Genomic DNA, 52,970 nt, shown 5'->3' on the forward strand with positions numbered 1-52,970 from the left:
TTACGGATTGAAGGGATGAAGTGCTGCGAGCAGCGAGTCCATCGTCCTGCAAAAGGAGATTGCTGAAAAGTCCGAGGTAGCCTGCTGGACTGGCGAACCAGTTCGCGCGTCAGCGGGTTAGTCCAATTTCATTTATTACTGAAGCCATACGGCACAAAACGGAGGCCGTACAGTCTAGCCAAGCGGCATTTGACAAGGGAATGGAAACTGTTGATGTTCACCCTAAAGTGATTCAGTCGACTGAGTCAGAAGAAATAGCTAGCGTCAAAAATGCATCTACCAAGAAACGTGCAGATGCAAAGTCGTCGGATATGGTCGGCAGTACGACAGTTGCTAAAAAATTAACTCGACGGAAAGCTTGAGCTGTTGATTCAAAACCAGTAAATCATTCCGGTGAACGTGGGCGACCGTGACGCGGTTCACTGATTTTCTAATGCGACGGGTCGCCAGTCGCTCCTTGATTAATAGCTTGTCATGCAGGTAATACCGGGGGCTAGAGTCTGATTTCACTCGCAAAGTCAACTAGCGAGACCATGGATGCGCGCAGGTCTTTTTCGCCATTGTCCTAGTGCGGCGAGAGTCTGGCTCCGGACTCAGTTGCACCTCACGGAGCAGTGAATTGAAGCGACTAAGCTCGAATAATTGCTGCAATATGCGAGAACCCCATGAGCATTGACGACCGAGACTACATGCGTGATCGACATGGCGCTTCCGACATGGAGGCTCGGCGCTTCCGCACTTCTGAGCAGCAGAAGGCACGCCAGGCCGAAGAGTTGAAGAATCGTTTTGCCAGGTACAACCGCTCTTCTCGTGGGCTGGCTGTGCCCAAAGCGCGCCGGAGTTGTTTCTTTCTTGTTGCGCTGGTGTTGGTGATCGGGGCCATGTTGTGGATGCGCTGGCCAGACATTCCGGCGCGTTTTCTAACCCGGCATGCCAACACCCCCTTTCCGGCGACTGGCGCGGTTCGCTGGTTTATCCCGGCACCGGCCAATGGCGTGAACGATACGGCACCCCTGACAATTACCGGGTTTGCCGAAACGGGCCGCCATGTCGTGGTCAGGCTCGATACGTGGGAGGCCCATGCCCTCATCGTCATGATCCCGATTCGCAGCGGTGAAACGGCCACGCTCCAGGTCCCGCTCGGGCGCTATCGCATCACTTATGCGCCCAACGCCGCATGGCAGGGTGAATTCAAATTACTGGGCGAGGTGCAGGAAGGCGTTGAGCCGCTGGAGTTTTACCGGACGGGCAGCCAGCGCATGGGGCATCGTATCGACCTAAACGGACGACTCAACGGCAACCTCAAAACTCGCCGTGCCAGTTTCTTCTAAGACATAAGTCCAACTCGACAACCATGGATCAACACCAACTTGATTTGGCAAGCGGGATACAGTTGCTCCTTATTTAATAGCTGCCTACGCAATAGATACGGGTGTTAGGGGCTGATTTCTTATAAATTCCTCCATTGCGAGCCAGCAGGTCATTTGCTCAACAGTGGTATATGTCGTACTATAAATCGCACTATTAACAGCATTCTGGATGCTCCCATGACTCACATCAGCGCCAACGATCTCAAGACCAAAGGTATTGCCGCCATCGAGTTCGCGCTCAGCACGGCGCCCGAGGCCATTGTTTCGGTGCGGGGCAAAGACAGGTTTGTGGTGATGGACATGGCGCATTACCACTACCTGCGCGAATGTGAGCTGGATGCCGCGCTGGCCGAAACCCGTGCCGACCTGGCCGCTGGCCGCGCAGTACAGGAGTCGCCCGAGGCCCACTTGGCGCGGCTGGACGCGCTGTGAGCGCGCCGCCAATGCCGTTTGCCCTGCTTTTTACCGAACAGTACAACCGCCGGGCTGCCAAGTTTTTGAGGCAGCACCCGGAGTTGCGCAGCACCTACCTCAAGACGCTCCAGTTGCTGGAGGCGAACCCCGCGCACCCTTCTCTGCGTTTACATGCCTTGCGTGGCAAGTTTGACGGCCTGCATTCGGTGTCCATCAACTTGTCATACCGCATCACGCTGGAGCTGCTGATTCAAGACCAACAGGTCATCCCGGTGAACGTGGGTGACCATGATGCGGTTTATTGATTTGCTAAACCAGCTGGCCGCCAGTTGCGCCTGATTGGGTAGCTACTAGGAGTCTGGGCGGCAGAAGAAAAGGCACCCAAAAAATGACGTTTTCGGGGGTGCCTGACCCCTTGGCTTCATCGAGATAATGCAGCCAGCGCCGTTCTGAGAGGTCGAAAATTCTCTGGAGATTTTCATTTCCTTCTGCCGCCCGGACTCCTAGTGCAATAGATACGTTGGCTAGAGCCTGATTTAACCAATCAAATTAGCGTGATGGCCTCGCGCAGCAAGTCGGCCGTCATAGGCAAACCTCGCTTCTCAAATGCGGTAATAAGCTCCTGCGCTGGCCGCGCCGGGTTAGTCCAGCGGGCACGCATTTTCTTGATGGCTCTGAGCGCGGGTATTTCCTGCAACTGTAGTTGGTTCATCAAAAACTCGTCGGGGTGCTGTACTTCAATGCCGTAGGGCTGCAGCACGGCCGCCGGAAAGTCTTTGGTGTTGAAGGTGACGATAGCGTCGGCGTGACCAACAATGGCAGCGGCCACGACGTGGCGATCGTCAGGGTCGGGTAATTCGATGTGGTTGGCAAGTTTTTCATAATTTGTCACTAGGCAGTCGGGCACACTGGCATTCATCCGCTCAACAACCAGGGGTAGCTTGGCGGCGAGTTCCGGCCGGTCCTTGGTCAGGTTGCGCGTCCACTCTTCATGAATCGTGGCGCTCCACCGCGCGTGGTAGAGGCGCTCAACGGCCAGACTCAGCAGGGTGTCGCGGATCAATTGCGGATACAGGACATTGGCATCCAAAATTGCCGTGTAACGCGCAGAGCCCGCCACTTAAAACTCCAGCCCCAGTTCTTCAGACAGTTGGGTCAGGTCTTGCAGGGCCTGCTCGGATTGTTGTTGCTGTGCGGCTTGGTAGCGGCGTAGCTCTTCAAATTCGATACGGCGGTGGCGGTTGACCTTGCGGCACTTCAGGCGATTGGCCTCTATTTCCTTGATCACGAAGGGCCGCGACACATTCAGAAAACTAGCCGCTTCCTGCGTCGTGAGTTCATGTTTTTGCGGCACCAGCAGCAAGGGCTCTTGTTTGGCCATTTGCCGCAACACGTCGGCAAAGAAACGCAAGGCACGGGGCGGCAGCTTCAGTACGGGTGTTTCGTGTGTTTGATCGCCGTCCGAGCCCACATTGAGAATGATGTCGATGTGATCCGCATTGGAATGGTCCAGCGCCGTCATCAGGCATTGATGGGCAACCGCAGCCATTTCCGCTTCGGCAGCATTGGCGGGGTCGAGTACTTCTTGGTCTTTCATGGGATTCTCCTTCGCGTAACGGCCCTGAGAAAGGCTGTTCGTAACTGAGTGGATGGTAGCACCAAACGCAATAAACGCAATAAACGCAATATTCGAAGCAAAGTGCGGATGTTGCCAGTGGTCCTGATGTCACGAAGGATTTCTACGACACGCTCTGGGCATAGGCCCGGGCGTGGCCAGCGTGTCCGAGTCCAGTCGCACCCGACTCAAGGCGCCCCGCCCCCGAAGGCGCCCTTGGCGCATGTGGTGTTTTATTCATGACTCAGACGCCCGTTGGGTTCTTGCGTTGAAAATATGTTGTTCCTATTCGCATGCGTTGGACGTCCTCCCAAACAAACTGCCCCGCAGTGCCCGACCCGCGACGACGAAAAAGCGCCATGCGCCAAAACAAGCCACGGTGCGATACTGGCCCCGATGCAGACGGAATTTCTTGTCCATTTGAGAAATACGTATTCTGAATTTTGAAAGGAGCGCTTAATTTTGAAGACGTCTTTGATTTTTCAATCCGCCGCTTGGGGAATTGTCATGGGCGCGCTGGGTCTGTTGTCTGCTTGCACGACGCCGGCCAAACGGTCGTTGCCACAAGAGGAGTTCGGTTCCACGTCAACCTACTCCCGCATGTTCGACGCATCACCGGCCGCGACCTGCGAGGCGGCCCGGCGTGCCTTGCTGAGCCAGGGCTACGTCATCAACATGACCAAGGAAGACTTGGTGCTTGGACAGAAAAGCTTTCAGCCCGACGCCGAGTCCCACCTGCAGATGGAAATCAGAGTGGTTTGTGCGCCCGAGAGCAAGGACGGAAAGATTACCATCGGATTTGTCACCGCGCTACAGGACCGGTACGCCCTGAAGAAAACCAACAACTCGGCCAGTCTGGGTGTTGGCGCATTTGGTTCGGTCTCGCTGCCGTTCAGTTCTGGCGATGATTCTTTGGTCAAGGTGGCCAGCGAAACAATCAATTCAGAACCGTTTTACGACCGTTTTTTTACCTTGGTACACCGCTACCTGATCGTGGACGAGCCCATCGACGAGGAGCAGCCTTGATCTGACCCGTCACGCCAGTGATGCCCGCTACGCACGGGAATGGCAGCACCACCGGGTTTTCGCGCCGGCTCGGTCAGTTTCTGCTGCAGCTCTTCCTTGCTCGGCAAATAGAGTTGGTATTCCCTGACGTGGATGTTCTTTTTTGATGCCCAGCAGGAAAACGCAGTGGGACCAGCTGAGGGAAAACGGGGTTGGCGGCCTTTTTTGGCACTAATCCTGTGCCAACAACGCCGCCAACTCCCGCAAGCCAATCGCCTGCGCCCCATGCCGCAGGGGGATGCGCTCTTGCCCTGGGTACACCACGTAGCGCTGCGCTATCTGCAGGTCGTCGCAGGCAATGGCGAAGCCCTTTTCCGGGCTGGGCGCCATGGAGCGTTTGATCTCGATGGCCATCTCGGGTTTGCCGCCTTTCTCCAGCACCAGGTCAATTTCTGCGCCCACCTGGGTGCGGTAGAAGTAAGGCACGCGGCGGCTGCCGGCGGCTTGGATCAAGTTCTCGATGCAATGACCCTCATAGCTCAGGCCGCACACCGGGTGGCCCAGCAGGTGGTTCAAAGTTTCCAGCTCCAGCAGGCCGTGCAGCAGGCCGCTGTCGCGCACATACACCTTGGGCGACTTGACCAGCCGTTTGCCCAGGTTGCCGCCCCACGGCCGCAGCCGGCGCACCAGTTGCAAGTCCACCAGCAGGTCGATATAGCGGTCTATGGTGGGGTTGGCCACGCCCAGCGCGCTGGCAATGCGCGACTGGTTGAGCACGCTGCCCTGGTTGTGCGCCAGCATGGTCCACAGACGGCCAATGGTTTCGGCCGGCAGGCGAGGCGCAAACATGGGCACGTCGCGCTCCAGGTAACTGCGGATAAAGTCGCGCCGCCAGTCCAGGCTTTGGGTGTCGTCAGCCGCCAGCAGGCTATCGGGAAAGCCGCCACGCAGCCACAGGGTGTTGTCGGCAATGCCAGCCGCAGCGGCTTCACCTGTGTTGAGCGGGGCAATGTCGAGGTAGGCCACGCGCCCGGCGAGGGTTTCGCTGGATTGGCGCATCAGGTCCAGCGCCGCCGAGCCCAGTAGCAAAAACTGACCGCTGCGCAGGCCGGCTTGCCGGTTGTCGTCGATGATGCCGCGCAAGATTTCAAACACGCCGGGCGCGCGGTGGATCTCGTCCAATATGACCAGCTTGCCCTGCTGGGCGCGCAGGTAGGTGTCAGCATCTTCCAGCCGCAGGCGATCAAAGGGGCGCTCCAGGTCAAGGTACACCGCGCCGCCGGGCCAGTCCTTGGCAAGAGTGCGGGCCAGCGTGGTTTTGCCCACTTGGCGCGGCCCCAGCAGCACCACCGCAGGGGTTTGGAGCAGTTTTTGACGGACAGTGGATTCAAATTGGCGACTTATCATTATTGTAATTTTAACTATTCAAGTTAATTTTGCAATGCAAATATGCACCCCGCTGCAATGAAGGGCTGCCATTCGTCATTTGGGCGACCGGCCGCGGGCCAACCAGCAAGTACCATGCTCACAATTCAACAACGCCCGCCAACGGGCCCCAACGGAGAAAGTTATGTTCAGTCATGTGATGTTCGGTGTGAATGACCTTGAGGTCTCGAAGAAGTTTTACGACGCGCTGCTTGGCACGCTGGGCATCGGCCCGGGGGTTGCCAACAAGAGCCGGTATTTCTATCGCAGCCCGGCAGGTATGTTCGGCATTACCACGCCCATCAATGGCCAGCCCGCTACGCACGGCAATGGCAGCACCCTCGGGTTTGCGGCGCAGTCACCGGAACAATGTGACGCATTCCATGCGGCCGGCATCGCCAACGGCGGCACCACCTGCGAAGACCCCCCGGGCTTTCGCGACGGCGTGGTGGGCAAACTTTACCTGGCCTATCTGCGCGATCCCGACGGCAACAAGATCTGCGCACTGCACCGGCCTGCCAAATAGCTGCTACCGCACACACCGAAACGTCAAGTTCAACCTGCGCCGCCCCAGCAGCGCATGCTCACCATCGGCCAGTGCGGCCACGCCGTGGTAGGCCAGCCGCGATGGGCCGCCCCACACCACCACGTCGCCATGCACCAGCCGCCAGCGCTGGGGACGGTCTTTGCGGCTGGGAGTGCCGAACAGAAACACCGCAGGCAAACCCAGGGAGAGCGAGACGATGGGCGCCCGCAGGTCTTTTTCGTCTTTGTCCTGGTGCAGCGAGAGTTTGGCCCCGGGCAGGTATTCGTTGATCAGGCAGGCATCGGGCGTGAAGTTCGCGTAACCGGCCTGCGCAGCGGCGCGCCGGGCCAGGTCCATCAGGCAAGCGGGCATGGCGGGCCAGGGCTGGTTGGATATTGGGTCCAACGCGGCGTAACGGTAGCCGCTGGCGCTGGACACCCAGCCGAGCGGCCCGCAATTGCTCATGGCCACCGACATGGTGTAGCCGCCGGGGGTTTGCCAGTGGCGCAAGGGTGCTTGACTGAGGACGGACTCGATGGCTTGCAGCAGGGCGGCATCGCCGCCCCTGGCAAAGCCGTGCAGCAGCACCGCGCCGGGCGCGATTGGCGTCAGCGCGGCCTCGGGGGGCAGGGGCAGGTCGTCAAACAGGTCCATCGAATTGAGAATAGAACATCGTCTAATTCAAATAGTAAGGTGACATTCTCCGCCCCGCCGCAGCAGACAAATACCTTTCCGGCCAAAATGCGCGACTCAGGGCCATCACCGCCCGCATCCATTCCAAGGAGCCCTCAATGCTTGACCTCTCCACCTTCTTCATCACCCACAAGTGGCCCGCCCGGCATCCCGATCGGCTGCAGCTCTACTCGCTGCCCACGCCCAATGGCGTCAAGGTGTCGATCATGCTGGAAGAAACCGGCCTGCCGTACGAGCCGCATCTGGTCAGCTTCGAGACGCAGGACCAGATGACGCCGGAATTCCTCTCGCTCAACCCCAACAACAAGATTCCGGCCATCCTCGACCCCAATGGTCCGGGCGGCCAGCCGTTGCCGTTGTTCGAGTCCGGCGCGATTCTGCTTTACCTGGCCGAGAAGACGGGGCAGTTCATGCCGCAGGATGCGGCGCAGCGCTACCAGACGATCCAGTGGCTGATGTGGCAGATGGGCGGTGTCGGCCCGATGTTTGGCCAATTGGGTTTCTTCCACAAGTTCGCCGGCAAGGACTATGAAGACAAGCGCCCGCGTGACCGCTACGTGGCGGAGAGCAAACGCCTGCTGGGCGTGCTGGACCAGCGGCTCGCCAACCGCGCCTGGATCATGGGCGACGCCTACACCATCGCCGACATCGCCACCTTCCCCTGGATGCGCAACCTGATCGGCTTTTACGAGGCCGGTGATCTGGTGGGCATGCAGGATTTTCCGAACGTGACGCGCGCACTGGCGGCCTTTGTGGCGCGGCCGGCCGTGGTGCGGGGCTTGGGGATTCCGGATCGGTCCTGATTTGCTATTGATTGAATCGCTGTTTGCGCGCGTTCCAGATGCTGTCCGCGCTGTACAGCACCAAAGCCGCCCAGATCAGATAAAAGCCGATGGCGCGCGCCGGCTCAAACGCTTCACCGTACAGCCACACGCCCAGCAGCATCTGAAGGCTGGGTGAGATGTACTGCAGGATGCCCAAGGTGGCCATGGGTATGCGGCGTGCACCGGCGGCAAACAGCAGCAAGGGGATGGCGGTCAGCGGTCCGGCCAGCAACAGCCAGCCCAAGGTCGCCGGATCGCCTTGCACCAGGGCACCTTGCCCGTGCCATGCCCACCAAGCCAACATTCCCACCGCCAAGGGCGACAGCAGCAGGGTCTCCAGCGTCAGGCCTTCCAGCGCGCCCAGCTTGGCCAGCTTGCGCAGCAAGCCATAGATGCCAAACGTGATCGCCAGCACCAACGCCACCCAGGGCAGCCGCCCCGCCTGCACCGTGAGCCACAGCACGCCGGCTGCGGCCACCGCCACCGCCAGCCACTGCCCAGGACGCGGACGCTCATGCAAAAAGGCAAACCCCATCGCCACATTGACCAAGGGCAAAATGAAGTAACCCAAACTGGCATCGACCATATGGGCGTTTTGCACTGCCCACACGAACACCGACCAATTGACGGACAAAAGCAGGGCGGATACCGCAAACGCCAGCAGAACCCGTGGCTGGCGGGCCACGCCCCGCAGCCAGGCCCAGCGCTTGAGCACGGCCAGCACGCACAGCAAGAAAACAAGCGACAACACCATGCGGTGCATCACGATCTCAAAGGCGTTGACCTGGATAAGCTGTTTGAAAAAAACCGGGAGCAATCCCCAAGCCGTGTAAGCCAGCGCGGCGTAAAACAAACCAGGATTCATAGTTGGCAGGGGGTCATGTGATGGGTCTTGATGGCTTGGGTGCAGTTCAGAGTCTAGTGGCAAGGACATGACAGGTGGAAGACAAGCAGGCGCTTGATTGGCTTGGCGCGCTCGGCTCCGCGCCGCCTGACCGGCTGCCGATTACAGTAGATCCCATCACGCCCCGTCTGTGGGGCCGCAAGGAGACCCTCACCATGAACTTTGGACTTGTCGCCCATCGATTACATCGCCTCGGCCCGGACAGCAGCCTGCTGCGCTGGGCGCGCGCCTGTGAGCCCGGCCTGCAAGCGCTGGGCCTGGCGCTGCACGCCACCGGCGGCGCCTACGACGCGCTGAGCAAATACAAACTGCTGGACGGCCAACTCCACCCCGTGGGCAATGGCCGCGACGGCGGGCTGATGCGCCTGGTGTCGCGCATGGCCGGTGGCCTGGCGCCGCAGGCCGCGCTGGACGGCGTGTTTTTTCTGGTGGACCCGGTTGACCCGACCTCGATCTACCCCGAAGCCCAGGCGCTCAAACGCCAGTGCGTGATTCACGGCAAACCGTTTGTATCCACCCTGGCCGGGGCCCTGGAATGGGTGGCGGTGGAGCTGACCAACGCCGGCCTGCACACGCTGTGCGTGCCCGAGACCGCGCCGCTGTTTGCGCTCGAATCCCAGGTGGCGGCGCTGGTCGCCCACGACGCGCTGAAAGACCAGATGGTGGCCTTTGCCGCCGAGCATTTCGACACCTTGTCGCGCTTTGCCGGGCGCGTGGCCACCGGCACCACCGGCAAGCGCCTGAACGACATGGCCTGGTCGCGCGGCTGGCCGCAAGCGCAGCCCTGGGTCACCTGCTACCAAAGCGGCCCGCTCGGCGGCGACGCGCAGATTGCCGAGCTGGTGCTGGACCAGCGCTGCCAGAAAGTCATCTTTTTCGAAGACCCGCATGTGGCCCGCCAGCACGAGGCCGACATCCAGTTGCTGGAGCGCGCCGTGTGCAGCGCCCAGCACGCCACCACCTGCTTCAACACTCCGGCCATGGCCCGGCGGTGGGCGCAGGCGGTGGAGCGCGGACTGGGGACTCCGGATCGATCCTGATTTGATAGCATATAAGGCAGGTTCTACGGGGGCTTGAGGCTTATTTGGTTTGAATGCTTATGGCTTTGCAGCTGGCGCCGCAGGTGCTTGGGCCGCGGCGACCGAGGGGCGACAATCTAGCCCCGGGAAGCCACCCATCCCCAACATCAGGAGCAGCAACATGACCCAGGACTTGAACCAGCAGAACGAATCGAAAAAGACGGAGCTGTGCGATTCGTGCGCCGGCATCCAGCGCAACTGGCGCCGCGCCCCCGGCCACGCCGAACTGGTGCAAGGCGACAACCGCAAGGAACCGCGCAGCCACGGTCAGGTCACCATCACCAGCTACGTCTGTGCCCGCTGCGGCACGCAGTGGGAATACGAGAACAACAAAGTCAACCTGCACGCGGGCTGGTCGGTGGTAGGCCAATAGGCGGCGCTCGGTGAAATGGCAAGTTGTTTTGCCAGCGCCATGCCCATTACCCTGGACACCCTGCGCCGCTACGCCGTGGCGCGTTCCTTGTTCACGCCCACCACCCTGGCCCGCGCGATCGAGCGTCTGGGCTTTGTGCAGGCCGACCCGATCCGCGCCCCGGCGCGAGCGCAGGACCTGACCTTGCGCCACCGCGTCAAGGGCTATCACGCGGGTGATCTGGAGCGGCGTTACGCCAGGCTCGACATCGAGGAGGACTTCTTCGTCAACTACGGCTTTTTGCCGCGCACCACGCAGGCGCTGATGCACCCGCGCACGCCGACCTTGGCGTGGCCCAAGGCACGCCTGGCGCAGGCCCATGCCGTGTTGGACTTTGTGCGGGCGCACGGGGTGGTGCACCCGCGCGAGGTAGACGCGCATTTTGCCCATGGTGCGGCGCGCAACTGGTTTGGTGGCTCGTCCAATGCCAGCACGCAGTTGCTCGATGACATGCACCACCGCGGCCTGCTGCGCATTGCCGGGCGCATGAGTGGCGTGCGTACCTACGCCGCCTGCGAGCCACGGGAGCCCTTGGGGCCGCTGGCCGATCCGGCCCAGGCCATGGACGCGCTGGTCGATGTCATCGTGGGCAAGTACGCCCCCTTGCCTGAACGCTCGCTCGGCGAGTTGATCAGCCACCTGCGCGGCGGTGCCCCGCAATGGGCCGATCAACGCCAGGCGGCTTTCCAGCGCGCCAAGTTGAGACTGGCCAAAAGCCGGGTGGATGGCGTGACCTGGTATTGGCCTGCGGATGAGTCGCCGACCTCACGCCGGTACGCGCCCGGCGCCGTGGTGCGCTTGCTGGCACCGTTTGACCCGGTGGTCTGGGACCGCCGGCGCTTCGAGCTTTTTTGGGGCTGGGCCTATCGTTTCGAGGCCTACACGCCCGCCGCCAAACGGGTGCGTGGTTATTACGCGCTGCCGCTGTTGTGGCGCGACCAGGTCATTGGTTGGGGCAATGTGACGGTGCGCGGTGAGCGGCTTGAGGTTGATCTGGGCTATGTGGCTGGCACGGCGCCAGGCGAGGCGGCCTTTGGCCAAGCCCTGGCGGATGAATTGGCACGGCTGCACACCTTTCTCGCCTTGCCGGCGATTTGAATGGCTTTGCGTTGCCCTACTGATCAGGCGTTGACGGAACCGAGAAAGGCTTCCGGGTAACGCAGGCCGGCGGCCGCATTGGGCGGGAAGGCACGGTCCAGCTCAGCCAGTTCGGCCGCGCTCAGCACCACGTCAAGCGCCGCGATGTTCTGGTCCAGATAGGTGCGGCGTTTGGTGCCGGGGATGGGGATGATGTCCTCGCCCTGCGCCAGCACCCAGGCCAGCGCGACTTGCGAAGCGGTGACGCCCCTGGCCGCGGCCAGTTGCTTGACCGCATCGACCAAGGCCAGGTTGCGTTTGAAGTTTTCTTCTGCAAAGCGCGGCGAAAACTTGCGGCGGTGATCGTCGGCGGGCAGGTCTTCCGGTTTGGTGAATGCACCGGTCAGGAATCCACGGCCCAGGGGTGAATAGGCCACAAAGCCCACGCCGTGCTTGCGACAGGCCGCCAGTGTGCCGGTGACTTCAGGGTCGCGCGTCCACAATGAATATTCGCTTTGCAGGGCGGCGATGGGGTGCACCTTGCAGGCGCGTTCAATCGTGGCGGCCGATGCTTCGGACAGGCCCAGGTAGCGCACCTTGCCCGTGTGCACCAGCTCGGCCATTGCGCCCACGGTGTCCTCGATCGGCACGGTCTTGTCGACGCGGTGCTGGTAATACAGATCAATCTGTTCAACGCCGAGGCGCTGGAGGCTCGCCTCGCAACTTGCCTTGACGTAGTCGGGACGGCCGTTGACCCCGCGCGCCGCCTCGTTGGCCGGGTCGCGCAAGAGCCCGAATTTGGTGGCCAGGAACACCTCCTTGCGGCGCCCGGCGATGGCCTTGCCAATCAGCAGTTCATTGGTGTGCGGGCCATAGGCGTCAGCGGTATCGAGGAAGTTGAGGCCCTGGTCCAGGGCGTGGTGCAGGGTGGCGATGGACTCGGCGTCGTCGCGGTTGCTGTAGAACTCGCTCATGCCCATGCAGCCCAGGCCGATGGCGGAAATGATGGGGCCGTTGCGGCCGAGAGTACGGGTTTTCATGGTGTCCTTTTTGGGTTAAAAATTCAGGTGCGCTTCTTTTTGCGCCCGCATGGTTTCATAGATGCGAATCTTGTTGCGGATGTAGTCCAGCGTCTCGCCCAGCACGCGCATGTCCGCCTCTACACGCCGGGCATGGTCCTCCATCAGTGTCTGGCGCTCGGCCAGGCTGGCGGGCGTGTTGCCCTGGCGCCGCAGCTGCGCATAGCGCTGCATGTCGCGCATCGACATGCCGGTGGCGCGCAAGCGCACCAGGAACTCAAGCCAGCGCATGTCGGCGTCGCCGTAGCGGCGTGCGCCGCCACGGCGCTCTACCGGCGCGATCAGGCCAATCTGCTCGTAGTAGCGCAGGGTGTAGGGGCTCAAACCAGTGGCCTTGGCCGCCTCGGCAATGCTCAGGGATGTGTTCATGGCGCTAATGTAAAACTTCGAGTGCACTCGAAGTCAAGCGCTTATTTCTTCCCAGGTGCGTCTGCGATCAATCCAGGTCCAGGAGGCCAACGGAGTTGCGGGACGCAGGTGCGAGCGCTTGTGACCATAATGTTGAGTCGCACCCCACACACACCCTATGAAGTCGGAGAACTGCCATGGCTTACACCTTGCTCATCGTCGAAGACCCCCGCCAGCGCAACACCCGCACGCCCGCCGAGGGACAGGCGGCGTATGACAGCATGGTGCAGTTTGCGCAGCAGCTCAAGGCCCGGGGCTTGTTGCTGGCGACCCAATCCATGACCTCACACGCCGCCGCCGCCCGGGTGCAGGTGCGCGACGGCCAATCACAGGTGCTGGACGGTCCGTTTGCCGAGGCCAAGGAAATGGTCGGTGGCTTCTTTTTGCTCGATTGCCAGACCCGGGCGCAGGCCATTGCCATTGCTGCCGAATGTCCTGCGGCGCAGTGGTGCACGGTGGAGGTCAGAGAGGTGGGGCCCTGCTTCACGTGATGCAGCCCCGGACAGGGTGATCAGGGTTTTCACCTAGAAAATAGTTGTCGAAATGGACGGCGCTGGTTCGTCGTGGAACTGAGGAATGCAATGACCGATCAAGACAAGATCGGTCAACGGCGCCTCAATCCGCAACACACAAGGAGAGCCCCATGCGATTCATGATTATTGTCAAAGCCACGCCGGATTCAGAGGCCGGCGTGATGCCACCCGACACGCTGCTGGCCGAGATGGCCGACTACCACGAGCAACTGGCCAAAGCCGGTGTGCTGCTCGATGGCTCGGGCTTGCAGCCCAGCGCCAAAGGGTGGCGCATCCGCTACAACGGCAAGAAGCCGGATGAGCGCACGCTGATCGACGGCCCCTTTGCCGAGTGCAAGGAACTCATCGCCGGCTACACCCTCATTCAGGTGCGCACGCGCGCGGAAGCGCTGGAGTGGACGCGGCGCTTCCCCAACCCCTCGATCGATGGCAAGCAAGCCGAGATTGAAGTGCGCCAATTGTTTGAGCTGGAAGATTTTGGCCCGAGCGAAACCGTGGAGCGCTTTCGCGACATGGGTATGGCTGCATCGGCACAAGTTTCCAGTTCCCTTAAATCTTGAAACAAGGAGCCGTGATCATGTCTAAACAGTCAGTCAAGCCCATTCCCGAGGGCATGCACACCTTGACGCCGCACCTGGTGTGCGCCGGTGCCGCCGATGCCATCGAGTTCTACAAAAAAGCCTTCAATGCGGTTGAGGGCTATCGCCTGCCGGGGCCCGACGGCAAGCTCATGCATGGCAGCGTGATGATTGGCGACTCCATGCTGATGCTGGTGGATGAAAATGCCGCATGGGGCGCGCTCGGACCCAAGAGCTTGAAAGGCTCGCCAGTGACGATTCACCTGTATGTGCAGGACGTCGATGCCGCCGTGGCCCAGGCTGTAGCTGCCGGTGCAACCATCACCATGCCGGTCGCCGATATGTTTTGGGGCGATCGTTATGGCGTGCTGCAAGACCCGTTCGGCCACAACTGGTCGGTGGCGACGCATCAGCGGGATTTGAGCCCGCAAGAGATACAAGAGGCGATGGCCAAGATGGACACGACGAACAAGACGGGCACTTGAGCCGCTGCAGCCGTGGCGGCAAGCGTTACACAACAGTCGCTGGAGGCGATCTGGCGGATTGAGGGGGCCAGCATCATCGCGGCGGTAGCCCGCATGGTGCGCGACATCGGCCTGGCCGAAGAACTGGCGCAGGACGCCCTGGTCGCGGCGCTGGAACACTGGCCCGCTGACGGTGTGCCGCACAATCCGGCCGCCTGGTTGATGACGACCGCCAAGAACCGTGCACTGGACCATTTGCGACGCGCCAGGATGCAGCTTGAGAAGCACGATCAGATCGGCCATGAGCTGGAGGCCCAGGAGGCTTTGATCGTGCCCGATTTTGTGGATGCCCTGGATGCGAGCCGATCGGACCATATCGGCGACGACTTGCTGCGCCTCATTTTCACGGCCTGCCACCCGGTGCTCTCGACCGAGGCGCGAGTTGCCTTGACCCTCAAGCTGCTCGGCGGCCTGAGCAGCGCCGAGATCGCACGGGCCTGCCTGGTGCCGGAGCCCACCGTCGCGCAACGCATCGTGCGCGCCAAACGAACGCTGACCGAGGCGCATGTGCCGTTTGAACTGCCCCGGGGTGACGCCTTGGGACCGCGCCTGGGCTCGGTGCTGGAGGTGATTTACCTGATTTTCAACGAGGGCTACACCGCCACCAGCGGCGGCGAGTGGATGCGCCCGGCCCTTACCGACGAAGCCGTGCGCCTGGGGCGCGTGCTGGCCGCTCTGGCGCCCGGGGAAGCCGAAGTGCATGGACTGGTGGCGCTGATGGAGCTGCAGGCCTCGCGCGCCGGTGCACGTGTTGACGCATCGGGCCGGCCCATACTGCTGCCCGATCAAGACCGCAGCCGCTGGGACCGGCTGCTGATTCGCCGCGGCCTTGCGGCACTGCAACGCGCCGAAGCCTTGGGCGGGACGCTGGGGCCCTATGCCTTGCAGGCGGCCATTGCGGCTTGCCACGCCCGCGCCAACACGCACGCAGAGACCGACTGGCCGCGCATCGTCGCCCTTTACGATGCACTGGCGCAGGTGATGCCCTCACCCATCGTCGAACTCAACCGTGCGGTCGCCGTCGGTATCGCTTTCGGCCCGGCAGCGGGGCTGGAGATCGTGGATTCGCTGCTGCGCCATCCCCAATTGGCACGTTACCACTGGCTCCCCGGTGTAAGGGCCGATCTGCTCGCCCGGCTGGGCCGGCATGAGGAGGCACGGGCAGAGTTTGAACGGGCGGCGGGTCTGGCGCAGAACACCCAGGAACGCCAGCTGCTGCAGGAGCGTGTACTGGCGCAGAGCCGACTTGAAACCCTCAAGCCGCGCGACCCAACGGCCGGCTGATCAGGCCAGCCACAGGCAATCTGATATTCCAAGGTCGGTTGGCGGGTCAAGCCGCCGTCACAGCGCGCCGTAGCGCCGCGCAAAGGTGCGATACTTTGTCTGACGCGGTTGAAAAACCTGTCTGTCACTCCTGGATTCACGCCTCACCGCCCAGCTGCGGCATGGCGGCCATTGCAATCTGTTGATGGTCCGCAACGTGCATAAAGCCCATCGACCAGCTCGGTGTGCGCAGTTAAGTGAGCAGCATCGGGTATTGACACGCTTGCGTCGTTTCCCCAACGGGGTCATCAGCCCTCTATTTGAAAACAAACCCTATGCGGATCAACCTGCTCTTCAGCTTGCGCGGCAAGCTCACTGCGATGCTGCTGCTTGCCAGCTTGACGGCGGCATTGGCGGTGGGCGGGACGGCTTATTGGCTGTTGATGCAAGACTTCAACGCAACGGTACGCGAGACCGCCTTCACCAATTTCCAGGCTGATATCCAGGCCTATATCGGCACGTATGGTTCATGGGAAAACGCGCGTCGCAGTCAGGTTTTTCACGAGTTCGTGATGCAGCGTCGAGGACCTTCCGGCAGCCTCAACCCCCTGCCGGGTGCGGGCAGCAGGCCTGCCTTGCCGGGAGAAACAGACGCCGGTGAAACACGTCGACAAGGTGCACCCGCGGGCGCTGTCCATCGTCGTGACCCGCCTTTTCATTTCATGCTGATTGATACGCAAGGTCATGTGCTGCTTGGGGGCGATGGTCGTCAAGACAATGCGGTGAGCGAGGATCTTCGCCGTGACGCGCGCCCGATCAGTGTGAACGGCAAGGTCGACGTGCTGGCCGTTCCTGTCGGATCGCCGCAACTGAGCACACAGGACAAAGCCTACCTTGGCGCCATGCGCAAGGCTTTGCAGAATGGCTTGCTGGCGGCTTGCGCGCTGACCGTTGTCATGGGGCTTGTGTTCGGTTCGCGCTTCGGCGCGCGGGTGCGCGAATTGACGTCCGCCATTCAATCCATGCGGGCAGACGGCAAAATACTGCAACAAGTGCCGGTGCACAGCCGCGACGAGATGGGGCTGCTGGCATCGGCGTTCAATCGCATGAGCCGCGAGTTGTCTCAGGCGCATTCGGCGTTGCGCAGGACGAACGAGCAGGTGCAGTCACAGGCTGCGCAGTTGAAGGAGCTTAGCGTGCGCGATCCGCTCACGCAGATGTTTAACCGGCGCTACTTCGACGAGCAGTCTGCGCTGCTGTATCAACAGGCGATGCGCCATGGCCGGTCGGTCAGTGTCATGGTGGGCGATCTGGACTATTTCAAATCGATCAACGATGACTTTTCTCACGCCATTGGCGACGAGGTGTTGCGCCGCGTGGCCCTGATATTGCGCAAGAATACGCGCAGCACCGATGTTGTTGCGCGTTACGGCGGCGAGGAGTTTGTGATCGCATTTCCCGAAAGCACGGTGCAACAAGCTGCCATTCGTTGCGAAGCATTGCGGGCCGCCATCGAGCAACATACATGGCAAGAGGTGCACCCGGATTTGCGCGTGACGATGAGCATGGGCTTGTGCGACGACACCAAGCGCGGTTCCATCGAAAAGATGCTGGCCGCTGCGGACGAGGGTCTGTACGAAGCCAAACGCAGCGGCCGCAACCGGGTGGTTAGCGGTTAAATTGCAGCGATGCAGCTGGAGTGGGCTGGTTGATCAGGGTTTCAGCAACTCGAATGCGCCCAGCGGCTGGGCTTGGCCATTCAGAATCACTTCCACCTTGTGAAGCCCCGGGTAGTGTTTGCGGGTGCTCATCTGCGCCAGCGACAGTTTTTTGGCTAGCGGCGCGGTCTGGCCGGGTGCCAGTTGCAGGGTTTTGAGCTTGAACACCTTGGCGCGGGTCTGGCCGTTGGCCTTGACGTAATGCACGCAAAAGTCCACCAACACGCTTTGGGCCGAGGTGTGACAGTTGCTGACCTCAAACTCAATCTGCACGGCACCACCGGTCACGGCAAGGCGGGGGCTGATCTGGGCGTTGGCCACGCTCACGCGGGGCGTCTGGCCAAACCCCAGCACCTGCAGCGCGCCGCTTTCACCCCGTTTGACGGCGGACCTCAAGGCATGGCCAACAATCCATGCGCGCTGCGCACTGGCACCCTGGAGCCAGGCTTGGGCCGTGCGGACCAGCGCGTCCGGGTGGTCCTTGCCAATATCGTTCAGGTTGTTGGCGACCGAGCGCCGCACATACAACTCGGGGTCATCCTTGAGCAGCTCCAGCAGCGCCAACACTGGCGCCGGATCGACCTGAAACCGGCGCAGACGCGGTGCCCAGGGCAGCCGGGGGCGCGTGCCTTCCGACACCAGCCGGCGAACGTGTGCACTGGGGTCGGCGGTCCAGGCCTGGAGCTGACGCAAGGTGGCTTCAGGGTGGTGCTCGATGAACGGGCGGATGCTGAACTCGGCCGTGAAGCGTTGCGTCAAGGCATGTTGTGCCCGCATCGACAGCTCGAAGTGGGCCAGGCCGAACTCAGCCACAAACTGGGTGTGCGGCAGGTACAGAAACGAGGCCAGGCTCTGGCCGGGGTCGCGGCCATGGGTTTGATCCAGCGAGTCCAGCAGGATGGCAAGCGCGTGCGCATAGTCGTCTGGTAAATGGCGGCGCAAGGCCTGGGCGATTTTTTTCCCCCGCGGCATCAGCGCCAGCGCGTCGTACCCGTCCAGCACGTCGCTGACAAAAGCCGTGCGGTTGAAAGACGGGTGCACCGCCGAGATCATGGCGGCAATCGCACGCGGCACATCGGCGCCAAACTGGTTTTTGAGGGCTTCAGCCATGGGTGGGTCATCTGGTGGTTATTGCTGGATTTTCCACCCATGACGCGGCCGGTGCTTCGTGGCATCGAGGTGATTTCGCTTAGACTCCTGCCAGAATTGGAACATGCCGGGGCCATGCAAGCCCCGAGTCTGCGACGCAAACCATTCTCGTGCCAAAAAATAGGTCGCAAACAGCAGGAATTGCCCTACCCGTCTCATGACCCGCTACCCGGAAACACCCACGAAAACCCGCTGGCTGGTGCGCATGCACCATCGTATGCGTGCCGGGTCGTTGGCCTTGATGTTCTTGGCAAGCGGAATGCATATATTTGAAAAGAACTACAGCGTTGCTGCCTGGGCACTTCTGGCACTGCTTTTTCTGCTCTATCCCCACGTTCAATATTGGCGCGCGGCCCGGGCCGCCGATAGCGTGAAAACGGAGTTGGACAACCTGCTGATTGACTCCTTGTTGCTTGGCCTGTTCATGGCGGCACTGGCATTCCCCGTTTGGCTTTGCTTTGCAGCCATCATTGCCACCTTGACCAACAACGTGGCCAACAAGGGCTGGCCCAGTGTGCCGAAAAACGTGCTGGCCATGCTGGCCGGCGCGCTGATATGGGTCACGGTGCGCGGATTCAGGTTCTCACCCGATACCAGCTGGCCGCTCACGATTTTTTGCATGGTGGGCACCTGCGGCTACGTGCTCGTGATCGGCAATGTCGGATTCCAAAGAAACCTCCAGCTGCGCCGGGTTCGGGAGGAGTTGCGAACGCGTGAACAAGAACTGTTGAAAGCCAACCAGAGCCTGGTCGTCAATCTCCAGGAAATTGAAGCCCTGCAGCAACAGCTGCGTGAGCAGGCCAGCCGGGATTCGCTGACCACTCTGTACAACCGTCGCTACCTCGACACCACGCTGGACAGAGAACTGGCGAGCTGCAAGCGCGAAGGCAAGCCCCTGTCCCTGATCATGATTGATGTCGATGATTTCAAGAAATACAACGATCTTCACGGCCACCAGGCCGGCGATCAATGTTTGATTGCCGTTGCGAATACCTTGCAGGCGAGCGCCAAGCGGGCCAGCGATCTGGCAGCGCGATACGGCGGTGAAGAATTCTTGCTGGTCTTGCCGGGCATGGACGCGACGGCAGCACAAGGGCTGGCCGAGGAGCTGCGCCGGGCCGTCGAAGCTTTGAGAATTCCCCACGAGCAGTCGCGCGGCGGCAAGGTCACCATCAGCATCGGCCTGGCTGTCATGACGAATGACAGTCACATGGATGTCGCCGGTTTGTTGCGCGCCGCGGACGAGGCGCTCTACCACGCCAAGCATGGCGGGCGCAATCAGGTTCGCCTTGCCGCGCAAACGCGCCGTGCGGCGCGCATCGCGGATGATGTCGCTGCGAATCTGGTTCAACTGGTCTGGCATCCGGCCTACGAATCGGGTCAAGCCGAACTTGACGCCCAGCATCGAGCCTTGTTTGGGCACGTCAACAACATCCTTGCCGCCTTGCTGCTGGAGCGGCCGGTCGATGAGGTTGCAGCACTCATCGACACGCTGATTGGCGATGTTGCCGAACATTTTGAGGACGAGGAAAAAATCATTTTGGCCGCCGGTTTTCCCGGCGCAGCGGCCCATGCTGCCATGCACCGTGAACTCATCGCTCACGCCGGCTATCTGGTCAGCCGCTTTAAAACCCGGGACCTTGACAGGGGGGAGCCGTTTCAATTCCTTGCACATGATCTGGTCGCTAGGCACATACTGGGGGAGGACCGTGAGTTTTTCCCCCATTTGAGCGCCTAATGCTGACGATGTGCTACGGAGACCCTGGATGCAACGCAGATTCTTTTTGACCGCAGTGCCTTGCCTGGCGCTCAGTGAGCTTGCCTGGGCGGCACTGCCGGACGACCAGCCCCCGCCCCACTACACCGTGTCTGCCGCACAACTGCAGCAGGCGGTGGCACTACGTTTTCCGCTGCGTTATCCGGTGGCGGGCCTGCTGAATCTGGACCTGCAGGCGCCGCGCCTGCGCCTGTTGCCCGAGCAGAACCGCGTGAACGCCGAGATGGCGGTCGAGGCCACCGGCCCGGCGCTTGAGCGCCGCCACACGGGCACGTTCGATGTGGACTTTGCATTGCGCTACGAGGCCAGCGACCGCACCCTTCGCGCCTACCAATTGCGCTTCAAGCACTTGCGCGTCGCCGGCCTGCAGCCTGCGGCATCCGAGTTGCTGAACGCCTATGGGCCGGCCCTGGCCGCGCAGTCCCTGCGCGAGGTGGTGTTGCACCAATTGCGCCCGCAGGACCTGGCCCTGGCCGATGTCATGGGGATGCAGCCGGGCAGCATCACGGTGACAGACAAGGGCCTGGTGATTGACTTTGTGACCAAGCCGCTGTGACAGCAAAACAGGAGCCTCAAAATGAAAATCGGCATGATCGGACTTGGCCGCATGGGTGCCAGCATGACCACGCGGCTGATGCGCGGGGGCCACGACTGTGTCATCCACGACCAGCACCCGCAGGCGCTTGAGCGACTGGTTGCACTCGGGGCGATTGGCACGGCCTCGCTACAGCAGCTGGTCACAGCCTTGCCGCAACCGCGTACGCTGTGGTTGATGGTGCCAGCGGCGGCCGTTGACGCGCTGCTGGCCGAATTGGTGCCGCTGCTCGGCGCCGGCGACATCGTCATCGACGGCGGCAACTCCTACTACCCTGACGACATCCGCCGCGCGGCAGCGTTGCAGGCCTTGGGCATCCACCATGTCGACGTGGGCACCAGCGGCGGCGTGGCCGGACTTGAGCGCGGTTTCTGCCTGATGATCGGCGGTGATGACGACGCGGTGCAACGGCTCACCCCCGTGTTCAAGACACTGGCGCCGGGCGCGGGCAGCGCCACACCGACACCGGGGCGCCGACCTGACAGCGGCAGCGCCGACCAGGGCTGGCTGCACTGCGGTCCGCACGGCGCCGGCCACTTTGTCAAGATGGTGCACAACGGCATCGAGTACGGTGTCATGGCCGCGTATGCCGAGGGCTTGAACATTTTGCGCCACGCCAACATGGGCAAGCACGCCGCCGAGGTGGACGCGGAAACCACACCGCTGCGCGCGCCCGCGCTGTACCAGTACGAGATGGACTTGCCCGAGATCGCCGAGGTCTGGCGGCGTGGCAGCGTGATCGGCTCCTGGCTGCTCGACCTGACGGCCGCCGCGCTGGCCGCCGATCCGGGCCTGGACGGCTTCGAGGGTCGCGTCTCCGACTCTGGAGAAGGCCGCTGGACGATCCAGGCGGCCATTGACGAGGCGGTGCCGGCACCTGTGTTGAGTGCGGCGCTGTACGCGCGTTTTGGCTCGCGCGGCCAGGCCGATTTTGCCGACCGCGTGCAATCGGCGATGCGTCATGAGTTTGGCGGCCATGTCGAGAAGCCCGCCCACAAAGAGACGACCACATCGCAAAAATGAAACGGCAACCCGACGCACTGGACGCCCAGATGATCAGGCTCGAATATACTATCTAAATAGTAGCTATCTTCTCAATGAACACGGGGGCTAGAGGCCTAAAACATCATAAGAATGCCGCACGCCGTCGACCGCCCCACGCTGCTGCCTGCACTGGCCTTCCTGGGCTTGGCACTGCCCTGGCTGAATCCGTTTTCACCGGGACCGACGCCGAACGTCGTGCCCTGGCTTGCCGCGCTGGCGGGTTTCGCGGTCATGCTGCCATGGCTGGCAAGAGCACGCCCGGCCCAGGTGGCGGCCTTGGCGGCCAGCGCCTGGCTGTTGGTGGCGCTGCTGAGTGCGCTGCTGGGCTTGCTGCAGTATTTTGGGGCGACCGGTGCGTTGGAGCCCTGGGTCAACAGCACCGGCCTGGGCGAGGCATATGCCAACCTGCGCCAGCGCAACCAATTTGCCACGCTGACCAATATCGGCCTGGCGGCCTTGTGGTGGTGGCTGGCGCAGGGTCCAGTCACATCCGCCACGGGTGATGGCGCCGCGCGTCCATCGTTCCTCGGCTGGCGCACGCTAGCGCCGCTGGCGGCTGCGGCCTTGCTGGCGCTGGGCAACGCGGCGTCCTCGTCGCGCACCGGCATGGTGCAATTGCTGCTGCTGACGCTGCTGGCCGGGGTCTGGCGCGCCAGTGGCTGGCGCCGGCCCGCCGTGCGCCGGGTGCTGCTGGTGGCCGTGCTGGCCTACGCGCTGGGTGCGCTGGCATTGCCGCTGTTGGTGGGCCAGGATCTCCATGCCAGCGGCATGCTGGCGCGTCTGCAGCAAGGTGACCCGCACTGCGCCAGCCGCCTGACCTTGTGGGGCAATGTGCTGCACCTGATCGCGCAAAAACCGGGGTTAGGCTGGGGCTGGGGCGAGCTCGACTACGCCCACTTCATCACGCTCTACCCCGGCCGGCGCTTTTGCGACATTCTGGACAACGCCCACAACCTGCCGCTGCATCTGGCGGTCGAGCTAGGCCTGCCGCTGGCAGCGGCGCTGTGCGGCACCGGCCTGTGGCTGACCCTGCGCGCCAAACCCTGGCGTGAGTTGGACCCGACGCGGCAACTGGCTTGGTCGGTGCTGGGCTTGATCCTGCTGCACAGCTTGCTGGAGTACCCGCTGTGGTACGGGCCGTTCCAAGTGGCGTTTGGCCTGAGCGCCTGGCTGCTGTGGCGCCCGGCAGCACCCTTGTCATCCCAATCATTTTGGCCATTTGAGCCGCTAGCCACCGTCCTGCCTTCGTTAGTAGCTACTTTAATGATAGTATTTGTGGCCTACACCGCCTGGGACTACCAGCGCGTCAGTCAGCTTTACCTGAGCCCCAAAATGCGCGCTGAGGCCTATCGCACGCACCCGTTGGAAAAGATTCAAAGCAGTTGGCTATTTCAGGACCAGCTGCGCTTTGCCGAGCTCACCACCACCGCATTGACAGCCGCCAATGCGGCGCACCTGCACCAATTGGCCCTGGACCTGCTGCACTTCTCTCCCGAGCCGCGCGTGATTGAAAAACTGATCGACAGCGCCACGCTGCTCGGGCGCGCCGACGAAGCGCAGTTTTACCGGCTGCGTTACCAGGCGGCGTTTCCCGGCAACCGGGCAGGCGGGGCATCCGGCACCCTCACCAGGCAAAACTGAAGCTGATCCAGAAAACACCATTGACTGCCTGAATGGCACATTGGTGAACTGCATACCCTGAAGGAATAACCAAGCTGGGCCGCCCCGGCCCACTGAAGGAGCGGCACCGCAAGCGCGACCCGGTGCGTCGCCACCACGCCCGCGCTGGCAAGCGCTGGACTTCGGCCAGCTCAAGAAGGAATCTCGCGACGTGTTCGCTGGCGCACAGACAACGCCAACATGATGGCGCAAAGTCAACTTCAATGTCCCGTTGCGAGCTTGAGCCGTGCCTGCGCTGAAGGTGCTGATGCGAATGGGTTGAGCGGGCATGTCGATGTGTGTCAGGTTTTTCGTGCCGTCTGCCAGAAAAGCTCGGCCCGGTTCGTCAAATCCAGATCACGGCGTTCAATTGATATTTTCACCACCTTCAAGGAGTCGATTTATGTACGGATTCAGCATTCAATTAAAGGCCCCGTTTGATACCGCTGTTGCGCAGGTCACCGAGGCACTGAAAAAGAAAGGGTTCGGCGTGCTCACCGACATTGATGTCAGGGCGACGTTGAAAACCAAGCTCAACATAGAACACCTGCCGTATCGCATACTCGGCGCGTGCAACCCGCCACTCGCCCACCGCGCGATCGAGGCCGATCCTGATATCGGCCTGCTGCTGCCGTGCAACGTGGTGGTGCGTGAAGAAGCTGATGGCGCCATCACGGTGGCGTTCATGGACCCCGAGGCCGTGCTGGGCCTGGTTGACAAACCGCAAGTGCATGCCATTGGCAAGGAAGTACTGGCACTTTTGCACCGGGTCAGCGCGAGTCTCCAGACATGAAGAGCGAGCCACCGCCCGCGGCGTCGGCCACGACCCCGGCTTTGGAGGTCAACATTAGCGCCGATCTGGCGTCGGTGGACGTCATGCACCTGGGCCGCCTGGTGACGATCATGCGCAATCAGAATCCGGACAATGCCATCAATCCGGAATATGCCAAGACGGCGCGCAAATGCCCGCCATTCTGCATCCAGCCCAGTGAACTGGCGCCTGGCGTGAAAACCATCGCGGAACTCGAAGTGTTGCACTTTCTCAAGAAGACCAGCGACGGCGACGCGTCCATGCTGGTCATCGACTCGCGCACCAAGGCCTGGGTGGAAAAAGGCGTCATCCCCGGGACCGTGAACATCCCGTGGGATACGCTTGACATCGGAAAATCGGACCAGATCGCCGTGCAGGCCATTCTGGAAAACCAACTGGGCGTCAGGCAGCGCGATGGCTTCCTGGATTTCAACCAAGTCAAGACGCTGGTTCTGTTCTGCAACGGCTCCTGGTGCGGACAGTCGCCGACCACGATCAAGGGTCTACTGAAAATCGGCTATCCGCCGCACAAAATCCTGTGGTATCGAGGCGGTATGCAGGATTGGGAAAGCCTCGGGCTGACCACGCTCAAGCCAGTGGACCATTGATACAGCGTCTTCGCGCAAGCGTGTGCACTTCAGTCGGGCCGCAGTCTCAAGAGAGGCAGAACGTTCCCTCTATATCAACGACTTAAGTGCCGTTGACAAAACTGCCCGACTTGCCGCCGTGTTTCTCCAGCAGCTTGATACCGGTCATCACCATGCCGCGGTCCACGGCCTTGCACATGTCGTAAATGGTCAAGAGCGCCACCTGCACGGCGGTCAGCGCCTCCATCTCGACGCCGGTGGCGCCCACGGTCTCCACCGTTGCGGTACAGAAGATGCTGCTGGCCCGCGTCTCATCGGCTTGGTCGGTTTCAAAATCAATAGCAACTCGGGTCAGTGCCAGCGGATGGCACAAGGGGATCAGCTCGCTGGTTTTCTTGGCCGCCATGATGCCGGCAATGCGTGCAATGCCCAGCACATCGCCTTTCTTCGCCGTGCCGGCCTCAATGATGGCCAGCGTGCTGGGCAGCATCTCAATGCGGCCACCGGCGATGCCGATGCGGTGGGTCGCGGCCTTGCCGGCCACGTCTACCATGTGGGCCTGGCCCTGGGCGTCAAAATGGGTGAGTGCGTTCATGGAAGAAATTCGTTACAGTTAAAAATTACGGGCAGGCGCCAACTTGACAGAACCTTCATCTTCGCCGCGCATCATACGATGCACGGGCTGGCGTGTCGGGTCTGAGGAGACCCGCCCCACGTTGAGCGACCGAACCGTGCCATCCTGTCACCGCGCCGCTGCCCACTGAAATTACATCGACGGTATTTATTTTGACCAAAAATATTACATCAAACAAGGCTCTGGCCCCCGTCAACAAGGCGTTGTTAGCTATCGTTATAGTAGCTTTTGGCATGGCCGACCTGAGCCCGGCACGCGCCCAGTCCACGGGCGCCCAGATCCCGACGCTGGGCGACACCAGCACCATGGGCAGCAGCGACGAGCGCCGCCTGGGGGATCGCATCGCGCGTGAAATCTACCGCGACCCGGACTACCTGGACGACCCGGTGCTGGCCGAGTACGTGCAGGGCGTCTGGCAACCGCTGCTGGCGGCAGCGCGCGCGCGCGGTGACCTGTCGCCCGAACTGGCCGAGCGTTTCGCCTGGGAGGTCATGCTGGGGCGCGACCGCACGGTCAACGCCTTTGCCCTGCCGGGCGGCTACCTGGGCGTGCACCTGGGGCTGATTGCCGTGGTCAGCAACCGCGACGAGCTGGCCTCGGTCCTGGGGCACGAACTCAGCCACGTCACGCAGCGCCATATTTCGCGCCTGATGTCCAAGCAGGGGCAAATGGCACCCTGGATGATTGGCGCCATGGTGCTGGGTGCGCTGGCGGCGGGCAAAAGTGCCGATGCCGGCAATGCGCTGATCGTGGGCGGCCAGGCGGTAGCGGCGCAAAACCAGCTCAATTTCTCGCGCGACATGGAGCGCGAGGCCGACCGCGTGGGCTTTGGCATCATGACCGAGGCCGGCTTTAAAGCGCAGGGTTTTGTCTCGATGTTTGACAAGCTGCAACAGGCCTCGCGCCTCACCGACAACGGCGCCTACCCTTACTTGCGCAGCCACCCGCTCACGACCGAGCGCATCGCCGACATGCAGGCGCGTCAGGGCCTGGCCGCGCCAGGGCCGGTCAAAGCCCCACTGACGCTGGAACACGCCCTGGTGGCGGCGCGCGCCCGGGTGCTGTCCAACGTCGACGTCGATGCATTGAGGGCTTGGCAGCTTGATGCCGCCAGTGCCGGCCTGAGCACCCAGGCTGCGCCCCGGCAGGCGGGCGTCTGGTATGGCGCCGCGCTGGCCGCCAGCCAGTTGCGCGACTTTGCCCAGGCACGCATTGACCTGGAGCACTTGCGTGGCTTGGTGACGGGCGATGCCAGCGCGACGCGCCTGGCGCGGCTGCTGCAGGCCGAAATCGCCTTGCGCGCGGGTGATGCCGCCGGCGCGCAAACGGTCTTGAACACCCTCCTCACCGCGGCGGCTGCGCCCGGTGCGGTCACCGCGCAGGACCAGGCATCGACCACGCGGCGCCCGGAGCTGCTGCTGGCGGCGCAGATCGCCCTGCAAGCGGGCCCAGCTGGGCCGACTGACCCGGCTGGCGGCAGCGCCGCGATCGCGGCGGTCGCGGTGCGCCTGCAAACCTGGGTCGCTGCGCACCCGCGCGATGCGCAGGCCTGGCAGCTGCTGTCAAGCGTGCTGGGCGCGCAGCACCAGACCCTGCGCGCCCTGCGCGCGGACGCCGAAGCCCAGGTGGCACGGCTGGATTACGCGGCGGCGCTGGACCGCTTCAAGGCGGCGCAGGCGGTTTCACACCAGCAGCATGGCGGCCAGGCAGCGGCCGACCACATCGACGCGTCCATCATCGACACGCGCCAACGGCAGGTGCAATCACTGCTTAAAGAACAGACGCTCGATCGCTGAGTCGATCACGACGCCAAACACCGAGTAGATCAGCGAGCCCCACAGCGCCGCGCCAAAGCCGCGCACGTGAAAGCCACTGAGCACACCCGCGGCGGACCAGAACATCAGTGCGTTGATGACAAACAAAAAGAGCCCGAGCGTGATCACCGTCACCGGCAGTGTCAGCAGCACCAGCACCGGGCGGAGCAGCATGTTAAAGAGGCCAATGACCAACGCGGCAATCAGCGCAGCGCCGAAGCTGTCGACCACAACCCCGCTGTAAAGATAAGCCACGGCGAGCAGGGCGGCGGCACTGAGCAGCCATTTGGTGATGAGTTTCATGGCGCAAGAATAGCACCCGACAGCGGGCAAGGCATGACGGTTGTCAACGCCCCGCGGTGCTTTTAAGTCTGGCCTGACGCTTTTTTTATTTCTTTCAGGGCTTCTGGAAACCGCCGTCCGCCCAGGCCGTGGCGCTGCTGCGATTGAGCTTGAAGCCCGGCGACACGCGCAGCTGCGCCAACTCAGTCCCAGCCTCATCCTGCGCCGTCAAGGTGGCAGAAGGGTTGTCGTCATCGGGCACGATGTCAAGCAGCACGGTCACGCGGGCATTTTTGGCCGTCACGGTGATGCTTTGGTGCAGCGTGGCGTGCAGTTGCTGCTCGTGGCGGCGCACAAATTCCGCGGCGGTTTTGACCAGCGTATAAAAGGCATTGCCGTCCAGCGGTTTCGGGTTCTTCTTGTCGCGCCCCATGGTCCACGGGCCAATCAAGGCAGGCTCGGGTTCACCGTCCTTGATCATGGCCACGGCCCAGCCGTCGTCGTCTTCATTCTTGATCACGCGGGCGGTCCAGCCGTTGTCGCGCCACAGTCGGGGTTGTTCGATTTTGCTGTCGGGGTCGAGAAGTAGGTCGGTCACGGCTGGATTTTAGCGGCCGGGTCCGGGCTCGCCTGGCGCTTGCGCCACCAGCCTGCGCCCAGCACACCCGCCACCGCCACCGCGTAGGTGCCCCAGCGGGCGACGCGCTGAATCGCCTCCAGCGGCTCGCTGGCGTTGCCAAACAGGCTGGCCAGCAGCGGCTCGTTGACGATCATTTTGGCGGCGGTAAAGGCCAGCACGGCCGCGCCGATCTGGATGATGGCCGGAAAACGCTCGACCAGTTTCAGCACCACCGTGCTGCCAAACACCACAATCGGCACACTGATCAACAGGCCGATGATGACCAGGTCAAAGGCGCCGTGCGCGGCCCCGGCCACGCCCAGCACGTTGTCCACGCCCATCAGCGCGTCGGCGACGATGATGGTCTTCATGGCGCCCCAAAAGGTGCTGACGACCGGGCCGTCGTGTTCCTTGCCCTCGTCCTCGGCCAGCAGTTGGTAGGCAATCCACACCAGCCCCAGGCCGCCGACCCCCATCAGGCCGGGGATCTTGAGCAGCCAGACCACGCCCACCGTCATGACGGAGCGCACCACAATGGCGCCCACGGTGCCCCACACAATGGCTTTGGTCTTAAGGGGAGCCGGCAAATTGCGTGCCGCCAGCGCAATGACGATGGCGTTGTCGCCGGCCAGCACCAGGTCGATCAAAACAATGGCCAGCAGGGCGGACCACCAGGCGGCAGAAAATAATTCCATGGCAAAACCTTAATAATTTTTTGTGTTGGTCAACACCGGCTGTGCAATGCGCTGATGCTGGTTTGAGCCGAGCTTCGCGCGCTGCACCACCCGTGCATGGCGAAGGTCTTGCTCGATGGTGCCCACCACGGCCTGGAAAAACCAGCCCTTGATACGCCTCATCGGGTGCACCGGGCAGGCGTTCGGCCTGCCGTATTGACGATGCACCCACAGGGAGCTACTCCCCTTCAGGCGCCGATTAAACCACCAAATCGTCGTTTTGCTGTTGCTGGTTTTTGATGGCGCTTGCCGCCTGGGGTTAAGCCAGAACCCGTTGACCCCCGCTATGATCCGCTCCCCATGGCTGCGCTACACATCACCGACATCGAATCCGCCATCAACTACTGGCGCGCCCTCGCGCCCGCCAGCTTGGAGGGCGCGCTGGCCACACCCACCCGTGCGCTGGCCGAGGTCTATGCCGCGATGGTGTTCCAGCATGTGGTCGAAGTCGATGAGTTCACCCTGCCGCAGGCCGCCCTGCAGGCCTGGCTGGCCTGGTATGACAGCACGCCCGACACACCCTGCATTGCCATCTGCTCGACCAGCCAGGGCGATGAAGAATGCAAGGGCTGCGGCCGCACGTTTGCCGAGGTGCAGCACTGGACGGCGCTACGCCCGGCCGAGAAGCGCCAGATCTGGCGCCGTATCACACTGGCGGGCAAGGCCTGGCGTTTCAACCGCTATGCCGAACGCGCTGCGCCTCAGAGCGACATGCCGCCCGACACTTCAATCACCGCGCCGTTGATATAACTGGCCTCGTCGCTGGCCAAGAAGGCGTAGACGTTGGCAATTTCCTCGGGCTTGCCCAGGCGTTTGAGCGGCACTTTGGCCTGCAGGTCCTGCAAAACCTTCTCGGGCATGGCCGCCACCATCGGTGTGGTGATGAAACCGGGCGCCACCGCGTTGACGCGGATACCCTTGGGGCCCAGCTCGCGGCTCCAAGTCTTGGTGAAGCCGATCACGCCAAACTTGGTCGCGGCGTAATTGGTCTGGCCAAAATTGCCGTAAATACCCACCACCGAGCTGGCGTTCAGAATCACGCCGCTGCCCTGCGCCACCATGAGGTCGGCCACGGCCTGCGCGCAATGAAAGACACCACGCAGGTTGACGTCGATGACGCGGTCAAACTGTTCCAGCGTCATTTTTTGCAGGCGCGCGTCTTGCGTGATACCCGCGTTGTTGACCAGCACGTCGATGCGGCCAAACTGCGCCTTCACACTCGCCACCATGGCGTCAATCGTGGCGCGCTGGGTCACATCCGCCACAAAACCCGCTGCCGTGGCGCCCAGGGCGCGGCACTGTGCCACGGCCCCGTCCACGCCCGCCTGTTTGATGTCGCAGACGATGACGATGGCGCCCTCGGCGGCAAACTTGAGGGCGGTGGCCAAGCCGATGCCTTGGGCGGCACCGGTGATGAGGGAGACTTTGTTGAGCAGGCGGGCAGTGGTCATGTTGAGCTTGGAAAGGTTGGCTTGTGAAGCCCATCATCTTAGCGGCCCGCCAGCGGCGCCCCGAAACCGCTGAGCCGCTCGATGGACTCGACCAACTCACAATGAAATTGATAGCGCATCACGACCTAAGCACGGGGGCTAGAGCCCGATTTGGCATTTATTTCCAGCGGATGGGCTCAATGTCCACGTTGAGCGTGCCGTCACCCAGCATCAGCACGCCTTCCTGAATCGTGGCCTGCAACTGCATGTTGCGCTGTGCCATCGGAATCAGCGCTTGCGCCGCAACGGTGGGGATGCGCCAGACGCTCAGGTTTTGCGGCCGCGCCAGCTTGGCCTCCATGCTGCGCCACCAGACCTCGGCGGCGTGGTTGAAGCAGTACAGCACCACCGCGTCGGCCTTGTTGCAGGCCTTGAGCAGCGGCTTGTCTTCGGGCTGGCCGACTTCGATCCAGAGCCGGGTCAGGCCGGTGTAGTCGCGCAGCCAGGCGTCGGGCTCGTTCGGGTCCGAGAGCCCCGCGCCAAACGCCAGCGTGCCGTCGCCGCCGCACACGGTTTGCAGCTGATGCGCCTGCAGCGCCAGCGCGCACAGCCGAATCATCATGCGCTCGTCGGTCTCGCTCGGGTGTCGCGCCAGCGTGAGCAGGTGGTCAAAGTAGTAGGCGTGGTCGATGTCGGCGATTTGCAGACTGGCTTTGAAGATGGTGGATTTGATGGCCATGGCAGACAGATAAAGTGTTGTTGTTTTGATGGGAACAGGACAGAAGCCTCAAGGCTGCAACCGATTCGCCAAGCGGCGCCAGCTGATGCGGTGCGCTGGCTGGCGGGAGTCCATATTTGAAGATGAAGGGCCAGGCGCGTCCTGGCGCGGTGCATGCTACTTGCGTGACTTGGTGGGAGGTGGTGAGACACGGCGAGGGCGATCAAAGAGTACCCGAAGTTCGTCCTTTGCGGCTTCCAGGCGCGCATGCTGCTGCGCGGAGAGTTGGTTTCCAGCGCGATTGATATAGAAGGTAAGCATCGACATCGCCGATCGGAAGGGAGTCGACTTTAGACGCTGGCTGGCCTCGGCGGAGGTCTTGAGTGACTGGGCAATCGCGAATGGGTCGTCCCATGTGAACACGCCGGGCGCGAGATCCAGGGCATTGCTGTCGCGCGTGACGCGCTGAGACCACCGCTCTTGTTCGTTCGATGACCCGCCGGGCTTGCGTGACTGCGCCATGGGATTTCGAGGCGAACCATAAAAAGGTCAGACCCGGCGCGCCAGCTCGGCTGCCATGCCGGTGTAGCTGCCCGGCGTCATGGCCAGCAGACGTTGCTTCTCAGCCTGCGGTATCTCCAGCTTGGCAATAAAGCCCTGCATCAATTCGCGCGTCATCGGTTCACCGCGGGTGAACTTCTTGAGCTGCTCGTAGGGTTGCGGCAAACCAAAGCGGCGCATCACGGTCTGAATCGGCTCGGCCATCACTTCCCACGAGGCGTCCAGGTCGGCGGCAATGGCGACCTCGTTGATCTCCAGCTTGCCCAGACCGGTATTGAGCGACTGGTAGGCCAGCACCGCGTAGCCCATCGCCACACCCATGTTGCGCAACACGGTGCTGTCCGTCAGGTCGCGCTGCCAGCGGGAAATCGGCAGCTTTTCACTGAGGTGGCGTAAGAGCGCATTGGCCAGGCCCAGGTTGCCCTCGGCGTTCTCGAAATCAATCGGATTGACCTTGTGTGGCATGGTGCTGGAGCCGACCTCGCCCTCGCGCAGGCGCTGCTTGAAATAACCCAGACTCACGTAGCCCCAGACATCGCGCGCCCAGTCGATCAGGATGGTGTTGGTGCGCGCCACCGCGTCAAACAGCTCGGCCATGTAGTCGTGCGGTTCAATCTGGATGCTGTAGGGCTGAAACGTCAGGCCCAGGCCCAGCGGCGTCGGGGTCTCGATGACCTTGCGGCTGAAGGCTTCCCAGTCAAAGTCGGGCCAGGCCGACAGATGCGCGTTGAAGTTGCCAACGGCGCCATTCATCTTGGCCAGCAGCTTGATGCTGGCGATTTTTTCGCGCGCTGCACCTAAGCGCACCACCACGTTGGCAATTTCCTTGCCCACGGTGGTCGGACTGGCGGTCTGGCCGTGGGTGCGGCTGAGCATGGACACGTCGGCAAAGGCATGCGCCATCTCGCGCAGTTTGGCGATGATGGCATCGAGCGCGGGCAGCAGCACCAGATCGCGCCCGGCTTTGAGTTGCAATGCATGGCTGGTGTTGTTGATGTCTTCGCTGGTGCAGGCAAAGTGCACGAACTCCTGGGCCGCGAGCAGTTCGGGACGGGCTTCAAACTTGGACTTGATCCAGTATTCCACCGCCTTGACATCGTGGTTGGTCGTTTTCTCGATCTCCTTGATGGCGTCACCGTCAGCTTCGGAGAAATTCTTGACCAGGCCCAGCAGGTAAGTGCGTGCGCCGGGGGTCAAGGGCTTGAATTCGGCGAAACCGCAATCGCTCAGGGCGATGAACCAGGCCACTTCGACCTGCACGCGGCGCTGCATATAGCCCATCTCACTCATGATGGGGCGCAATTTGCCAAGTTTGGCGCAATAGCGGCCATCCAGTGGCGAGAGGGCTGAGATTGATGAAAAGTTCATGGGCAAATTGTAGAGTGTGCGCCCGCCTCGCGCACTGGCGTCAGCCAGAATGAAGGCTGCTGTATAGAATCATGGTCTTAAGACCGCCGCCTGAACGCAACTCCAGCCCATGAAATTAATCGGATCCAACACCAGCCCCTATGTACGCAAAGTACGCGTCGTCATGGCTGAAAAGAAACTTGACTACGAATTTGTCACGGAAGATGTGTGGGCGCCGCAGACCTCGATTGCCGACTCCAACCCGCTGGGCAAGGTGCCCTGCCTGGTCATGGAAGGCGGCGAAGCCATTTTTGACTCCCGCGTGATTGTGGAATACCTCGACACCCTGTCACCCGTGGGCAAGCTGATTCCCGCCGTGGGCCGGGAACGCGCCGAGGTCAAGACCTGGGAGGCGATGGCCGATGGCGTGCTGGACGCCGCCATTCTGGCGCGGCTGGAGGCCACCTGGGCTGGGCGCACCAAGGCGCAGCGCAGCACGGCCTGGATTGATCGTCAACTGGGCAAGGTGCAAGCGTGCATCAAGGCCATGAGCCTGGGGCTGGGCGACAAACCTTTTTGTGTCGGCATTTACCTGAGCCTGGCCGACATTGCCGTCGGCGTCACGCTGGGTTATCTCGATTTCCGCTTTCCGGACATCGACTGGCGCAGTGACAACCCCAACTTGCTCAAGCTGTATGACAAGCTGATGCTGCGCCCCAGTTTTGCCGATACCCGCCCGGTTTAACAGGCACAACCGCCCGCTACCAGGGACGGTCGGTGCTGGGTAGCTTGGTCAAGGCAAGCAGGCGTTCCAGGTTGATTTTCACCTTGACGTCGCGTTGCGCCACCCCGATAACGATGCGAAATTCGCGCTTGCTGGTGTCACGCACAATGAGCTCGCCGGTGGGCATGCCGCTGCGGTTGATCAGCACGGCCACGCGCGGGGTGGTGGTGTTGGCGCCGCGTTTGATCACCACCGCGATCTCGTCGGTTGCCAGGCGCACATAGGTGCCCGGCGAGTAAATGCCCACGGCCTTGATCAGCGCCGCGCCGGCTTCGTCGATCTGGCGGTTTTCATCAAAATAACTGGCCTGCATGGCGTTGGCAGGCGACTTGGCTGCGCGCGTCGCGCGCGGCGCCAGACAGGCCGCAAACATGTCGGCGCGCTGGATCAGGCGCGCCATGCGCTGACCTTCGCTGCGCCCCGCCAGCGGACCCGGCGTTTTGGTGTGGTGGTGAAGAACAGCCTCCAGCCAGAGCGGGGCGGTGATGCCCAGCTGTTTGAGCAAGGTCACGGCAAGCGCCGCGTGCTCGTCGATGGCCGTGCGCTGCTCGGGGCTCGGCTCGGTCGTTTGCATGGCCAGACGGTTCTGCAGGTCGGTCATGCCGATGTTCATGGTCAGCGCCGCCTTGCCCAGCAGCGTCTCCAGCGCGGCGGGCCATTTCAGCACCTCACGCGCGGCCAGACTGCACATGGCGCTCACCAGCAGGGCATGGGTGGCGCTGTAGAGCTGCATCTCACTGCCCGAGAGGTGAATCAGGGCAAACAGGGTGCCGTCCGGGTTATGGCGCAAATGCCGGCTGAGCTGGGCCTGCAACTTGTCCAGGCGGGCGCAAAAACTGGCCGGATTGACATCCAGCAGCATGGTCTGGGTCTGGCCCTGCAGGTCCAGCCAATCGGGCTCATCGGTGCCGGTGGTATCGCGGGTGGCGCGGCTGCTTTCCAGTTCAAAGGTGGAAAACTGGCTCTCTGCAATTTGTCCCAGGGGCTTTTCCTGGCGCACCAGACTGTGAAGTTTGCCGACATAGGCGCGTTGGTAGGTGTCGGAGTCGGCCGCGTCCCTGAACAGCGGGCCGCGTTTGTCGCAGATGGAGTCCAGGTCCGCCCGGCTCTTCACCACGAAGCCCTTGGGCGCCAGCAAGACGCCGCTCTCGTCCCACAGCGCAAACGGCAGCGGCCGACCAATGAGAACAGAGTCGATGCTGACAGTAACGAGGTTCATGAAGTGGTGGATTATGCCCATGCACGCAAAAATCTGATGAGCGCAGGGTCGTCCGACCCCAAGCGCTGGCCAGCATGAGCTTACAGGATGTGGCGAGCCTGCTAGCATCAAAGTCATGCGCAAAAAACCCCCTATTTCCGCCGTTAGCGGCGTCGCGGCCCTGACCGACAAAATTTGTGCGCCAGCCCAACTGCTGGCCCGCCTGGCCCAGCTGCCCCGACCGCTGGTGTTTACCAACGGCGTGTTTGACGTGCTGCACCGCGGCCATGTGCTGTATCTGGCGCAGGCGCGCGCGCTGGGGGCCAGTCTGCTGGTGGCGCTCAACACCGACGCCTCTGCCCGGCGCCTGGGCAAGGGGCCGGACCGCCCGCTCAACAACGAGGCGGACCGCGCCTTGGTCATGGCCGCGCTGGCCGCGACCAGCCTGGTGACCTGGTTTGACGAAGACACGCCTTTGGCCCTGATCACGCAAATCAAGCCCGACATTCTGGTCAAGGGCGGGGACTACGACATGAGCAAGCTGGCTGAAACCCAGGTGGTGCAGGCCTATGGCGGGCGCGCGCTGGCGCTGCCGTTTGTGGACGGCTACTCGACCACCGCGCTGGTGCGCAAGATTCGGCAGGGTTAAAGGCGAAACAGGGCCGTAGCCCCCGCCTGGTATGCGTCAGCAGCTATTGTTTTTACAGCACCGGATTGACGGCACGCGCCTCAAGCACAAACCGCTTCCTCTTCCAACGCCTTGGCTTGCTGATCCAGCAGCCGTTGCGGCGCCAGCATCTCAGGCGTCAGGCCATGGGCCGCAATGTGCTCCGGCAAAGGCAGGCCGCGCACCAGGGCGGCGCAGGCTTCGCCCATGGCGGCGGAGGTCTGGATGCCGTAGCCGCCTTGCGCGGCAACCCAGAAAAAGCCGTTCGGCTCGGTGGCAAAACCGCCAACCAGGTCGCCATCGGCCACGAACGAGCGCAGCCCGGCCCAGGTGCGCGTGGGCCGGCGGATGCTGAAGGTGGTGACCTCCTCGATGCGGTACATACCCAGCGCCACGTCCATCTCTTCGGCCTGCACGTCCTGCGGCAGCGTCGGGTCGGCATTGGCGGACGAGCCCAGCAACAGGCCCGCTTCGGGCTTGAAGTACCAGTCCTCGCTCATGCCGATGGCCATGGGCCAGTGGGCGGTGGTGAATTCTGCCGGCGGCGCAAAGATGAAGGCCGAGCGCCGACGCGGCTCCAGCCCGATGGGCTGCACGCCCGCCATGCCGGCCACTTCATCGGCCCAGGCGCCGGCGGCATTAAGCACCACCGGGGCCTCGTAACTGGCGCCGCCCGCCTGCACCCGCCAGCGCCCGCCGGTGTGTTCCAGCGCGGTGACCTCGGCATCACAAATCAAAGAGCCACCGGCGCGGCGCAGCCCGCGCAGATAACCCTGTAAGAGCGCGTCCACGTCCATGTCAGCAGCATCGGGTTCATACACCGCGCCCGCTACCTGCTCCGGGCGCAGCGCGGGCACCAGCGCACAGGTCGCGGCGCGGTCAAGCAACTGGGTACTGGGAATCAGGGCGTGCATGGTGTCCCATTTTTCGGCCAGCAAGGCCTCTTGCCCCGGCGCGGCCACCAGCAGCGCACCGCGCGGTGACAGCAAGGCATGCTCGCTGAAGCCCTCTGGAGGCGCTTGCAGGAAGGCCCGGCTGGCCATGGTGAGGGCGCGCACTTGCGCCGTGCCATAACTTTCCATGAAGATCGCGGCCGAGCGTCCGGTGGCGTGGTAGCCCGGCTGAGACTCGCGCTCCAGCACAATGACGCGTCCGTGCGGCGCCAGCCAGTAAGCGACCGAAGCAGCGGCAATACCGCCGCCAATGATGATGAAGTCAGCCTGATGGGACATGGGGAGTAGCTTGTTGGTGAAAAATTGCAGTGTCTGGCAAAAGACATCTCATTTCTACAAAAATAAGACTAATCGAGTTTTCATTCACATAACTAATGATTGATGAAACCATCTCCAAACCACCCCAACCGGCCATTGAAGTCCGAAAATATTTGCGTTCATCGACGGATGAAGTCCGCCATGAATGCGGCCGTCAACCTGCACACGGCCACCTTTTACAACTATTCTGGAGAACAACATGCTGGTCGGACTACCCAAAGAAATCAAGAACCATGAATACCGCGTCGGCCTGACCCCGGCCAGCGTGCGTGAGCTCAGCACGCACGGCCACCAGGTGCTGGTGCAACGCGGCGCTGGCGCCGACATCGGCCTGAGCGACGCGCAATACGAGGCGGCGGGCGCCACGCTGGCCCTTGACGCGGCGACGGTGTTTGCCCAGGCTGAGATGATCGTCAAGGTCAAGGAGCCGCAGCCGCAGGAGTGCGCCATGTTGCGCCCCGGGCAGATTCTGTACACCTACCTGCACCTGGCGCCCGACCCGGAACAGGCCGCTGCCCTGATCAAGTCGGGCGCGGTGTGTATTGCCTACGAAACCATCACCGGCCCCGGTGGCGGTCTGCCCTTGCTGGCGCCCATGAGTGAAGTGGCCGGGCGCATGGCGGTGCAGGCCGGTGCGGCGCATCTGGAAAAATCCAAGGGCGGCCTGGGGATCCTGCTCGGCGGCGTGCCCGGTGTGCCTGCGGCCCATGTGGTGATCATCGGCGCCGGTGTGGTCGGCACGCACGCGCTGCAAATGGCGGTGGGTATGGGCGCGCGGGTGACGGTGCTCGACAAGAGCGTGGACCGCCTGCGCCAGCTCGATCTGGTGTTTGGCAACCGCATCAATACCGTGTACTCCAGCGCGCACAGTGTCGAAGAGGCCGTGCTCGACGCCGACCTGGTGATCGGCGGGGTGCTGATTCCGGGCGCCGCCGCACCCAAGCTGGTGACGCGCAGCATGATTGCCCGCATGAAAAAAGGCGCCGTGGTGGTGGACGTGGCGATTGACCAGGGCGGCTGCTTCGAGACCTCACACGCCACCACCCACACCGAGCCCACGTTCATGGTGGACGGCGTGGTGCATTACTGCGTGGCCAACATGCCCGGCGCGGTGGCCCGCACCTCCACCTTTGCCCTCAACAACGCCACCATTGCACACGCCGTGGCCTTGGCTGACAAAGGCTGGAAACAGGCGCTCAGAGACGACCCGCATTTGAAAAACGGCCTGAACGTGGCCAACGGCCATGTCACCTATGAAGCGGTCGCCAAAGCGCTGGGCTACACCTACGTGAACGCCGACACCTTGCTGGCTTGAGGCCTCAAACCTGCCGCATGAACGCCTCGAACGCATCAATCGGCAGCGCGCGGCTGTACAAATGGCCCTGATAAGCGTGGCAACCCTGGGCCGCCAGGAAGTCGCGCTGGGCCTCGGTTTCCACCCCCTCGGCGATCACCGACAGGCCCAAGGTATCGGCCAGCGCGACGACCATCTTGGCGATGGCGGCGTCGTTGGCATCGTGCAGGATGTCGCGCACAAAACCCTGGTCGATTTTGAGTTGGTTCAGCGGCAGCCGCTTGAGGTAAGACAGCGATGAATAACCGGTGCCAAAGTCGTCCAGCGAGAAGCCCACGCCCTGTTCTTTCAGGGTGATCATCTTGGCGATGACGTCTTCTGCATCGTGCACCAGCAAGCTCTCCGTGAGTTCAAGTTTGAGGCGCTGCGGGTCGGCGCCGGTGCGCTTGAGGGTCGCCAGCACCTGCGCCACAAAGTCGCCCTGGTGAAACTGCAAGGCGCTGACATTGACCGCCACGGTGAGCTGCGCGCGCTCGGGCTGGCTGGCCCAGGCCGCCAACTGGGCGCAGGCGGTTTCCAGCACCCATTGGCCCAGCGGCAATATCAGGCCGGTCTGCTCGGCCAGCGGGATGAACTCGGCCGGCGGCACCAGACCGCGCACCGGATGCTGCCAGCGCACCAGCGCTTCCACGCCGGTAACCTGGCGCTCACCGCTGACCTGGGCCTGGTAGTACAGAAGAAACTGGTTGCTGCGCACCGCCTCGCGCAAATCGGCTTCCAGCGCCGCCATGGCCATGACGGCGGTCTGCATCTGCGGGTCAAAAAAGCGCAAGGTGTTGCGCCCGGCCGTCTTGGCTTGGTACATGGCCAGTTCAGCCCGTTTCAAGGGCTCGTCAATGCCTTCTTGCTGCCGGTCGTCAAACAGGGTGACGCCGATGCTGGCCGTGCTGCGATGCGCATGATGGGCGATCTGATACGGCTGGCTGAGCGCGAGCCGGATTTTTTCACCGGTATTTTCGGCCTCGCTTGCGGCCTCCACCAAGTTCGTGCTCAGTGCCTCCAGCAGCACCACAAAGGAGTCACCGCCCGGACGCGCCACCGTGTCGCCCGCGCGCAGACAGTGGTTCAAACGCTGCGCCACCTCCTGCAGCAACTGGTCGCCCACCTCGTGGCCGTAGGTGTTGTTGAGGGTCTTGAAGTCATCCAGGTCAATGTACATCAGCGCGCCTTGGCGCCGGTGCCGCGCACCGCTGGCCAGCGCTTGTTTCAGCCGATCCAGCAGCAGGCGGCGGTTGGGCAAACCGGTCAGGGTGTCATAAAAAGCCAGACTCTTGATCTGATCCTCCGCCGACTTGCGCGTGCTGAGGTCGGTAAATGTGGCCACATAGTGGGTCGCTTGCCCGGCCGGGTCCTTGACCGCGCTGATGGTGAGCCATTCAGGAAACACCTCGCCGTTTTTGCGCCGGTTCCAAATTTCGCCCTGCCAGGCACCCTCACGCACCAGGCTGTCCCACATGGCGGCATAAAAGGCGGCGTCGTGGCGTCCGGAGCTGAGCAGGCGCGGGTTCTGGCCGACCGCCTCCGCCGCGCTGTAGCCGGTAATCGCGCAGAAGGCCCGGTTAACGCGCAGCATCACACCTTGCGGGTCGGTAATGGTCATGCCCTGCTCCGACTCGAAGGCAATGGCGGCGATGCGCAGCTCGGCTTCTGCCTGGCGGCGCTGGGTAATGTCGGCAATCACACCGACCAGGCCTTGTTCTTCACCGTTGGCATCCACAAAACGCTGGCCGGTCAGGCGGCCCCAGAACTCGGTCTGGTCGGCGCGCCAATACAGTCGCTCCAGGTCCACTGACTGGAGGGCGCTGTCCAGCAGGGCCAGCATCGTCCGGCGCCCGGTCTCGCGCTGCGTGGGGTGCACCAGCGCCACGTATTCCATGCCCTGCAATTCATGGAGCGGGTGGCCAAACAGCGTGGCCATGCGCTGGTTGGCTTTCGTGATGCAGCCTTGACGATCCAGCAGAAAAATCGCCACGCTCGACGTGTCGAGGATTTGCTGCAACAAGGCCTCGCGCTGACCCAAGGTGCCCAGCAGGCGATTGAAACCTTTGACAACCTGGCCAATTTCATCCGGGTGGGTCACCGGCAAGGCTCGCAGCGTTTGTTTTTCATCGGCCATGGCCGCCAGCCGCCGCGCGGTGGACAGCAGCGGCGCCAGCTGGCGCCGAATCGTCCACCAGACCACTACGCCCGCCAGCAGCGTCAACAGACCGGTGGCGAGCAGCATGCGCTGTTGCATGGCGCGCACCGGGGCAAAGGCCTCGACGGTGGGCAGCACCGCAGCCAGCACCCACCCCGCTGCCGGAATGCCTTTGTCGGAGGCCAGTATCTCGATCCCGAGCGGATTGCGCATGACGGCCGAGCCCTCCTCGCCCTGAAGAAAGCGATCAATCGTTGCGTTGCCACCGGGCGCGGGCAGGACTTCCATGACCCGGCTTTTGTCAGTGGCGGCGAGCACCCGGCGCTGCTGCGCTGCAATCAGCACATAGCCCCCGGTCTTGCCGTGGCGACGTTCGATCATCCGGCCCAAAAAATTAGGTTGCCCCAAGTCGGTGCTGCCGACCAAAGCGCCAATGACCTGCCCCTGCCCATCCCGAATCGCGGCGGCGATGGGAAACACCGCGTGCTGGAGCCCTGGCTCGACCCAAGGGTCACCGACCGTGGTTTTTTTGTGTTGCAGGGCCGCCTGCACGGCCACATGTTGTGCCGGATCGCCGCCAACGCGTGCGCCCGCAGGCACCGCCGCCAGCGCCACGCCATCAGGTCCGAGAACCTGCATGCCGGCATTGAACCGCGTGCCCAAAACAACCTTCTGCTCCAGGAATGTCTGCAACGCCTGCGGGTTGTTCAGCAGCGCTGGCTCCATCGTGCGCGCCACGGTTTCCAGGGCACTGACCCGATCTTCCAGCGCCTGATTCACTTGGGCGGCCACCAGCGACACGGTCGTGAACTGCTGCTCACCGAGCAGCAGCTGCATGTCCTGGCGCAACATGCGGCTGGCGTAATACGACAGCGACCACAGACTCAGCACAAAGACCAGCAGCGTAATCAGCGTGACTTTGGTTTTGAGCGACTGCTGCGCAGACACCGTGGCAGGTATGCCGCTGTTACCCTCGGAACCGGTCATTGGTCTTCCAGAATTGCGACGCAAATCAGTGATTGCGTGGTCACGTTTTTGTCCCCGGCGTGCAGTATAGCGACGGCTGACACGTCGCGGCCCAGCGCCACACAGTGCAAAATACCGTCCATGAAACCACCCGCAAGACTGCAATCGCTCATCGAAGAAGGCCTGATCGACACCGTGGTGCGCCAGCTGATGAGTGGCAAGGAAGCCACCGTTTACGTGGTGCGCCGCGCCAATGAAACCTGGTGCGCCAAAATCTACAAGGAAGCGACCCAGCGCAGCTTTCGCCAGGCGGTGGACTACACCGAAAACCGCAAGGTCAAGAATTCGCGCCAGGCCCGCGCCATGGCCAAGGGCACGCGCTTTGGCCGCGAGGCGGCCGAGGCAGCCTGGCAAAGCGCCGAGGTGGATGCGTTGTACCGGCTGGCCGACGCCGGGGTGCGTGTGCCCAAGCCGCACAACTTTATTGAAGGCGTGCTGCTGATGGAGCTGGTGACCGACGCCGCTGGCGACGCGGCGCCGCGCCTGAACGATGTCACGCTTGAGCCCGAGCAGGCGCGCACGCACCACGCCACGCTGCTGCTTGAAGTGGTGCGCATGCTGTGCGCCGGTGTGGTGCACGGCGATTTGTCTGAATTCAACATTCTGCTGGGCTTGGACGGCCCGGTCATCATTGACCTGCCGCAGGCGGTGGACGCGGCGGGCAACCAGCATGCTCAGCGCATGCTGCTGCGCGATGTGAACAACCTGCGCAGCTTCTTCGGCCAGTTCGCACCCGAACTGCTGCAGACCGATTACGGGCATGAGATATGGGACCTGTACCAGCGCGGTCTGCTGAGCCCCGAGGTGGCGCTCAGCGGCCGCTTCCAGCACAAAAAAGGCGCCGTGAATGTGAGCGGCGTGCTGCGCGAGATTGGCGACGCCCAGGCCGAGGAGACGGCGCGCCGCCTGCGCCAGCAGTTGCCGCGCTGACGTTGATGAGCCCGCCGCGCCGGTGGCGACTGCGGCTTGCCCTTGGTGTCACCCCCTGTTTTACGGCGGCAGCACGAGCCGGGCTGCTATTTCGGGTAAATTGGGCGCATGTCTCTGTCTGATCGGCGCCGCCAGGCGCAAGCCCCCAATTTTTCTGCCTCCGAGTTTCGCGTCGCCCTGGGCACGTTTGCCACCGGGGTGACGATCGTCACCGCCCGCACCCCGGATGGCGCGCTGGTCGGACTCACCGCCAACTCGTTCAACTCGGTGTCGCTCGACCCGCCCCTGGTGCTGTGGAGCCTAGCTCGGGCCGCCGCGTCGCTACCGGCCTTCAGCACCGGCTCGCACTACGCCATCAACATCTTGAGCGCGCAGCAAAAAGCGCTGGCCCAACAGTTTGCCGCGCGCGACGTGGACCGCTTTGCCAACGTCGAGTTTGTGCCGGGCGTGAGTGGTGCGCCGCTGCTGGTGGGTGCGGCGGCCACGTTTGAGTGCTTCAACCGCAGCCGCTACGAGGAAGGCGACCATGTGATCTTTGTTGGTGAAGTGGAACGCTGCAGCCACCGCGCCGGTGCCTCGCCCCTGTTGTTTCACGGGGGCAAGTTCTACACCGAGCACCCGCTGTAAAACCCTCACTCCCCGCGCAGCCGACGCAGGAGCCCGCCCAGCACATCGTCCACGATTCCGTTGAACGGATTGTCCGGCTCCGCAGGCGGTGGCGGCGGCGGGCGCGGAATGTCGAATTCGACCTTCGAGTCAAGCCAGCGGTTGCGAAAAGCCTGCTGGAACACCTCGCCCACCATGGGCAGCGCGCTGCGGGCGCCCTGGCCCCAGGACCCCATCGTCACGCTGTTGTCGTTAAAGCCGACCCTGGCGCCCGCCACCAGTTGCGGATTCATCATGATGAACCAGCCGTCGGTGTTGTCTTGTGTGGTGCCGGTCTTGCCGGCCAGGTCGGCCTGGATGCCGTAACGGTGGCGAATGGCCGCACCCGTGCCCTCGTCAATCACGCCGCGCATCACGTTCACCAGGGTCAGCGCCTGCGCGCGTGGCATGGCCGGCTCGGGCTCCCTGACGGGCTCGAACTGCTCCAGCAACTGGCCGTTGCGGTCTTCCACGCGCAGCACCAAAAACGGCTGCAGGTAATTGCCGCCATTGGCAATGGTGCCGTAAGCTGCCACCATCTCGATCAGCGTGACGGGGCTGGTGCCCAGGGCGAGCGAGGGCACCAGATCCAGCTTGCTCTGGCGCACCCCCATGGCCCGCGCCAACTGCCCGACGCGGGCCGGCCCCACTTGTTGCATCAGCTGGGCGGTGATGGTGTTTTTGGAATACACCAGCCCGTCGCGCAGGCTGATGGGCATACCACTGGGCGGCGTTGCATCGCTGGGTGTCCAGACCTCGCTGCCCGGCGACGAGATCGCTACCGGCTGATCAATCAAGGTGTAGGACGGGTCGAAACCCTGCATGAACGCCGCGCCATAGACAAAAGGCTTGAAGGTCGAGCCCGGCTGGCGCCGCGCCTGGCTCACATGGTCAAACTGCTCCTGCGCATAATCGCGGCTGCCCACCCAGGCCCGCACGGCGCCATCGCGCGGGTCCAGCGCCAGAAAGCCGGCCTGCAGCACCGCGCGCTCCTGCCCGGCCTTGCGCCGCCCGTCCGCCAGCTTTTGCAGGCTTGCCAACTGCCGCGCCACCGCCTGGTTGGCCACCTTCTGCAACTTGGCGTCCAGGGTGGTGTGCACCCGCAGGCCATCGGCATCGATGTTATAGCCCCTGCGGTCGGCCCAGTCGATCAGCCATTTCCGCAAGTGCTGGGCCACATGCGGCGCCGGTCCCAGCGACTCCTCCTGCCGCTCAAAATCGAGTTTGAGCGGCCGTTTGGACAACAGGGCAAGGCGGTCCGGGGCCAGCTTGCCGTCTTTGGCCATCTGCTCCAGCACCAGGTTACGGCGCTGCTGCGCGCGTTCCGGGTTCTGCACGGGGTTGTAGTAGCTCGTCCCCTTGAGCATGCCGATCAGCGTGGCGCTCTCCAGCACGTCGAGCTTGTCGGCGGACTTGCCGAAATAGGTGCGCGCGGCCATCTCGATGCCAAAGGCGTTGTACAGAAAAGGCACGGTGTTGAGGTAGGTCTCCAGAATCTCGCGCTTGGAATACACCGCCTCGATCTTCAGCGCGGTGATCGCCTCCTTGATCTTGCGGGTGATGCTGTTGGCGCGGCCGATTTCTTCCGGGTACAGGTTGCGCGCCAGCTGCTGCGTAATGGTCGAGCCCCCCTGCAAATCACCGCCCAAAGTGCTCAGAACGGCGCCTGCCAGGCGGCGAAAGTCAATCCCGTGGTGCTGGTAAAACCGGCGGTCTTCGGTGGCGATCAACGCGTCCACCACGCTCGGCGCAATCTCGTCCAAAGTCACCCACAGGCGGTTGATGCGCCTGTACTCGGCCAGCACCGTGCCGTCTTGAGCCAGCAGCACGGAGGGTGCTTCAGCCTTGGCCTTGCGCAGGTCACCGATGCCGGGCGTGAATGGAATCAGCACCAGCACGTAAAGCAGCAGCAGCGCTGGCAGCAGCAAAGCGGCCCGCACAGGATGCCGCCTGGTGGCCCCCAGCAGACGGTGAAACTGCTCGGTAGCGAAGGCGGCGGCGCGTTGCAGGGCTGGGGTCATGGGTGGTGGTGTCGTTTGATCATGGCCGGGCCATTCTAGGCAGCTCGGACTTTCTTGCCGCGCAGCGCCGGAAAACTATGGGGAAGTCTGCTGGCGCAGATACTCACGCCGTTTCATGTCGAGGTAGGTGGCGCGGTCCACTTCATGCAATTGCCGGGGATACAGCTCGGTGGCGGAAAACCAGTTTTGCAGACGTTTTTCGAACTGCTGCGCAGGCGGCGTGGACAAGGCGCCGAGATAGGCGTCGATCGCAAGGTAATAACGCATGGTGTTGCGCTCCACCACGCCCCGCACGCCGCCAATATAGTCGGCCTGTCCGCTGGACGGCTGGCCCACGCTGGTGACCCCGACCTTGTCGCGCGCAAGGGTTGCCAGATAGGCCTGCATGGCAAGCCGCCCGGCAAAATTGTAGTCATAGGAATAGGTGATATGCAGGAAGGTCTTGCCGCCTGGAATAGCCACGGCTTCGAGACGGATGCGATAGTCGCTGGTGCCCAGCGGCCCCGTGTCTGCGCTGAGCCCGACGTCAAAATACTCGGGCGTCGTGGTGGCAACACGGTAGGCAACTTCAAACCGCTGGGCCTGCATGAGCGGCTGGTAGTTTTTCTTGCCGATGCGCACCACCGGGACACTGCCGGCCGGGTTGGTCGATGCCTGGCAGAATTTTGTGTTGATGTGAAGAATCAACATGTCGCACCAATGGGACGGATCGTTGAACGCCTGGTTGACGACGGCAAAGGGGTAATCCACCAGCGCGTAAATATCACCCCTTAAATTGCTGGGGGACTCGACCGAATCAACATACAGCGGTCGCTTGAATTGATTGTTGCTGAGTTGCTGGCCCAAGGCCATGTACTTGGCCCGCAGCGATGCGGCCGAATTCGTCTCCAGCCCGGCGGCAGCGGTGTGTGCCATGCACACGCACATCAAGCAGACGCAGACGACCCGTAACGACCTTATCCAACGCAACAGGTTTTTTTGAACCATCTTGAACATCGGTGCATTGTGTTCGCGAATGATAGTTCGTCTGACGAAAATTTGTGGCCTTTAGGTAAGCGTTGAAACGACCGGAACTCATGGGCGCGCTCAAGGCGGCGCCGCAGGGGCGTGCCAAGGCCGGGGTGTAAACCGGAACACCTGCGGGTCGCCCGCGACCACGCTGGCCTTGACCCAGCCGAAAAAGGGATAACCAAAGGTTTCCACCCGGGTGAAGTTGCTGATGACTTGCTGGCTCACCGGATCGCGCAGCGGCTGGTCGATTCTCTGCCAGTGCGAGTCGCCATGCACTAACACAACCGGCCCGGCAAAAGCCTGGGTTTCCTCGCGCAACTGGGTCAGGAACGCCGCATAACCGGGCTTCGGGCGACCTTGGTTGGCGGCGTCAAACCCGGGATTGGCCTGGATCACGATCAGGATGCCGGCCAGTTGCCTGGCGCGGGCGTGGGCAAAGGCCTGTGCCAGCCAGACCCGGTTGGCCGCACTGCGCTGTAAAAACTCCGGCACCGGGCCACCCCCTTTGGTGCTGCCGTGAAAGCCGTTCTCGCTGCCGGGCAGGTTCAGGCCGACAAACAGGGCGCCGCCCGCTTCCCAGCGCACGTTTTCCCGGTAGCTGGCAAAAGCCGGATCACGACTCTGACGCTCCAGATGCAGCGTGCGCTGCCCCAGCGCCTTGTCCCCGGCAAAGAAAAGTTGACGCAGTTTTTGCAAGCGTTCCACAGGGTCGTAACGGCCATTGCTTTTGCGATGGCAATCGGTCCACTCATTGTCGCCCGGCACATACACCAGCGGGGTTTTGGACGCCTGAAAGACGTCCCGGATGTCGCGCAGCACCGCATCGCTGCACACGCTGCCCCCGCTCTTGATGTCACCGTCATGCACGACAAAGGCCAGCTCTTCGCGGTCCATGTCGGCCAGCAGCTCAGGCAGGTGCTGGCGCTCCCAGTCACTGTAGGGCATGTCCCCGATCAGCCCGAAGGAGACGCCCTGGGCACTCGCCACTGCGATTACACCGGCCAACAGGCCGAGTAGAAACAGGGATTTGGGTTTCATCATCAAGCCTTTGGTCAGAGAAACAACTCTAGTCTGTTCGACACTAATTCCGAGCTCAAGCTACAATTCAGGCGTCGAGAGACAAAAGTCGGCTTCAAGTCGTGTGGTGATTAAGTTCATCCTATATCTCTCGATCCTTATTCCAGACACCCGCTCGACTCTCCAGAGTCAGCGGGTGTTTTTCATTGAACGCCACACCACCCTGAACAGGCTTACCTTTGGCTTTCAGCGTTGGCGCATCAAGGTCTAAAACACGCACAAATTTCGGCCACATGGCGTGCAGGTAGCGCTCCTCCTGCCGCTCATAAAAGCGTTGCAAAGCCCAAAGCAAATAGTCACAGGCCTGCAATCCGGCACTGGTACTCGGGTAGGTACTGTGCACGGTAGTGTGTCCATGCGGGGCAAAACCAAAATCGCCCTTAAACCCATCGTCGATGCTGTCCAGCACGGCTTTTAGTGCCGCGGTGCGCGGCTTGCTACCCCGCACAGCGAATGTGATGTGACGCTGCACACCAAATTGACCAAAACGCCCAAACAGCTTGGCAATCAGGTCGTCATAGATGTCGTGCCCGTCGGCTTTGTAACGGTGCTTCGGGTTGATGGCCTGATGTCGATGCACCTCAGCCAGCAAATGCTGCTTTTCCTTCACTACGGCAGACAAGCTCAGTTCGTGCCGCAGCAAAAGCTTGAACACCGCGTGCCGCACTTCGGGGACGTCGTCTTTGGCATGAAAAAACAAAGCAGTTTTGCCAGCCGTTGCCTGCATAGACGGCACCGCCTTGAGCAACGGGTCTGCGAGCAACTCCGCACGCAACGCGTCCATGTCTGATTGCAAAGCGCCAATGTCAGCCACTTCGAGCCGGGCCACCATGAAGAAGCGCGAAACGGCATCGGTGTTTGCCAATACCTTGCCGTAGCGGCCGAACAGGGTCGTGTCGCCGGCTTCGTCGACGAAATAGTGTGTTGTTGTCATGTCAATCGCCGGATTTCCCTTGGAGCCGCATCAAAGACTAAACCAATCACGCGGACTAACAGAATAGGTCAAATGCTCAAAAAAACCCGGACGAGCATATTCGGTGACGACTACCGCCCTGGCCCTCGAATCGACCACAGTATCCAGGACATTCCGGGAAGGGTGGCCGTATTTATTGAATGCACCTGCGGAGAAAACAGCAAACCTCATACCCGTACCCAATAGACCTGCATTGAAATTTCCACCCGACCCTGAGCCATGATGCGGCATCAACACGGTCAACCACTCCAGCAATCTGTCGTGGCCTTGCGAGAAATGCCTTTTGAAGCCTGCCCAAGCATCTACACCCGCCAGCAAAGCGTCCCCCGTACCAACCCAACCGAACGAAGACCCCAGTAGCCAGCTATCAAACTCAAAGGGGAAAGAGGCGTGCCAGCGTTCGCAACACACTGAAAATGCCTTCATTTGTGCTGGCCCGGAATGCAAACACAAGGAAACCACATTGTGGTCATGTGCAGCAGTGACCTTGTGCAGTTTCAACGCCTTTTTGTAGGCATTTTGAATCTTGACGCGGTTCTTGATGGCCCAAGTGATCTCACTGATATCAACCTTGCCCGCAATGAGTCGGGGCAGCGCTGGGTTTCCGGGTGACACCTCCAATTTGCCCAACTCTTGCACAACCGAGTTCGACAAGGCCAAAGACTGGGCATAACTCCATACCCGCATTTCCCAAAAATTCAGCATGTCAGGTGCATTCCTGCCTGCCTGCCCAACATGCAAAAGCCTCGAAATGCGATGCTGCCACTGCCCGCTGGGCCGCATTGCGTCACGAATCTCGTAGGCCCCTTCAGGCAAATCACCCGGCCCTTTGTCTTGTTCGCCTCGCGTTGGCTCTTGCCCCTCGGGCGTCGGCAACGGCGCATTATTACCAGAAGCGCTCGGTGCATCAGGCGTCTCGCCATCCGACGGGACCCGAGTGGTTGGGACATTTCCAATCACAGACCCGTCACCGCTGGCCGCGCTCTGGAGTACCTGCAGATACCTTTGGGTCTTTTGATCCATGGAGGCAATGTCGCCAGTGCTTACTTGCTGCGCAACAATGTGTGAAAACTGTTCCGCCGTGATATGCGGAATGACAATTTCACGCAAATCCACAAATTGGGCTAGTCGAAGTGCCCCGTCAATATGGTCTTTCTGGAAGTGCGATAGGTACAAGGCATTCACCACCAGCTTAGGCTTTGCTGCGTTGGAACGCATCCTCCCTGCAAAGTGCCGAATCGCCCACTCCAAGGGTTTGGTCTGTCCCTTTTTAAACTCGCCCGTGTCAGAGCCACAGTCGTAAACAAACCGGTAGGGCTCAATCTGTACCTTCGAATTGTCTGTCTTCACCGCTATCTGCTGGCAATGAAATCCACCTTGCCCCACGCCGTATTGCATACGGTCCACGACAATGCTGAATTTCATGATTCGGCCTTCGTCTTGCGGTAACGCGCCGATGCACTGCGGCCTTCAATTTCCACCAGCCTGTTGCGCTGCAAGCTGCGCATGAGCGACCAAACTAGCTCTTCAATCTTTGGCCCCCTGCGTGCAAAGCCCAAGGTGCGCGCGAAGCGAAGAGGTACGTCCGCCTTGTCGCACCACGGACCGGCGATGACGCTCAGCAAGTGCTGCTTAAGAAAGTCCCGGTCGTAGCCATCAACGGTTTTGGCCACCAGACTCAACTCGCCACGCGCATTGCTGGCGATGCCACGGCGCACGGCGCGGCGGATGGCTGCGTCAAGTTCATTGGCAATGCGTGGGCTGGTGCGTGCATGGCCGAGCTCACGCGCGGTGAGACGGATCAGGTCGGCGCGCGGTAACGCACTTACACCTGCGCGCGCCAGCACGACACGAATAGCGCGCATGGTTTGCCAGTCGGTTACCTCGTCTGCGCCACCCGCTGCCTTGGCAGGGGTGGCCCTAGCTTTTGGGCGAGGGGGTGCTCCTGATGATTCGGCTAGCGCATCCAGATCATCATCGAAGTCAAACAGGCTTGTAGCCCCCGTTGGGCTTACGGGATAGGCTCTCTTTTTCGTAGCGGTTGCTGCCTTTTTCTGGGCCTTGAGTTGCTCTTTTTGCGCCATCTGTTCAAGCGCCAGCGTGGCGGCGTCGGGTGGAGGATGGTTTTGACTGAAGGCGCCGGGCCAGCCGCCGTGGGCGTCAATCGCTTCATCCACCTGCTGCATCAGCTTTTGCGTGGCTTCGAGCGCGGCATAAATACGCAACCAGTGGGTTATGTCATCCTGGCTAAGACTGCGGCCTGCCTTTTTGCGATCATCCAGCCACTTGTGCAGGACCTGATAGCCGCCAATGGTGTGCTGCCAAACGGGCAAGCGCACGTTGGTAAAGCCGCTGCTGGCATTGACGAAGACCTTGCCAACATCGCCCGACGACTCTGCCAGCGCCCGCCCCTTCTCAGCGACCTTCTGCAGTGAGAAATCAGAGCCAAACCAGGCTGTAGCCCCCGTCCCACCTGCGTGAGTAGCACTTATTTTTATAGCATCTGGATGCTCCAGTAAATGCCACGCTACCAGTTGCGCACCCAACGCAGCCAGGGCGTCGAACACCGCCCGCGAGCCGGGGATGGGGATGCGGGGGAAGTCAATTCGTAGGAAGTTGGCATAGCGCTGACGGTAGGCCGGGCTGTGCAGCACGGCGTAGAGGTAATGAAAAATTTTCTCGACGTGCAGTGGGGCTGTGGCATCTTCGGGTCGGTAGTCGGGAGAAGCCAGGCTGAGTGCAGAATGAAGGGCGGCGAGGAAACTAAGGGAGAAATTTGCCGTGCGCGATTTTCCCGAGTACAGCCAAAGCGGGAACTGAACAGCGATTCCTCTACTGCTGAATGTGCTCCTGTTATCTGCAATTTCGCGGCTCACAAGAACATGAGAATAGCCGTCGACCTCGGCTACTTGCTTTACCCCGACCAAAGACAAATTACCAGAATGGTTAAGGTGTTGAGATATTGATTCACGAGTCCGCCAAACCACAGCGCTATGAAAAAAAATGTATCTCGTATCAAATGGCCTATACAAAATCCGGCGCATCCAAGTGTCAGTATTGACACCAACGTCCCGAAGTTGCTTATGCGCGTCTGCCACACGCCACGCATAGTTTTCTTCAAGTGAAAACGCTTCCTTTAGCTCTAGCGGTGATTCTGTTGACCCGATAAACCGCTTGAGTCTTTCTGTAACCACCTCTCGATCAATGTCGATTACAAAATGATCACGTGAAGTGACCACACCGGTTGAGTTTGTGATCATTACGTCGGAACAAGACCAGGTGACAAAGCTGGAACGAAGTTGAGAGGGAATCTTTTGATTCGGCGCGTCTACTTCAATCATCCTAAGTTCGACGACACCTTCGTTGTTGCCTTCGTAAACAATTGCTTTCGTGCCTGACGGACGACGAGGAAGCACGGTCACCCGCCTATCAAGATGTTCGACAAAGCCCATCCGATCAAGATACCCAAGTGTCTTCTTGCAGGCTGAAAAATCAAGCACTACGCCTTTTCCACCCATACAAAGCTGATTGCAAAGGGCGAGGAGTCGAGCAAGAGCCTCCAACAAGAGTTGAGACGAGCCCGCAAAAACAAATGAAACGCTCGCGCAATTCAAGGCAACTGGACACCCTGACACCAACAACCTCGCCTCGAATTGCTTTGCATCAATCCATCCAGGTCCGAGCTCAACCCAAAAATTCGCGACGGGAGCAAGCGACCATCCGTAGGCGTCGTTCTGCAGGAAATCAGTCTTGTTCGCATGGAGCTCTCTGCTCACATCTTGACGATCAAAGCCTAAGCGCGAAGCAATTTCCTTGGCCTTAAGGCCAGATTCATTTGTCAGAAGGTGCCTAATTTTTGCGAGCATTGTTGTAATGATAGTTCTCGTCCCCAGTCACCCAACCCCGTGTGAGAAATCCTTGAGCCACCAATCAGAGTGCAGACCCCGCCTGAATCGGGTTTTTGACACCGGATGTCCGCAGACCAGTCTGCAGCAGACATTTCCTCGCCACGCGTTCGCTTCAATTACCAACAAGAAGGCCCTGTATCACCGGGCTCTCTTTTCACTATCTGTGTCAGTACTTTTTCACTTACTTGGCACAGAATTCACTTTCCGTGTCATCCGACAGCTGTAGGGATGAGCAAAGAGTTGCCGGTCTAGTCATTTGAAATCAATGACTTAGACGTGATTCGCGTTCAAACTTTTGCCGGTTTCGTAGGCAAAGTCTTGCCGAAAGTTGGACTTCTGTTCTCAAAGACTTGCCGTTTGGTTTGCGGCAAAAGTTTGAGGTGACCAAGTTCTTCAAAAGTTTTCCAGGTTCGGCTCAATCAATGCTCAAGCAGAGTGACGGGCAGACAACTGCAGGTCAAAACGTACGTATCATTCTAGGCAAGCTTGGGACGGATGGCGAGAATATTTTTCTGATCTCGCTTTCATGTCGTTGAATCGCCACCCTTGGAATCCCAAGCACTGAAGCACTTGTTAAAGGGCTGCAGCATTGGATCGATGGCATCGGCCTCAGCAAGAGCTGCCTCTGACCAGATTAGTCACTAACAAGCTATGTCTTTGCATTTTGTGAGAAGAATTCAATGCAAACCGGCCATGGCTGGAATGATGTTGAAGCGGGTGAGAGAGCAAGCGGCGGCGATGGCGGCGCGACCCAAACAGG

At 61.7% G+C, this 52,970-nt stretch carries 54 protein-coding genes; 28 read left to right on the forward strand and 26 right to left on the reverse strand.

What is annotated here, in order from left to right; genetic code table 11:
• Positions 1–200: 200 nt before the first annotated feature.
• The 4 genes from WA157_RS14080 to WA157_RS14095 all read left to right on the forward strand — a co-directional run bounded on the left by WA157_RS14080 (position 201) and on the right by WA157_RS14095 (position 2,089).
• Positions 201–362 (forward strand): hypothetical protein, encoded by a 162-nt coding sequence (locus tag WA157_RS14080; RefSeq protein WP_422621560.1) that lies wholly within the window; start codon positions 201–203, stop codon positions 360–362.
• A gap of 303 nt (positions 363–665) precedes the next feature.
• Positions 666–1,331, forward strand: coding sequence for a hypothetical protein (locus WA157_RS14085; protein ID WP_422621561.1), 666 nt, complete (start codon positions 666–668; stop codon positions 1,329–1,331).
• 216 nt (positions 1,332–1,547) lie between these two features.
• Positions 1,548–1,802: a hypothetical protein gene (locus WA157_RS14090; protein ID WP_422621562.1), complete on the forward strand. Its 255-nt coding sequence runs from the start codon at positions 1,548–1,550 to the stop codon at positions 1,800–1,802.
• Positions 1,799–2,089, forward strand: a complete 291-nt coding sequence (locus WA157_RS14095; protein WP_422621563.1) for a type II toxin-antitoxin system YafQ family toxin — start codon at positions 1,799–1,801, stop codon at positions 2,087–2,089. Before WA157_RS14090 ends, WA157_RS14095 begins: the two co-directional genes overlap by 4 nt.
• 239 nt (positions 2,090–2,328) lie before the next feature.
• Here WA157_RS14095 and WA157_RS14100 read toward each other — a convergent pair whose 3' ends face one another.
• Together WA157_RS14100 and WA157_RS14105 are read right to left on the reverse strand one after the other, a co-directional pair.
• Positions 2,329–2,904 carry a PIN domain-containing protein gene (locus WA157_RS14100; protein ID WP_422621564.1) on the reverse strand — a complete coding sequence of 192 codons (576 nt, stop codon included), beginning with the start codon at positions 2,902–2,904 and terminating at the stop codon, positions 2,329–2,331.
• On the reverse strand, positions 2,905–3,381 hold the full coding sequence (locus WA157_RS14105; RefSeq protein ID WP_422621565.1) for a helix-turn-helix domain-containing protein: 477 nt from the start codon (positions 3,379–3,381) through the stop codon (positions 2,905–2,907).
• Positions 3,382–3,906: 525 nt separating this feature from the next.
• Here WA157_RS14105 and WA157_RS14110 point away from each other — a divergent pair.
• Entirely contained in the window at positions 3,907–4,425 is a 519-nt protein-coding gene (locus WA157_RS14110) for a DUF2242 domain-containing protein (protein ID WP_422621610.1), read from the forward strand.
• A gap of 210 nt (positions 4,426–4,635) precedes the next feature.
• Here WA157_RS14110 and WA157_RS14115 read toward each other — a convergent pair whose 3' ends face one another.
• On the reverse strand, positions 4,636–5,811 hold the full coding sequence (locus WA157_RS14115; RefSeq protein WP_422621566.1) for an ATP-binding protein: 1,176 nt from the start codon (positions 5,809–5,811) through the stop codon (positions 4,636–4,638).
• A gap of 163 nt (positions 5,812–5,974) precedes the next feature.
• Between WA157_RS14115 and WA157_RS14120 the strand changes: the two genes are divergently transcribed.
• On the forward strand, positions 5,975–6,355 hold the full coding sequence (locus tag WA157_RS14120; protein ID WP_422621567.1) for a VOC family protein: 381 nt from the start codon (positions 5,975–5,977) through the stop codon (positions 6,353–6,355).
• A gap of 3 nt (positions 6,356–6,358) precedes the next feature.
• Here WA157_RS14120 and alkB read toward each other — a convergent pair whose 3' ends face one another.
• The gene (gene alkB / locus WA157_RS14125; RefSeq protein ID WP_422621568.1) at positions 6,359–7,009 is read right to left on the reverse strand and encodes a DNA oxidative demethylase AlkB; all 651 of its coding nucleotides are present in this window, start codon (positions 7,007–7,009) and stop codon (positions 6,359–6,361) included.
• A gap of 137 nt (positions 7,010–7,146) precedes the next feature.
• Here alkB and WA157_RS14130 point away from each other — a divergent pair, with 137 nt between their 5' ends.
• Entirely contained in the window at positions 7,147–7,851 is a 705-nt protein-coding gene (locus WA157_RS14130; RefSeq protein WP_422621569.1) for a glutathione S-transferase N-terminal domain-containing protein, read from the forward strand.
• Positions 7,852–7,855: 4 nt separating this feature from the next.
• On the opposite strand, the gene rarD is transcribed toward WA157_RS14130, so the two are convergent.
• Positions 7,856–8,737, reverse strand: coding sequence for an EamA family transporter RarD (gene rarD, locus WA157_RS14135; protein ID WP_422621570.1), 882 nt, complete (start codon positions 8,735–8,737; stop codon positions 7,856–7,858).
• A gap of 194 nt (positions 8,738–8,931) precedes the next feature.
• Here rarD and WA157_RS14140 point away from each other — a divergent pair, with 194 nt between their 5' ends.
• From WA157_RS14140 to WA157_RS14150, 3 genes are all read left to right on the forward strand, one after another.
• Positions 8,932–9,816, forward strand: a complete 885-nt coding sequence (locus WA157_RS14140) for a methylglyoxal synthase (protein WP_422621571.1) — start codon at positions 8,932–8,934, stop codon at positions 9,814–9,816.
• Between the two features lie 160 nt (positions 9,817–9,976).
• Positions 9,977–10,228: a hypothetical protein gene (locus WA157_RS14145; protein WP_422621572.1), complete on the forward strand. Its 252-nt coding sequence runs from the start codon at positions 9,977–9,979 to the stop codon at positions 10,226–10,228.
• Positions 10,229–10,267: 39 nt separating this feature from the next.
• A complete protein-coding gene (locus WA157_RS14150) occupies positions 10,268–11,365 on the forward strand; it encodes a DNA glycosylase AlkZ-like family protein (RefSeq protein WP_422621573.1) in 1,098 nt (365 codons plus the stop codon).
• 23 nt (positions 11,366–11,388) lie between these two features.
• Here WA157_RS14150 and WA157_RS14155 read toward each other — a convergent pair whose 3' ends face one another.
• The gene (locus tag WA157_RS14155; RefSeq protein ID WP_422621574.1) at positions 11,389–12,384 is read right to left on the reverse strand and encodes an aldo/keto reductase; all 996 of its coding nucleotides are present in this window, start codon (positions 12,382–12,384) and stop codon (positions 11,389–11,391) included.
• A gap of 15 nt (positions 12,385–12,399) precedes the next feature.
• Positions 12,400–12,792, reverse strand: coding sequence for a MerR family transcriptional regulator (locus WA157_RS14160; protein ID WP_422621575.1), 393 nt, complete (start codon positions 12,790–12,792; stop codon positions 12,400–12,402).
• Positions 12,793–12,968: 176 nt separating this feature from the next.
• On the opposite strand from WA157_RS14160, the gene WA157_RS14165 reads away from it, so the two are divergent.
• The 5 genes from WA157_RS14165 to WA157_RS14185 all read left to right on the forward strand — a co-directional run bounded on the left by WA157_RS14165 (position 12,969) and on the right by WA157_RS14185 (position 17,408).
• Positions 12,969–13,322 (forward strand): YciI family protein, encoded by a 354-nt coding sequence (locus tag WA157_RS14165; protein WP_422621576.1) that lies wholly within the window; start codon positions 12,969–12,971, stop codon positions 13,320–13,322.
• A 152-nt stretch (positions 13,323–13,474) separates the two neighbouring features.
• The gene (locus WA157_RS14170; protein ID WP_422621577.1) at positions 13,475–13,924 is read left to right on the forward strand and encodes a YciI family protein; all 450 of its coding nucleotides are present in this window, start codon (positions 13,475–13,477) and stop codon (positions 13,922–13,924) included.
• Between the two features lie 17 nt (positions 13,925–13,941).
• On the forward strand, positions 13,942–14,427 hold the full coding sequence (locus WA157_RS14175; protein WP_422621578.1) for a VOC family protein: 486 nt from the start codon (positions 13,942–13,944) through the stop codon (positions 14,425–14,427).
• Between the two features lie 12 nt (positions 14,428–14,439).
• Entirely contained in the window at positions 14,440–15,750 is a 1,311-nt protein-coding gene (locus WA157_RS14180) for an RNA polymerase sigma factor (protein ID WP_422621579.1), read from the forward strand.
• A gap of 314 nt (positions 15,751–16,064) precedes the next feature.
• Complete coding sequence (locus tag WA157_RS14185; RefSeq protein WP_422621580.1) at positions 16,065–17,408, forward strand: GGDEF domain-containing protein; 1,344 nt, start codon at positions 16,065–16,067, stop codon at positions 17,406–17,408.
• Between the two features lie 33 nt (positions 17,409–17,441).
• Here the strand turns inward: WA157_RS14185 and WA157_RS14190 are convergent, their stop codons facing one another.
• Entirely contained in the window at positions 17,442–18,557 is a 1,116-nt protein-coding gene (locus WA157_RS14190) for a DNA alkylation repair protein (protein ID WP_422621581.1), read from the reverse strand.
• Between the two features lie 256 nt (positions 18,558–18,813).
• Here WA157_RS14190 and WA157_RS14195 point away from each other — a divergent pair, with 256 nt between their 5' ends.
• From WA157_RS14195 to WA157_RS14220, 6 genes are all read left to right on the forward strand, one after another.
• Positions 18,814–20,334, forward strand: coding sequence for a diguanylate cyclase (locus tag WA157_RS14195; protein ID WP_422621611.1), 1,521 nt, complete (start codon positions 18,814–18,816; stop codon positions 20,332–20,334).
• Positions 20,335–20,362: 28 nt separating this feature from the next.
• Entirely contained in the window at positions 20,363–20,929 is a 567-nt protein-coding gene (locus tag WA157_RS14200; RefSeq protein WP_422621582.1) for a DUF1439 domain-containing protein, read from the forward strand.
• 21 nt (positions 20,930–20,950) lie between these two features.
• Positions 20,951–21,991: a phosphogluconate dehydrogenase (NAD(+)-dependent, decarboxylating) gene (gene gnd / locus WA157_RS14205; RefSeq protein ID WP_422621583.1), complete on the forward strand. Its 1,041-nt coding sequence runs from the start codon at positions 20,951–20,953 to the stop codon at positions 21,989–21,991.
• A gap of 111 nt (positions 21,992–22,102) precedes the next feature.
• The gene (locus WA157_RS14210; RefSeq protein ID WP_422621584.1) at positions 22,103–23,653 is read left to right on the forward strand and encodes a Wzy polymerase domain-containing protein; all 1,551 of its coding nucleotides are present in this window, start codon (positions 22,103–22,105) and stop codon (positions 23,651–23,653) included.
• 421 nt (positions 23,654–24,074) lie between these two features.
• Positions 24,075–24,464 (forward strand): DUF302 domain-containing protein, encoded by a 390-nt coding sequence (locus tag WA157_RS14215; protein ID WP_422621585.1) that lies wholly within the window; start codon positions 24,075–24,077, stop codon positions 24,462–24,464.
• Positions 24,461–25,090 (forward strand): rhodanese-like domain-containing protein, encoded by a 630-nt coding sequence (locus tag WA157_RS14220; RefSeq protein ID WP_422621586.1) that lies wholly within the window; start codon positions 24,461–24,463, stop codon positions 25,088–25,090. Before WA157_RS14215 ends, WA157_RS14220 begins: the two co-directional genes overlap by 4 nt.
• A gap of 82 nt (positions 25,091–25,172) precedes the next feature.
• Here the strand turns inward: WA157_RS14220 and moaC are convergent, their stop codons facing one another.
• Positions 25,173–25,664: a cyclic pyranopterin monophosphate synthase MoaC gene (moaC, locus tag WA157_RS14225; protein WP_011466300.1), complete on the reverse strand. Its 492-nt coding sequence runs from the start codon at positions 25,662–25,664 to the stop codon at positions 25,173–25,175.
• A gap of 272 nt (positions 25,665–25,936) precedes the next feature.
• Between moaC and WA157_RS14230 the strand changes: the two genes are divergently transcribed.
• Entirely contained in the window at positions 25,937–27,499 is a 1,563-nt protein-coding gene (locus tag WA157_RS14230) for a M48 family metalloprotease (RefSeq protein WP_422621612.1), read from the forward strand.
• Here the strand turns inward: WA157_RS14230 and WA157_RS14235 are convergent.
• The 4 genes from WA157_RS14235 to WA157_RS14250 form a co-directional block, all read right to left on the reverse strand.
• Positions 27,467–27,820: a phage holin family protein gene (locus tag WA157_RS14235; RefSeq protein ID WP_422621587.1), complete on the reverse strand. Its 354-nt coding sequence runs from the start codon at positions 27,818–27,820 to the stop codon at positions 27,467–27,469. The genes WA157_RS14230 and WA157_RS14235 overlap by 33 nt on opposite strands.
• Before the next feature lie 94 nt (positions 27,821–27,914).
• Positions 27,915–28,397: a hypothetical protein gene (locus tag WA157_RS14240; protein WP_422621588.1), complete on the reverse strand. Its 483-nt coding sequence runs from the start codon at positions 28,395–28,397 to the stop codon at positions 27,915–27,917.
• Complete coding sequence (locus tag WA157_RS14245) at positions 28,394–29,113, reverse strand: TerC family protein (protein ID WP_422621589.1); 720 nt, start codon at positions 29,111–29,113, stop codon at positions 28,394–28,396. Before WA157_RS14245 ends, WA157_RS14240 begins: the two co-directional genes overlap by 4 nt.
• A gap of 9 nt (positions 29,114–29,122) precedes the next feature.
• Positions 29,123–29,275 (reverse strand): hypothetical protein, encoded by a 153-nt coding sequence (locus tag WA157_RS14250; RefSeq protein ID WP_422621590.1) that lies wholly within the window; start codon positions 29,273–29,275, stop codon positions 29,123–29,125.
• A gap of 177 nt (positions 29,276–29,452) precedes the next feature.
• On the opposite strand from WA157_RS14250, the gene WA157_RS14255 reads away from it, so the two are divergent.
• Positions 29,453–29,902: a DUF3717 domain-containing protein gene (locus WA157_RS14255; protein ID WP_422621591.1), complete on the forward strand. Its 450-nt coding sequence runs from the start codon at positions 29,453–29,455 to the stop codon at positions 29,900–29,902.
• On the opposite strand, the gene fabG is transcribed toward WA157_RS14255, so the two are convergent.
• The 4 genes from fabG to purB form a co-directional block, all read right to left on the reverse strand.
• Positions 29,854–30,603, reverse strand: a complete 750-nt coding sequence (gene fabG / locus WA157_RS14260; RefSeq protein ID WP_422621592.1) for a 3-oxoacyl-ACP reductase FabG — start codon at positions 30,601–30,603, stop codon at positions 29,854–29,856. The two genes, WA157_RS14255 and fabG, sit on opposite strands and share 49 nt — an antisense overlap.
• Before the next feature lie 157 nt (positions 30,604–30,760).
• Complete coding sequence (locus WA157_RS14265) at positions 30,761–31,321, reverse strand: YaeQ family protein (RefSeq protein WP_422621593.1); 561 nt, start codon at positions 31,319–31,321, stop codon at positions 30,761–30,763.
• A gap of 156 nt (positions 31,322–31,477) precedes the next feature.
• Positions 31,478–31,822, reverse strand: coding sequence for a DUF3175 domain-containing protein (locus WA157_RS14270; RefSeq protein ID WP_422621594.1), 345 nt, complete (start codon positions 31,820–31,822; stop codon positions 31,478–31,480).
• A 27-nt stretch (positions 31,823–31,849) separates the two neighbouring features.
• Entirely contained in the window at positions 31,850–33,229 is a 1,380-nt protein-coding gene (gene purB, locus WA157_RS14275; protein ID WP_422621595.1) for an adenylosuccinate lyase, read from the reverse strand.
• A gap of 109 nt (positions 33,230–33,338) precedes the next feature.
• Between purB and WA157_RS14280 the strand changes: the two genes are divergently transcribed.
• Positions 33,339–33,953 carry a glutathione S-transferase N-terminal domain-containing protein gene (locus WA157_RS14280; RefSeq protein WP_422621596.1) on the forward strand — a complete coding sequence of 205 codons (615 nt, stop codon included), beginning with the start codon at positions 33,339–33,341 and terminating at the stop codon, positions 33,951–33,953.
• A 16-nt stretch (positions 33,954–33,969) separates the two neighbouring features.
• Here WA157_RS14280 and WA157_RS14285 read toward each other — a convergent pair whose 3' ends face one another.
• Entirely contained in the window at positions 33,970–35,211 is a 1,242-nt protein-coding gene (locus WA157_RS14285) for an HD-GYP domain-containing protein (protein ID WP_422621597.1), read from the reverse strand.
• A 115-nt stretch (positions 35,212–35,326) separates the two neighbouring features.
• Between WA157_RS14285 and rfaE2 the strand changes: the two genes are divergently transcribed.
• Positions 35,327–35,839 carry a D-glycero-beta-D-manno-heptose 1-phosphate adenylyltransferase gene (gene rfaE2, locus WA157_RS14290; protein ID WP_422621598.1) on the forward strand — a complete coding sequence of 171 codons (513 nt, stop codon included), beginning with the start codon at positions 35,327–35,329 and terminating at the stop codon, positions 35,837–35,839.
• 80 nt (positions 35,840–35,919) lie between these two features.
• Here rfaE2 and WA157_RS14295 read toward each other — a convergent pair whose 3' ends face one another.
• Entirely contained in the window at positions 35,920–37,089 is a 1,170-nt protein-coding gene (locus WA157_RS14295) for an NAD(P)/FAD-dependent oxidoreductase (RefSeq protein WP_422621599.1), read from the reverse strand.
• Between the two features lie 238 nt (positions 37,090–37,327).
• Here WA157_RS14295 and ald point away from each other — a divergent pair, with 238 nt between their 5' ends.
• Positions 37,328–38,443, forward strand: a complete 1,116-nt coding sequence (gene ald, locus WA157_RS14300) for an alanine dehydrogenase (RefSeq protein WP_422621600.1) — start codon at positions 37,328–37,330, stop codon at positions 38,441–38,443.
• Positions 38,444–38,447: 4 nt separating this feature from the next.
• Here ald and WA157_RS14305 read toward each other — a convergent pair whose 3' ends face one another.
• Positions 38,448–41,606, reverse strand: coding sequence for a bifunctional diguanylate cyclase/phosphodiesterase (locus tag WA157_RS14305; protein ID WP_422621601.1), 3,159 nt, complete (start codon positions 41,604–41,606; stop codon positions 38,448–38,450).
• A 120-nt stretch (positions 41,607–41,726) separates the two neighbouring features.
• On the opposite strand from WA157_RS14305, the gene WA157_RS14310 reads away from it, so the two are divergent.
• Both WA157_RS14310 and WA157_RS14315 read left to right on the forward strand, forming a co-directional pair.
• On the forward strand, positions 41,727–42,575 hold the full coding sequence (locus WA157_RS14310) for a PA4780 family RIO1-like protein kinase (RefSeq protein WP_422621602.1): 849 nt from the start codon (positions 41,727–41,729) through the stop codon (positions 42,573–42,575).
• A gap of 108 nt (positions 42,576–42,683) precedes the next feature.
• A complete protein-coding gene (locus tag WA157_RS14315; protein WP_422621603.1) occupies positions 42,684–43,202 on the forward strand; it encodes a flavin reductase family protein in 519 nt (172 codons plus the stop codon).
• A gap of 5 nt (positions 43,203–43,207) precedes the next feature.
• On the opposite strand, the gene WA157_RS14320 is transcribed toward WA157_RS14315, so the two are convergent.
• From WA157_RS14320 to WA157_RS14345, 6 genes are all read right to left on the reverse strand, one after another.
• On the reverse strand, positions 43,208–45,241 hold the full coding sequence (locus WA157_RS14320) for a penicillin-binding protein 1A (protein ID WP_422621604.1): 2,034 nt from the start codon (positions 45,239–45,241) through the stop codon (positions 43,208–43,210).
• A gap of 75 nt (positions 45,242–45,316) precedes the next feature.
• Entirely contained in the window at positions 45,317–46,237 is a 921-nt protein-coding gene (locus WA157_RS14325; RefSeq protein WP_422621605.1) for a hypothetical protein, read from the reverse strand.
• A gap of 90 nt (positions 46,238–46,327) precedes the next feature.
• On the reverse strand, positions 46,328–47,290 hold the full coding sequence (locus WA157_RS14330) for a hypothetical protein (protein WP_422621606.1): 963 nt from the start codon (positions 47,288–47,290) through the stop codon (positions 46,328–46,330).
• Between the two features lie 121 nt (positions 47,291–47,411).
• Positions 47,412–48,263 (reverse strand): DUF3800 domain-containing protein, encoded by an 852-nt coding sequence (locus WA157_RS14335; RefSeq protein ID WP_422621607.1) that lies wholly within the window; start codon positions 48,261–48,263, stop codon positions 47,412–47,414.
• Positions 48,264–48,293: 30 nt separating this feature from the next.
• The gene (locus WA157_RS14340) at positions 48,294–49,727 is read right to left on the reverse strand and encodes a hypothetical protein (protein WP_422621608.1); all 1,434 of its coding nucleotides are present in this window, start codon (positions 49,725–49,727) and stop codon (positions 48,294–48,296) included.
• Positions 49,724–52,168, reverse strand: a complete 2,445-nt coding sequence (locus WA157_RS14345; protein WP_422621609.1) for a type ISP restriction/modification enzyme — start codon at positions 52,166–52,168, stop codon at positions 49,724–49,726. Before WA157_RS14345 ends, WA157_RS14340 begins: the two co-directional genes overlap by 4 nt.
• Positions 52,169–52,970: the final 802 nt, after the last annotated feature.

Origin of the sequence: Rhodoferax ferrireducens, assembly GCF_049302455.1 — a bacterium.
Lineage (GTDB): Bacteria > Pseudomonadota > Gammaproteobacteria > Burkholderiales > Burkholderiaceae_C > Rhodoferax > Rhodoferax ferrireducens_B.

Coding starts and splice junctions, on each gene's coding strand:
- WA157_RS14080 (WP_422621560.1), top strand. CDS start 201: ATGGAAACTGTTGATGTTCACCCTAAAGTGATTCAGTCGACTGAGTCA.
- WA157_RS14085 (WP_422621561.1), top strand. CDS start 666: ATGAGCATTGACGACCGAGACTACATGCGTGATCGACATGGCGCTTCC.
- WA157_RS14090 (WP_422621562.1), top strand. CDS start 1,548: ATGACTCACATCAGCGCCAACGATCTCAAGACCAAAGGTATTGCCGCC.
- WA157_RS14105 (WP_422621565.1), bottom strand. CDS start 3,381: ATGAAAGACCAAGAAGTACTCGACCCCGCCAATGCTGCCGAAGCGGAA.
- WA157_RS14110 (WP_422621610.1), top strand. CDS start 3,907: ATGGGCGCGCTGGGTCTGTTGTCTGCTTGCACGACGCCGGCCAAACGG.
- WA157_RS14115 (WP_422621566.1), bottom strand. CDS start 5,811: ATGATAAGTCGCCAATTTGAATCCACTGTCCGTCAAAAACTGCTCCAA.
- WA157_RS14120 (WP_422621567.1), top strand. CDS start 5,975: ATGTTCAGTCATGTGATGTTCGGTGTGAATGACCTTGAGGTCTCGAAG.
- alkB (WP_422621568.1), bottom strand. CDS start 7,009: ATGGACCTGTTTGACGACCTGCCCCTGCCCCCCGAGGCCGCGCTGACG.
- WA157_RS14130 (WP_422621569.1), top strand. CDS start 7,147: ATGCTTGACCTCTCCACCTTCTTCATCACCCACAAGTGGCCCGCCCGG.
- rarD (WP_422621570.1), bottom strand. CDS start 8,737: ATGAATCCTGGTTTGTTTTACGCCGCGCTGGCTTACACGGCTTGGGGA.
- WA157_RS14140 (WP_422621571.1), top strand. CDS start 8,932: ATGAACTTTGGACTTGTCGCCCATCGATTACATCGCCTCGGCCCGGAC.
- WA157_RS14145 (WP_422621572.1), top strand. CDS start 9,977: ATGACCCAGGACTTGAACCAGCAGAACGAATCGAAAAAGACGGAGCTG.
- WA157_RS14150 (WP_422621573.1), top strand. CDS start 10,268: ATGCCCATTACCCTGGACACCCTGCGCCGCTACGCCGTGGCGCGTTCC.
- WA157_RS14155 (WP_422621574.1), bottom strand. CDS start 12,384: ATGAAAACCCGTACTCTCGGCCGCAACGGCCCCATCATTTCCGCCATC.
- WA157_RS14160 (WP_422621575.1), bottom strand. CDS start 12,792: ATGAACACATCCCTGAGCATTGCCGAGGCGGCCAAGGCCACTGGTTTG.
- WA157_RS14165 (WP_422621576.1), top strand. CDS start 12,969: ATGGCTTACACCTTGCTCATCGTCGAAGACCCCCGCCAGCGCAACACC.
- WA157_RS14170 (WP_422621577.1), top strand. CDS start 13,475: ATGCGATTCATGATTATTGTCAAAGCCACGCCGGATTCAGAGGCCGGC.
- WA157_RS14175 (WP_422621578.1), top strand. CDS start 13,942: ATGTCTAAACAGTCAGTCAAGCCCATTCCCGAGGGCATGCACACCTTG.
- WA157_RS14185 (WP_422621580.1), top strand. CDS start 16,065: ATGCGGATCAACCTGCTCTTCAGCTTGCGCGGCAAGCTCACTGCGATG.
- WA157_RS14190 (WP_422621581.1), bottom strand. CDS start 18,557: ATGGCTGAAGCCCTCAAAAACCAGTTTGGCGCCGATGTGCCGCGTGCG.
- WA157_RS14195 (WP_422621611.1), top strand. CDS start 18,814: ATGCGTGCCGGGTCGTTGGCCTTGATGTTCTTGGCAAGCGGAATGCAT.
- WA157_RS14200 (WP_422621582.1), top strand. CDS start 20,363: ATGCAACGCAGATTCTTTTTGACCGCAGTGCCTTGCCTGGCGCTCAGT.
- gnd (WP_422621583.1), top strand. CDS start 20,951: ATGAAAATCGGCATGATCGGACTTGGCCGCATGGGTGCCAGCATGACC.
- WA157_RS14210 (WP_422621584.1), top strand. CDS start 22,103: ATGCCGCACGCCGTCGACCGCCCCACGCTGCTGCCTGCACTGGCCTTC.
- WA157_RS14215 (WP_422621585.1), top strand. CDS start 24,075: ATGTACGGATTCAGCATTCAATTAAAGGCCCCGTTTGATACCGCTGTT.
- WA157_RS14220 (WP_422621586.1), top strand. CDS start 24,461: ATGAAGAGCGAGCCACCGCCCGCGGCGTCGGCCACGACCCCGGCTTTG.
- moaC (WP_011466300.1), bottom strand. CDS start 25,664: ATGAACGCACTCACCCATTTTGACGCCCAGGGCCAGGCCCACATGGTA.
- WA157_RS14230 (WP_422621612.1), top strand. CDS start 25,937: ATGGCCGACCTGAGCCCGGCACGCGCCCAGTCCACGGGCGCCCAGATC.
- WA157_RS14235 (WP_422621587.1), bottom strand. CDS start 27,820: ATGAAACTCATCACCAAATGGCTGCTCAGTGCCGCCGCCCTGCTCGCC.
- WA157_RS14245 (WP_422621589.1), bottom strand. CDS start 29,113: ATGGAATTATTTTCTGCCGCCTGGTGGTCCGCCCTGCTGGCCATTGTT.
- WA157_RS14250 (WP_422621590.1), bottom strand. CDS start 29,275: ATGAGGCGTATCAAGGGCTGGTTTTTCCAGGCCGTGGTGGGCACCATC.
- WA157_RS14255 (WP_422621591.1), top strand. CDS start 29,453: ATGGCTGCGCTACACATCACCGACATCGAATCCGCCATCAACTACTGG.
- fabG (WP_422621592.1), bottom strand. CDS start 30,603: ATGACCACTGCCCGCCTGCTCAACAAAGTCTCCCTCATCACCGGTGCC.
- WA157_RS14265 (WP_422621593.1), bottom strand. CDS start 31,321: ATGGCCATCAAATCCACCATCTTCAAAGCCAGTCTGCAAATCGCCGAC.
- WA157_RS14270 (WP_422621594.1), bottom strand. CDS start 31,822: ATGGCGCAGTCACGCAAGCCCGGCGGGTCATCGAACGAACAAGAGCGG.
- purB (WP_422621595.1), bottom strand. CDS start 33,229: ATGAACTTTTCATCAATCTCAGCCCTCTCGCCACTGGATGGCCGCTAT.
- WA157_RS14280 (WP_422621596.1), top strand. CDS start 33,339: ATGAAATTAATCGGATCCAACACCAGCCCCTATGTACGCAAAGTACGC.
- WA157_RS14285 (WP_422621597.1), bottom strand. CDS start 35,211: ATGAACCTCGTTACTGTCAGCATCGACTCTGTTCTCATTGGTCGGCCG.
- rfaE2 (WP_422621598.1), top strand. CDS start 35,327: ATGCGCAAAAAACCCCCTATTTCCGCCGTTAGCGGCGTCGCGGCCCTG.
- WA157_RS14295 (WP_422621599.1), bottom strand. CDS start 37,089: ATGTCCCATCAGGCTGACTTCATCATCATTGGCGGCGGTATTGCCGCT.
- ald (WP_422621600.1), top strand. CDS start 37,328: ATGCTGGTCGGACTACCCAAAGAAATCAAGAACCATGAATACCGCGTC.
- WA157_RS14305 (WP_422621601.1), bottom strand. CDS start 41,606: ATGACCGGTTCCGAGGGTAACAGCGGCATACCTGCCACGGTGTCTGCG.
- WA157_RS14310 (WP_422621602.1), top strand. CDS start 41,727: ATGAAACCACCCGCAAGACTGCAATCGCTCATCGAAGAAGGCCTGATC.
- WA157_RS14315 (WP_422621603.1), top strand. CDS start 42,684: ATGTCTCTGTCTGATCGGCGCCGCCAGGCGCAAGCCCCCAATTTTTCT.
- WA157_RS14320 (WP_422621604.1), bottom strand. CDS start 45,241: ATGACCCCAGCCCTGCAACGCGCCGCCGCCTTCGCTACCGAGCAGTTT.
- WA157_RS14325 (WP_422621605.1), bottom strand. CDS start 46,237: ATGTTCAAGATGGTTCAAAAAAACCTGTTGCGTTGGATAAGGTCGTTA.
- WA157_RS14330 (WP_422621606.1), bottom strand. CDS start 47,290: ATGAAACCCAAATCCCTGTTTCTACTCGGCCTGTTGGCCGGTGTAATC.
- WA157_RS14335 (WP_422621607.1), bottom strand. CDS start 48,263: ATGACAACAACACACTATTTCGTCGACGAAGCCGGCGACACGACCCTG.
- WA157_RS14340 (WP_422621608.1), bottom strand. CDS start 49,727: ATGAAATTCAGCATTGTCGTGGACCGTATGCAATACGGCGTGGGGCAA.
- WA157_RS14345 (WP_422621609.1), bottom strand. CDS start 52,168: ATGCTCGCAAAAATTAGGCACCTTCTGACAAATGAATCTGGCCTTAAG.